Genomic DNA, 57671 nt, shown 5'->3' with positions numbered 1-57671 from the left:
AGGGAAAGTAGTCCTGATTGCTGGAGGTGGTAAAAACCTTGGCGGTTTATTAAGCAGAGATTTTGCAGCAAAAGGAGCAAAGCTGGCTATTCATTTTAATAGTGAAAGCTCAAAAGCAGAAAGTGAAAAAACATTGGCTGAGGTAAAGGCCTTAGGTGCTGAAGCATTTTTATTTCAGGGAGACTTGACTCAGGTAGATAATATCACTAAGTTTTTTGATGAAACCATAAAGACTTTCGGTGGAATTGATATCGCTATCAACACCGTGGGTATGGTTTTGAAAAAGCCATTTGTGGAAACGACAGAGGCTGAATATGATACCATGTTCGGGATCAATTCAAAATCGGCGTATTTCTTCCTACAGGAAGCGGGCAAGAAAGTGAATGATCACGGTAAAATCTGTACGATTGTGACTTCCTTGCTGGCTGCATATACCGGATTGTATTCAACGTATGCAGGCGCTAAGGCTCCGGTAGAGCATTTTACAAGAGCGGCTTCCAAAGAATTTGGCAGTAGGGGCATCTCTGTGACGGCAGTAGCTCCGGGGCCGATGGATACACCTTTCTTTTACGGACAGGAGAGTGATGATGCAGTAGCCTACCACAAATCTGCGTCGGCATTGGGTGGACTGACAGATATCAAAGATATCGCGCCTTTGGTCGAGTTCTTGGTAACGGATGGTTGGTGGATCACCGGGCAGACTATTTTTGCCAACGGTGGGTATACCACACGATAGTAGTTGATCAGATAATGGATAATGGTAATTTTAAATAAAATCCGTTATCCATTATTACTTATTGCTCATTTTTCGGTAGTAAAAAGGAGAAGGTCGAGCCTTTACCGAGTTCACTTTCCACCTCAATTTTTGAGTCGTGATAGTTGAGGATTTCGGCAACGATATAGAGGCCGATGCCAAAACCTGAAATACTTGCAAGGGTGTCGTTTTCAACACGATAAAAGCGTTCAAATAATTTTTTCTGATCGGATTTGCTTATCCCGACGCCCTCATCACTGACATAGATCTTTAAATGATCGTCAAAATCCTCACAGCCTATTGTTACCTTCCCACCTTCGGGAGAGTATTTTATGGCATTACTGACCAGATTGTTCAGCACCTGACCAATTTTATCGCGATCTGCATAGACCATATGTGAATTGTCACAGACAAGTTGGATGTGGTGCTGCTCGGTCATAAAAGATGCTTCTTCCTTGATCTCTTGTAGGAGGCCGTCAAGTGGCACCATTTCTTTTCGGAGCTGTATTTTACTTTCTTCGATACGGGCCAAGCTCAGGAAGTCGCGAATCATTGCCGACATACGCCCCGTATGGCCTTCAATTTTCTGGGCCATTTTAGCTGCCAAATCATTTTCGCTTTTACGGCTCATTCTTTGCATGACCTGCGCGCAGAGTAAAATTGATGTAAGCGGTGTTTTCAATTCATGGCTGACCATGGAGATAAAGTCATTTTTCTTTTGCTCCTCTTGTACCTTGTATGTAATATCACGCGCAATCTTTGATATTCCGGTGATTTGGCCAGCTGTATTTTTTATTGGGGAAATCGTAAGCGATACATCGATCAATTTCCCACCCTTGGTCTTCCGTTTGGTTTCAAGATGCCGGATAGATTCGCCCGATCTCAATTGCTCTAAAATGAAGTCTTCCTCATGCCAGCGATCTTCGGGAATAACTTTTAAAATTGACTGGCCAATCATTTCTTGTGCCGAAAAACCAAATACCTGTTCTGCGGCATCATTCCAGCTCGTGACAATGCCTTCCAATGTTTTGCCGACAATGGCATCATAAGACGAATTGACGATGGCTACCAACTGGGCATTATTTTCCTCAGCTTCTTTTCTTTCGGTAACGTCCAGGATGGAACCAATTATTCTATTGAGCGTGGTGCTGCCTTCAAAATGAGCTGTTCCCCGAACTTCAATCCAGGAAGGCACAGTTTGTCCTGCTTTTAGTACCCTGCAGGTAAAACTGAAATTTTCATCGGCCGTGGCGTTTTGTAAATTGTGGAGCACCTGATCCACGATAACACGATCTTCAGGATAAATATGGTTCAAAATGGCATAGATACTATTTTCATCGAAGGTAAGCCCCAGCATTTGCTTTGCTTCTGGAGAAAAGTATATTTTTCCTGTTTCGAGCACCCAATCCCAGGTGCCTAGATCCGTTGCAGCTATGGCCATCCGTAACCGCTCTTCACTTTTTTTGAGGAGAAGTACAATTTTATTCTTTCGTCCTTCTTCGGCCACTCGTCGTTCCTCTTCTTCGATTAGCTTGGTAACGTCTTTCGTGAAACACCTGGAATAGATAAATTTGCCGTCGACCATTAAGGCATTTGAGCTGATATAGACATGCTTGATTGATCCATCCTTGCACTTAAGCCGGGCCGGAAAGTCACGCAGGGTCTCGTTATTTAATAGCCGCGTTAGTATTTCTTGTATTACGGATAGATCTGCATGGAAATCCCGGATTGGAAAGCCGATATATTCCTCTTTTCTATAGCCAAGTAAATCTAATTCGGCCTGATTGGCCCATATGATTATACCATTTCCATCAACACGGTGAAGGGGCACCGAACCATTTTCAATAAAATCGGATAGCTCGGCGATCTTTAGTTTTAGCGCATCTAGTTCGTTCTCCATTATGACAAAATCTCCATGTGTTATAAATCTAAAGTGAGTTAGAGGCTTTTTTAGTGGAATAAAGATAAGGATAATAAAGAAAATTTGAGCTATCTAACAAAATACAATTTGCAGTTTTTTGCCTGCTTTCAAAAAAAAAAACGTAGCGGGTCATATTAGTAAATTTGGTGGTATCTGCTTTTTCTTTTTTTCTGCGTTGAAGCAATAGTATAAATTTTATACCTCTTCGGAAAGGAAGTAATGTGGATTTAATTTGTAATGATTACATTTGGAAAACGGTCGTTTTAATTATTTACCAAAATTTTTTACCAACTTATGGGCTTGAATGTTATTGATAATGAAAAGCAAGTGATTATTGATTTAAAAAATGGAAGTTATGAAGCTTTTAATACCATCTATTATGCCAATCGCCAAGCCTTAGTTTACCATGCATTTAGATTTCTTAAATCGGAGGATCTGGTAGAGGAAGTGATCCAGGAGTTGTTTTCCAAATTGTGGGAAATAAAGGGAAAGTTGCAGGAAGATCGATCCATAAAACCATTGTTGACTAGGATCTTGAAAAATCTGATCATTGATTTTTTCAGAAAACTTAAATATGATGAAAGTGCCAAAGAAAAATTTATAATCCAGCTCGATCAATTCTATTCGCCCATCGAACTCGAAATTGCCGCCAAGGAGAAGAAAGAAATTTTAATGAATGCCTTGAGTAGGCTCCCGGCCTTACAACGTGAAATTTTTATCTTATTTAAATTGGAACAAAAGTCCTACAAGGAATTGGAAGAAATGTATGGGCTCACCAAGGCAGCGATCCACTCGTATATCTACCGTACCAATGTGTTTCTAAAATCGTATTTTCGTGACTTTGATAAAAATGATCTCATTCTGATTTTTCTTTGTCTGGATTTAATATCTTAATCACTTGTTTATTAGTTGCTTGTGTGTTTTGTTGATTTTTTAATAAAAAAGTTGAGCACTTTTTTGTTCCTGTCCGTATATATTACGACATAAGCAACAAAGCTGGAATGAATCAAAAGTTAAATGAAGCAGTAGATAGGCTGCTGTCAGGAAATATAAATAAAGATGAACTTGAACAGATCCTCAACGCGGTAGACCATCCGGATGAGCAGGATCAGTTAAAGGAATACATCGGACAGAAAATAGACGAACAGCTCCCTCACCATGCAGAAAACCGAATAGATCCCCTATTTTTAAATCGATTGGACGATCGGGTGTTGGTAATTCCAAGAATCAAAAAGATGCAGTCCAGGCCAAGAAGACTGGTTTATCGCAAATGGGTGGCTGCATTGATCATCTGTTGTGGTCTTTCCTATGTAGTGTATCAGCTGGATGTGTGGCATAAAATATGGCCTGGGGATCGTCAGGATATAACAGCGATCGCAGCTGCCACTCCGCAGTCTCGGCTAACCTGGGGTGAAGACCAGGTGGTTTCGCTCAATGCCTTGAAATTAGGGGATTCGGTGCCATTTCAGGGTGGACTGATCAGGCGTGCCGAAGCAGGGGTATTAACCTATGAGCGGGTTTCAAATAGATCCGAACAGGTAGAAATGCCGGTATCCATTTCGACAGGAATAGGAGACAGCTTTAAAATTGTATTGCCGGATGGAACAAAAGCCTGGTTGAATGCGCAGTCTACACTGGTATTTGCCTCCAACTTTGGCGAAAAATCTAGGACGGTCAAATCTGCGGGCGAAGTGTACTTTGAAGTTACCCCGGCAGCATTAGCCAATAACCAACCTTTCAGTGTACAGACGGATAAACAGACCATAACGGTGCTTGGAACCGCATTTAATGTAAAATCATATCCATCCCAGCCAATTGTTACCTCCCTTATAACCGGAAAAGTAAAATTGGATCTGGCCGGTCGTATGGTCGTACTTAAACCGGGTGACCAGGCAGTATTTGATCAGAAAAATCATAAAATTGACGTGCAGGATTTCGATCAGGCTACGGTGATTGACTGGAAGTCCGGTTATTTTATTTTTAAAGATACGCCCATCAGGGACGTTATAGCCAAATTGTCTAATTGGTATGGATTTCAGGTCAAAGAACTACCTAAACTGTCTGACGATATGTTGATAAACGCTAAAATTCGCCGGGATATTGATGTTAATAGTGTACTCAAAAGTATCGAAAAGATTGCGGCATGTAGCTTCTATATAGATGCGGATAAGGTACTTCGTCAACGTTACTAATTTTATTTTTACCACTTATTAAAAAATATGCCTATGAAAGATTACCAAATGTATTAATTTTTTAAAACGATTTAGCCTTGCGCTAAATTTATGAAATTCCAAAAACCTATTAACCCTAATTTATAAACCAAAACATGAATGTTTTAAAACAACAGCAATATTTAAAGCACAGGAATAGGCGTTTTTCAAATAAAGTGATCGGATCTGCCGTACTGGCCTTGAGTACGCTGCAGCTGATGGCCACCACTGTCGCCCAGACCATCTCCATTCATAAGGAGAAAGCAACAATCAATGAAATTTTGGAGGATATCCAAAGGCAGACCAATTACAGTTTTATTTATAATCCAAAGGATTTTAAAACGTTTGATAAAAAGAATGTACATTACCATAAAGCGGAGCTGCCACTTGTTCTCAATCAGCTTTTAGATAAGCAGGATATCGGATTTGAGATAAAATCAAACTTGATCACTTTATTTCCGCTCAAGGAACCCAAAAAGTCCAACTGGACTCAGCAGGATACAGTAACTATCCGTGGGCGTGTGACGGATGAATTTAACAACCCCATTGAAGCGGTATCTGTGGCGCTCAAAGGAACAAGTAAACAGACGAGTACAAACAAACAGGGGGAGTACTTTATGGATCTCCCCGCACTTCGTGGTGTCTTGACCTTTACCTATGTTGGGCATAAGGCTCAAGAAATACAGTTAGGTGCTCGGAAGCGGATTGATGTGACACTTGTCCAAGATTCGTCCAAATTGGAGGAGGTTGTAGTCGTCGGATTCGGTACGCAAAAAAAATTGACGACCATCGGTGCACAGTCTTCCATAACCCCCTCAGATCTCAAACAGCCCGTTGGCAATCTTTCCAATTTGATAGCAGGACGTGTAGCCGGTGTGATCGGTGTACAGCGTAGCGGCGAGCCTGGTTATGATGCCTCTAATATTTACATCAGAGGGATATCGACCTTTACAGGAAGTAGCCCGCTGATCTTGGTGGATGGGGTAGAACGCTCGCTCAATAACCTAGATCCAGAGGATATCGCTAATTTTACGATCCTCAAAGATGCCTCAGCAACCGCAGTATATGGTGTGAGAGGAGCGAATGGTGTCATCCTCATCGAAACAAAAAAAGGCGTGATCGGCGCACCAAAAGTAAATATTCAATATAACCAAGGGCTAACACAGTTTACGAAAGTCCCGCAATTCGCTGATGGTGTTACCTACCTAAAAATGGCCAATGAAGCTTACGCGAATACCAACCCGGGAAGGATGCCCCTTTATTCGGATGAAAAAATTCAGAATACGGCCAATGGCATCGACCCTGATCTGAACCCAAACGTAAATTGGTTAAATGAGATGTTTAATGATTTTGGGCAAAATCGAAGAGCCAACATGAACATCAATGGTGGATCTGAACGCACCAAATATTATGTGTCTTTCGGGTATTTCGATGAAAATGGATTGTACAAAACGGATGAGCTGGCGCAATATAATTCCAAAATAAAATTTACACGGTTTAATTTCACAAGTAATTTGTCCATGACCATCTTTAAAAATACCAAGGTAGACTTTGGTGCGATGGGCTATGTGACAAATGGTAATTATCCAGGAGTAAGCGCTAGCACCATATGGGACGCAGCCTATATTATGCCACCTACAGTTATCCCGGTTAAATATTCAAATGGTTACATCGCTATGCCTAGGGGTGAAGTGCGCAACCCTTATGATCTCTTAACACAAAGTGGTTATGTAAACAATATCACCAGCCAATTATGGTCCAACATCAAGATCACTCAACCCATGGATTTCTTGTTGAACGGCTTAAGCGCTTATGCGATGTTTTCTTTCGACAATAATAATACACATCAGATTTCGCGTACAAAAACGGTCGACACGTATTTTGCAACCCATCGTGACGCGGATGATAAATTGGTTTTTGAACAGACACGTATTGGTTCGAGCTATCTGGGATATAATCGTGCCAATGGTGGTAATAGGCAATTTTACCTGGAAGGTGGAGTCAACTATAACAAAGATTTTGGCAAACACAATGTTACAGGTATGATGATCTATAACCAGCGGGATTATGTGGATGCCTTTGCAGGTGATTTTATCTCTTCTATTCCTTTTCGCCTGCAAGGTATCGCGGCACGTGGTACCTGGGCATATGACGACCGCTATCTTGCAGAGGTCAACCTGGGGTATAATGGCGCGGAAAACTTTAAGGCTGGTAGCCGATTTGGCCTGTTTCCTTCCTATGGCATTGGATGGATCGTTTCGGGTGAGAAATTTTTTGATCCAATCAAGCAAACCGTTAACTTTTTCAAGCTAAGAGCTTCTTATGGTAAGGTAGGAAATAGTAATATCGGCGGTCGTCGGTTTGGCTATTTGGCGACGGTAACGGGCACCAATGGCTATTCTTTTGGCCAAACTACCGACAATTCCTACAACGGGCTTGATATCGGTGATTATCCGATTGATGTGACCTGGGAGGAAGCAAATAAGGCAAACTTTGGACTGGAAATGAAATTTTTAAATAATGCAATTTCACTCACTGCAGATTATTTCCTTGAAGACCGGACCGGAATTTTCCTGCAACGTGGCGATCTGCCTAACTATACCGGGATAAGAAACAGGCCTTACGGTAATTTGGGCGCAATATTTAACCGGGGGATTGATGGTACCTTGGAGCTTTCTAAAGCGCTGAGTAATGGTCTCTTTCTCCAATTTAGGGGCAACTTTGTCTGGAATAGAGCCATCATTAAAGAGGACTCTAATGCTCTTTGGCCTTATCCATGGCAACAACGAATCGGCCGTAAATTAGGCCAGCGTTTTGGAAAAACAGCTTTAGGGCTATTCCAGTCCGAAGAAGAGATTGCCAATAGCCCCAAACAAACGGGGAGCATTAAACCCGGTGATATTAAATATAAAGATTTCAACGGGGATGGCATCATCAATTCTTATGACGAAGGCCCTATTGGGTATGGATCAATGCCTGAAATTGTATATGGCTTCGGACCCTCTCTATCATTTAAAAATTGGTCTGTCGGTGCTTGGTTTAAAGGAATATCCAATGTGGATATAGCCACAAACGGAGAAGGGTTGCAGCCTTTTCAGAAAGAAGGCACCCGCGGAAATCTTTTTAGCAATATTGAAGATCGATGGACACCAGAAAAGAATCCAAGCAATCCAACCTATCCACGGCTAACTTATCCCTCTACAGTAAATAGTAACTATGAAAATAGTACCTGGTGGACAAAAAGCGGTGCTTTTATGCGTTTACAGAATGTCGAAATTAGCTATACTTTGAAAGATAAAGCCTGGATGAAAAAGATTGGCCTGGAAAACTTTAGAATCTATGGCATAGGCTATAACCTGGCCACATTTAGCAAATTTAAATTGTGGGATGTAGAATTGGGTGATGGAAAAGGAGCCATGTACCCACTGATCAAAACGTATAACATTGGTATTGATTGCCGTTTTTAATTTAATAAAATGAAAAAAATAATAATTTGTCTGATCTGTACTGCAACCCTGTTCCTAGTACATGCTTGCAAATCCTTTTTGGATCAAGTCCCGGATGACCGGCAAACCATTGAAGAAGTGTTCAGAAAAAAAAGGCCATCAGAGGAATATTTGGCCAATATCTATAGTTATGTGCCTGATGAAAGTGACCAGTGGAATGGACATCCTTGGATCGGTAATGTCGACGAAATTAATGTTGCATGGGCCAAATGGACCATATACCAGCTGAATGTAGGTAACTGGACTGCAGCAACAAGTCCCTTTTATAAATGGCAGAACTATTATAACGGAATCCGCTCAGCTACTTATTTCTTAAACCATATTGATGAAAATGAAGAAATATTAAATGTGGACGGTCAATGGTTAATTGATCAATATAAAGCTGAGGCTCGTTTTCTGCGCGCATTATATTACTTTCTCATCTTACGGCAGTATGGTCCTTGCGTGCTGATTGGCCCGGATGAACTGCCGGCGGATGCCCCGAATGCTGAACTTCAGTTGGCCAGGTCGCCGTTTGATGTATGTGTGTCTTACGTTGAAAAGGAATTTGCTGAAGCAGCTAAAGGTTTGCCTATCAACAATGCACATGAGCGTGACGCGGGAAGGGCCACAAAAGGTGCAGCACTCGCATATCGGGCCCGTTTGTTGCTTTATGCAGCTAGTCCACAATATAATGGCAATACAGAGCAGAGCGGATTTAGAAATCCAGATGGTACACCGCTCATCGCCCAAACTTTTGATAAGGCGAAATGGAAATTGGCAGCTGATGCAGCTAAGGAGGTGATCGACCTGAATGCTTATCAACTGTATGAGGATGCCAGCCGTGATCCATTGAAATCCTATAAAGGTATTTTCCTAAGTCCCTGGAACAGCGAAGTCATCTTTGCGCGTAAAAGTAACTCACTCTGGGACTGGGATTATAACTGTTCTCCTCGATCTGCAGGGGGCTGGAATGGTATTGCTCCCCTTCAGGAAATGGTAGACGATTATTTTATGAAAGACGGTCTCAAGATTAATGAGTCTGGTCTTTATAAAAATTCTGGCACCACGAATGGCGTACAAAATATGTACATCAATAGGGAGCCACGTTTCTATGCATCTATTTTATTTCAAGGTGCGAAATATAAAGGCGGTAATATTAAAGATTCGATTTCTGTGGAGCTCAACTACTCGGGCAAAGATGGAAAGAAAAATGGTGGGGAGGACTATTCGCATACGGGCTATCTCGTGCTCAAGGGAGTTTCGCCCGAAACAAATAGGCTGACAGGCGTCAGGGCAAGTCGACCTTTTATACTCATGCGTATGGCAGAAGTTTATCTGAACTATGCTGAAGCATTGGCCGAATATGGTGGAAATGAAACTGAAGCTGTGAAATATCTGAATTTGATCCGTAAGAGAGCAGGGATACCTGAATATGGGAGCTCGCAAGCACTTCCTATACCCACTGGACAATCGCTGCTTCAAAAAATAAGGGATGAACGTCGGATCGAATTGGCATTTGAAAGCCACCGTTGGTTTGATGTCAGACGATGGAAAATTGTACCGCAGGTGATGGGCGACCAGCATGGACTGAATGTCGATGCGGATGGAAATGATTTCTTTAAACAGACGGTCGTGGCCAATTATGCCTGGAAACCGGCTTATTATTGGTTTCCCTTGTCGCAATATGAAATGGATAGAGGGTTGAAATTGGTCCAAAATCCAGGTTGGTAGTAGGTTGTACTGAATGCATAAATTATGAAACTGATAAATTATTTGGCCTTTGGACTCTTAACCGTCCTCTCGGCCTGCGAAAAAATTGATATTCCTCGTGATAACGAAAGTGAATCCTTTAAAAAGGTGTATTTACCTGCTGCGGTAGATCTCAACCGTATGGATCTGGTCCACCTGGATTCGAGCTTTAACTTGACAATTGGAGCCAGTTATGCCGGCGGGCTGGACTATGCTCCCGCAGATATTCCGCTGGAATTTGAATTTTCCATGGATTCGGTAGAAGCGTATAACCTGGCCAATGGTACACAGTACAAAGCCTTGCCCTTAAGTACCCTGGATGCTCCTGTGCTCAAGACTATAATTTCAAAAGGAGCTGTGGCGTCTCCTGTTTTAACATTTGCTATCAATCCAACCAAGGGGATGGATCTCTTTGAAGATTACCTCTTGCCCATTACGCTAAAAGGTAATTTTTCGGATGGCATTGGAATTAATACGAACTTATCCACGGCATATTTTGTCATTCGGTCCAAATTGAATTTGGAAGACTTTCAAGATTTTGACCGTAGTGCCTGGAAAGTGATTGGCTTCTCTTCGCAAGAAGAAACTGGCGAAGGCTCCAATAATGGACGGGCCATCTTTATGTTAGATAATGATTATAGTACTTTTTGGCATACGCGGTGGAGTGGCGGCAATGCGCTCGGTCCGCATTATGTAGAGATCGATATGGGGGGCCAGTCCACTATTCATGGCCTCAGTGTAGTTGGCCGGACCGATGGGGGCCGGGGGCGGCCTGAGCGCGTCAAATTCGAAGTAAAAAATAGCGAAGGCGAAGATTGGACGCTTTTGGAAAGCAACTTACTACTGGAAAATACGCGGGACAATCAACGGCTATTTTTTAGGCGCTCGGTTGAAGCGCGCTATTTTAGAATGACAGTCGAAAAGACCTATGAAAATACCGAATTTACATTTTTGGCTGAATTGAATGTTTTTTAACCTAATCACTTTTCTTATGTGGAAAAATATAATCTTAGGCCTGTTTGTTTCGTCAATCGGCCTTAGCTGTTCAAAAAATGAAACGCAGCCTGAAGTGCCGGACGAGGTTAAGGAGCCGAGGCCGGTCAATACGGGCTTTATACCGCCCGAGACGATACAGGAAAATTGGAAAGAACATGTGCAGCTCATTAAAAGGGTGAACTATAACGATTCTGTGGCGATATATTACGACGATGACATGCCCCGCTCAGTCACTTGGATAGCGCCATTTACGCAAAAAGTATGGTCGTATATTGTGAAAAATTATGGGGATATGCATGGCAATTCCAAGGATCGTCTGCTCTACGGGATCTTCCACAAAAATAAATACGGCGGTGGCCATCCTTTTTTTTATGATAATGCAGACCATGGGTATCGAAACGGTATTGATATCGGCGCCTCCGGAAATGATGCCTGGGAGAAAGCTGAGGGCTGGAACATCGATATCATCTGCCACGAACTGATCCATTTGATTGAGTTTGTGTCCCATAATAAAAGCGGATCTCCTTCCAGGAAATGGTGGGGAGATAGCAAAATCGCTGAAATTATTAACTATGATATTTATATGGGCCTGGGTATGGAAGCTGAGGCACAGCGAATTTATCAGAATGACATCAATAAATCAGAAAATTTTCCTAGCCAAAATACCTTGTGGCTCAAAAACTGGTTTTTCCCGATTTATAACAATCATGGGAAAACTGCGGCCCTGACCGGTTATTTTAAACTGCTGGCTGATCATTTTCCTCAAAATGCCAAAGGACAATATGCACGTGATATGACTTTTGGCGAGTTTGTTCATTTTTGGAGTGCTGCAGCGAAAGCGAATTTAAAGAATCAGGCTATCCTCGCCTTTGGCTGGAATGCGCAATGGGAGCGGGAATGGAAGGAAGCACAGGTAATGTATCCGAACTTTGATTACGCTTATTAATAGTAGTTTGTTGGTTTAGTTTAGTTTAGTTAATTTAGTTGATCCCCTCCCGAGGGGGTCAACTTTTTAGTTTCTTTAAGAAAAATTTGTATTAGATGCATATCACCCTAACACATAGCTTTTCGGGGATGGCTAGAGTTCCCCACTTTTTAATGCTCCTGCTGCTGCAATTGTGCGTGGTAGGCCTGATCGATGCACAGGAGATCAACGAATCGGCGCTATATAAAATATTAAGCCCAACTGGCTTAGCCTGGGACAATAACAATTCGGTGGAAGACGATTCGCCGATCATCCTTCAAAAGGATAATAAGGGTGCTAAGAGTCAGCTCTGGCGGATAAAAAAATTACCCAACGGATATTACACGCTGACTAACCCTTATACTGATAAAAATGTGGATAATGGAAATAAGCAAGGTGGAAAGGGAAATCCAATCATCCAATGGGGCAGCAGTTCTTCAAATGCTAATCAGCAATGGCAATTTAAATTTACCGGTACTGGTGCCGTACATATCGTGCATAGTAATGGAATGAGCATTGGCATTGAGGGAGAGGATCAGCTGGGCAAGAAGCTTTATCAGCTACCTGGAAATTTTTTAGCCTGGAAGTTGGTCGAATCGGAAGTGAAATTACCTAAAGGCTATGTGCCACGTGGTAAAGAGGATTGGCAAAATGAAACCGTCTTTGAAATCAATAAAATGAAAGGCCATGCTTATTATATTCCTTATCCTAATGAGGAATTGCTGAAAGCGGATCCATTTTTTGATAAACCCTGGCTGGAAAGCAGGTCGCCAAATGTCATCTCCCTAAATGGCGTTTGGAAATTTAAATGGAGCAAACAACCTGAAGAGCGGCCGAAAGATTTTTATCAAGTGTCTTATCCAACGGCAGGCTGGGATGACCTTATTGTTCCTTCATGTTGGGAAATGAATGGCTATGGCACACCGATTTATACTAATATTACTTACCCTTTTGCCAACAGACCTCCGTTTATTCAGCCTGTAAAGGGATATACCAGTGAGCAGGAGCCCAATCCTGTGGGCGCTTACCGTCGTGAATTTGAAATCCCTATGGATTGGAAAAACCAAAAAACGATCTTGCATTTTGATGGTGTATATTCTGGGTTTTATGTATACGTCAATGGGAAAAAAGTAGGGTATAGTGAGGGGGCAAATAATGTTGCTGAATTTGATATTAGCCCGTTCCTACGACAAGGAAAAAATGTCCTGGCAGTGGAGGTGTATAAATGGACCGACGGTAGCTACCTGGAGGATCAGGATATGTTTAGATTTGGAGGAATTCATCGGGATGTGTTGCTATATAGTGTGCCTAAGAGTCATATCTTCGATTTTCAATACCGGACAGACTTTGTTGGCAGTGATTTTTCGCAGGCAACTTTACGGTTGGATGTCCAGCTTGCAAATGAACTGAAATCAAAAAAATCAGGCAAGCTTAAGGCCACATTGGTCGACCAAGAGGGGAAGCCTGTCGCAGAAATGGAAAAAGAGTTTAGGCTTAAAGGCAGGACTGATGCGCAGGTGGAATTTGCACTAGCGATCAACCGTCCCAAACTGTGGTCGGCCGAAACTCCAGACCTTTATAGCCTGATCTTAAGCTTACGGGACGAAAACGGTGAGGAGCGGCAGGCGATAAGTACAAAGGTGGGATTCCGTCAAATAACCATTCAAAATAAGCGGGTATATATTAATGGTCAGCAGGTGTTTTTTAAAGGCGTCAACCGCCACGATACACATCCTGAATTTGGTAAAACCATTCCGATAGATGCCATGATCAAAGATGTGTTGATGATGAAACAGCACAATATAAATACTTTACGGACCAGCCATTATCCCAACAATCCCAAGATGTATGCGCTACTGGATTATTATGGTTTATATACCATGGATGAGGCTGATGTCGAGAATCACGGTAATCACAGTTTATCGGACAAAGAAAGCTGGCGTCCAGCGTATCTGGCACGGGTAGAACGTATGGTTTTACGTGATCGTAACCACCCTAGTGTGATTTTTTGGTCGTTGGGTAATGAAAGTGGCAATGGGCAAAATTTTGAATTTATGTACCAAAAAGCTCGCGCGCTCGATATGCAGCAGCGCCCTATACATTATGAAGGTAAAAATGAAGTTGCCGACGTCGATTCCCATATGTACCCTTCCTTGGAGGGCATGAAACGTTTCGATCAACGATCCAGTGATAAACCTTATTTTTTATGTGAATATGACCATGCGATGGGCAATGCGATGGGCAATATGTATGAGTACTGGGAGTATATAGAAAAGGAATCGCAACGGATGATTGGCGGCTGTATCTGGGATTGGGCCGACCAAGCTCATATTAAAAAGGGGGAACCTAAAAACCACTTTTATTACGGTGGGGGCTTTGGCGAACGGCCTACAGATGGAGACTTTTCCAATAATGGATTGACTACACCAGATCGCCGCATTACAGCTAAATTGTTGGAGGTGAAAAAGATTTACCAATACGTGCAATTTTCAGCCGTTGACAAGGACCAACAATCCATTCGCCTCAAAAACAAGTATAATTTTCTGGATCTCGACCACTTTGTGCTAAAATGGAAACTGCTCCGTGATGGTTTACAAATTGAGCAGGGTAATGTCGCGCAACTGAAGCTAGCGCCAGGCAAGGATACCTTGTTGACAATACCTTATCATGTGTTGCCGACCAATGACGCGGAGTATCACCTTAACTTATATGTAGAACTTAAAGATGACAACAGATGGGGGAAAGCAGGGGATACGGTAGCTATGGAGCAGATTGCTTTGCAGGAAAGTAAACTTGATCTCCCTTCTATTGCCAACATGGCCAAGGAACTAAGTTTGCTAGAGGAGGATAAACAATTTTTTATCGGAGGTGAACATTTTAAATTAATCATCAATAAGTCGGATGGTACCTTAAGTTCAATGAATTATGGAGGAAATGAACTCGTGGCAGACAAGGCGGGCTTGGTTTTTAATTGGTACCGAAGTGTTAATAACGACAAATACACGTCGCAGGATTACTTTCCGACAACAGTTAAAGCCGAATTAGTCAGCAACAGATTTATAAAGGAACAGAATAGCTATGCCTTGGAATGGAATTGCCTGGCTAATATTCAAGGCGTTAAACCTGTATCAGTGCCTTATAACCTGAAATACAGCATTCATGGCAATGGTGCTATTGATGTTTCAGTAAGTTTTAAAATACCTGAACATGCTGAAATGATCCGAAGGTTGGGACTGCAATTACAGTTGCCAGAAACTTTTGGGGATATCCAGTATTTTGGAAGGGGTCCAAGGGAAAATTATGCCGACCGTAAAATTGCGAGCTTTGTTGGCCAATATAGGACTTCAGCCCTTGAAATGGAAGAGGAACACTACATACGCGCCCAGAGCATGGGTAATCGGGAGGAGATCAGGTGGGTTAAGCTGACTGACAGAGAGGGTAATGGGATTAAAATTCAATCCAAAGATCATCTAAGTTTTTCGGCGCTGCATTTTGATGATGCTGCAGTATGGAATGCGAAATATGATTTTAATATCCCCGCTATCCGCCAGAACAAAATCTTCCTAAATCTGGATTGTATTCAGCAGGGATTGGGAAATGCAAGCTGCGGTCCTTTACCGCTGCCACAATATATGTTACCGGTAAATAGGGATATACATTATACTTTCCGCATTGAACCAGTCGGTGAATAATAACCGTCGGTGATCAAGACGCATCTAAAATCCCTCAAAGGAAATAGCTTTTGAGGGATTTATTTTTTTTTGACCTTTCAGAAATATGCAATTGTTAGATCACTTTTTGCGGTTTGTACTTTGTCATCCTCGGCTGTTTTAATGTCGGCCTGTACAGGAAATAATCTGGAGCTGTTCACCATGTGCAGCGCCTGTTTTAAACCCTGCGGCAATTGTTGATCGCTTCCTTCAGCTGGTTGATAACTTCCGCCTGCATCATGGCATCCATGATCGCCAATTCTTCGATTATGCGTCAGAGGACTATTTGAAGAAATGATCTTGATATAAAGATACAGTTTGGCCTGCTACTGCCAGTACTGTCAAAAAAGAATTATTTTTTTTATCTTTTTTGGATTTATTATAATTGTACCTAGTATTCAAATGCATCGTAAAAGATGCAAATCTAAAATTTAACGATTATTATTATGTCATTCTTGGATCATGTACTCCAGCCACCATCTTATGGGTGGAGAGATAGAAATGGAGTACTTGTGAAACCAACTCGTGGAGAAATACTGCGTGAATTTTTTAACGATTAAACGTCTTTAAGAACCGCAAAAACTGGCTTCCCTTTTTCAGCTGGTTAAAGGTACTGTGCCTTATTCCTTTTTTTATTATTTTTCTTACACACTACTTTAGCTGGTGGACGCTACGGGCGACTTTTTGTACAGTATGATTATTATGGGTACTCATGCAACATACTGGGGTTACCTGGAAATTCCTACGAGCAATACAGCATATGGGGGTCATATGTAACGCCTCTGTACGCAGTATTATCATGGTTGCTGAAGTGGTCATTCTGGTATCTTGCATTTTACCTTATCGGAGGAAATGCGTTGGCCTGCAGTCTCTTTGGTGCCGCAGGGTTTTGGGCCATAGGGGTGCGGACCTTTAACTATGAAGGGCACGCTAAGGGGAAAGACAGGCAACGAGTAGGAATAGATTTCAGTATAAATGATAAATCTATCAATCAGCTCTGGCCCGGTATTGTTGCTGGAGAATGGAACAACAATCACCACCTTTTTCCCAAAAGCGCACGAAGCGGTTTCAGACCTCATCAGGTTGACCTTGCATGGTACTATATCAAACTGATGCATAAAATGGGGGCAGTGGCGGCCTATAGAGATGACAAAAAACGTTTTTATAAACAATATCATAATCCGTACCTCAAATCAAAAGGTGAGGTAGATAATATTACTTAGCCTTTGATCTAAATTCTATTATAAAAAAAGACTAGATCTTTCGTTTATCCCACCGCTATCTTGAATGTGTTAAAATGATGTATCCAACACATTTCAAGGTAGTGATTGGCAGATTGCCTGACTCAATTACGCCCTTTGTAATGAAAAACTATAATATGTACATTAAACATTTTGTTTTTCAATAATTTATACTTATTATTGTACTATAATCAGGCTTCTGCCATTGCTTCTTCTGAAACTTTTGAGTTTACTCTTTCTTCTCAGTCTTCGCCTTTTCAGCCGCTATTTTTGTCATCAACATATAAGGTTAAGTTCCTTTTTTCGAATTGATATTTTCAATACGATAAAAATACCAACTTCATTTTTTGTTTACAGATCGATTAATTGCTTTAATGATATAAGAATCACTATAGCAACGGCACATGCCAAAGAAGTTTTAATAAATACATAATTTTATAATATATACAATGCAACAAGGAACAGTAAAATTCTTTAATGACACCAAAGGTTTTGGTTTTATTACACCATCAAATGGAGGTCAAGATGTTTTCGTACATTCATCAGGTTTAATCAATGATATACGCGAAAACGACACTGTAACATTCGATTTAGAGAACGGTAAAAAGGGCATTAACGCAGTTAATGTGCGCGTAGCATAATTAAGTAGGAAGCCTCAAAACTTTCTTTAAGCTAAGTTCAGCAGATAGCATTTATGTTATCTGCTTTTTTTTTGGCAAATAGCTTACCACTACTACGATAATTTCCAGCTTATATTTTTAAATTTGCGAAAACATGATATTAGAAATCAAATACAGACCCGCATTAAAAAGTGACCTCAAGTTTCTGTTGAACCTCAGGAAACAGACGATGAATCCACATTTAAATGCTAGCGCCTTACCAGTCTCTGATGAAGCGCATTTACAAAGGATTGAATATCAATTTGAACACGCAACAATAATTGAAATAAATAAACGTGCTATAGGGCTAGTAAAAGTCCATAGACAAGCAAATAACATTGAACTGATACAAATTCAGGTGGCCCCCTCCTACCAAGGCAAAGGAATCGGTAGGAGAATTTTGAATGAGTTGATAAAGGAAGCTATTCATTCACAGAAAACCATCACATTAAGTGTCTTAAAAACCAATCAAGCTAAGAGCTTATATTTAAGCGTGGGTTTCAAAATTGTTGGTGAGAACGATCATTCCCATCTGATGTTGTTTGAAAACGATATCCGCGAGATGTATGTGTAAAATTATAAATCTTTTATACGCAAAATTATAATCCTCAGCTTTTAGTGGCGGTATTTGCTTTTTCTTCTTTTTTGGGCAAAAGCAGTAATAGCGAGCAAGGATAGAAGCCCTAGTCACCTTTGTCCACAGGAATTTAGCCTTAGGCATTTCTATTATCGATGCTCATCTCGCTCCGCAGAAAACCTTTACAAAAATGAGCAGAATTGAAATATTTCTCCTATAACATTCAATAGCTAATGAGAAGAAGGAATAAGGGCAGGCTTCTTGATTTAATGTTTGAATCAGCGCGTTAGATTTATTCAAATATCATTATTTTAATTTTAAAGGGTTAATTTTAAATACGTTGTAACAATAAGCTGTAATCTTTAAAACTTCTGTATTTAAATTGCTTGCATCCTTTTTAAAGTTTAAGTACATTTGCTTTAAGGATGCAAGGAAGATTCCATCAATATTTGTTCAGTGTATTATGCACAATACTTGTCAGTTTGGGCTGGTATTACGCATCGGCATCAAATGATCCTGCATCGGCCGACCGGAATGCAGTTGAGCACTACAACAGACAGGTAAAAACCGAGGCACAGGATGTAGATGTCATCCGTAAAGGTGGACACCACCGCCACGAAAAACTCCGCGCTTTTGTTGCGGAGAAAGACGGTGAAAACGACGAAACTGGAAGTGATTCGGATACCACTAATTTATTTGCGCTTGCCAAAGAGGATTTTGGAAATCTGAGCGCCTATATCCATCCTGCTTTTCACAATACGCGCACCGCAGTTTCGCTTGCCAGTGCGCAAAACCTCAGCCCACTAAAAAACGCCCTCTATATCCATTACAGTGTCTTCAGACTGTGATTTATAACTAATTTTTTTAAAAAAAATAGTACCCATGGCTTTCATTTAATTTGAAAGCAGGTCACATTCGTGTTCAATTTTTCAAAAATTATTATAAAAATATACAATCATGGTCATGAAAAGTTTCATGTATATAAGCCTGTGTTTTATTGTGCTGTCGACGAGCTGTCAGTCAGAGAAAAAAGAAAAGAAAGAAACTGCAGTTTTTAACGTTACAACGCCCCTCGTAAAAGATACCATTGTCAATAAAGACTATGTCGCCCAGATCCGTTCGATCAACCACATCGAATTGCGGGCTCAGGAAAAGGGATATATCCAGTCCATCTTTGTGGATGAAGGACAATTTGTACAAAAAGGACAACCGCTTTTTAAGATTATGCCCAACCTCTATGAGTCCGATGTCAATCGCGCCAAAGCGGAGGTTAAATATGCAGAGATCGAATACCAAAATACCAAAAATCTCTCCGAAAAAGATATCGTTGCGCCCCAGGAAACAGAAATGGCCAAAGCGAAATATGAAAAAGCCAAAGCCGAACTGGCGTCCATGAATACACACCTTAAATTTACAGATATCACCGCCCCATTTTCGGGTATCGTCGGTAAACTCCACGTACGAAAAGGCAGTCTGGTGGATGAGGGGGAGTTGATCACCGAACTCTCTGATAATAGTAAAATGTGGGTGTATTTTAATGTGCCGGAAGTAGAATACCTCAATCAGATGGAGGCAAAGAAGGATAACAGCCCGATGCATGTGCGTTTGAATATGGCCAACGGAAAGGAATTTGGCCAGGAGGGTATCGTAGAAACGATCGAATCGGACTTCAATAATGAAACGGGAAATATTGCTTACCGTGCGACTTTCCCCAACCCCAAAGGCCTATTGCGCTATGGGGAGACGGGCAATATTGTTATTACCTCTCCGTACGTGAATGCCATGATGATTCCGCAGAAAGCGACATTTGAGGAACTGGAAAAAAAATATGTGTATGTCATCACAAAAGATAATAAAGTAAAAGCAAGAGAAATACAGGTTGCTGCTGAGCTGCCTCATATCTATGTTGTCGCTTCGGGCTTGAGCAAGGATGAAAAAATTCTGCTGAATGGACTTCGCATGGTACAGGAAAATCAGACCATTGAATCGAAGTACCAGACCCCAGAGAAGGTCATGTCAAACTTAGATTTATATGCAGAGTAATTAAAAAGCAGCACTATGTTTAAAAAAGTAATTCATCGACCGGTATTTGCTATTGTCATATCGGTTGTCATCCTATTTATCGGTGGGCTGGCGATTAAGCAGCTTCCTACCGAACAATTTCCGAAGATCGCACCGACTACGGTAGCGGTTTCCATTGCCTATCCCGGCGCCAGTGCGGATGTGCTGGTCAAATCTTCGCTGATTACCTTAGAAAATGCCATCAACGGGGTGCAGGGCATGCGTTATATCGCCACAGATGCAACCAGCGCCGGCGAGGCCACCGTTAACGTTGTCTTTGATCCGGGAACCGATCCTAATGATGCGGTCGTACTGGTCAAAACAAGGGTGGATCAGGTGATGCCGCTCTTGCCCGAACTGGTCCAAAAGGAGGGAGTGATCGTCAATCCGATCCAGCCCAGTATGTTGATGTATGTCAACCTGTACAGCACCAGCAAAAGTATGGACGAAAAGTTTCTGTACAACTACGCCACGGTCAATATCATTCCTGAAATCAACCGGATCCATGGGATCGCCAAATCCCAGATCTTGGGGAGCCGGCGGTATGCCATGCGGATCTGGTTAAATCCTGACCGGATGCGTGCCTATAGCTTGTCGGTGGATGAGGTCATGAAAGCCATCGGAGAGCAAAGTATCATCGGCCGGCCGGGCCGATTGGGACAGAGCTCGGGTATTGCCGCTCAATCCCTGGAATATGTATTGACGTACAAAGGACAATATAATACCCCCGAAGAATATGAAAATATTATCGTCCGCGCAAATACGGAAGGTGAAAACATCAAACTGAAAGATGTGGGCAAAGTCGAACTGGGCAGTGAATTTTTTGATATCTATTCGAATCTGGATGGGCATCCCTCGGCTTCCATCGTACTCAAGCAAAATTATGGTAGTAATGCCAACGATGTCATCAAAGATGTGAAAGCGAAGCTGGCGGAGATGAAAGGCAACTTCCCTCCGGGCGTAGACTATAAAATCAGCTATGACGTATCGCAGTTTTTGGATGCCTCGATCGAACAGGTAATGCATACCCTGCGCGATGCCTTTATCCTGGTGGCTATTGTGGTCTTTATCTTCCTGGGGGACTGGCGTTCCACGTTAATCCCGATTATCGCGGTGCCGGTATCGTTGATCGGTACATTCTTTGTCATCCAATGGTTTGGCATGTCGATCAACCTGGTCACCCTGTTTGCACTGGTGCTGGCCATCGGGATTGTGGTGGATAATGCCATTGTCGTCATTGAAGCTGTGCATGCCAAGATGGAGGAGAGTGCGATCTCGCCTTACAAGGCCGTTAAGGAGGTAATGGCTGAAATCGCAGGTGCGATCATCGCCATTACGGCGGTCATGGTGGCGGTGTTTATCCCGATTTCTTTTATGACAGGCCCCGTAGGAACGTTCTACCGGCAGTTTTCCATTACCATGGCGAGCGCTATTGTGATCTCGGCCGTGGTGGCACTTACACTGACACCGGTGCTCGCAGCAATGCTGCTCAAAAATAACCATGGGAAACCCAAGAAATCAAATCTATTTACCAAAGCACTCGATGCTTTTAACCGTAGCTTTGACAAGGTAACGGGTTCTTATGCGTCCCTTCTCCGGAAAATCGCCAGCCGTAGAGTTGTCACCTGGGGGATCTTGGCTGTTTTCTGTGTGGGGACTTTCTTCATCAACAAAACACTTCCGGGTGGTTTTATACCGAGTGAGGATCAGGGAACGATCTATGCCATTATCCAGACGCCACCGGGATCGACGCTCGAACAAACCAATAAGCTTTCCCGCGAATTGCAGAAGATCTGTGAAGATGTGGATGGGGTAGAGTCGGTATCATCCCTTGCCGGCTATGAAATCATGACCGAAGGCCGTGGCTCAAATGCGGGAACTTGTTTGATCAACCTGAAGACCTGGAGTGAACGGGAGCACTCGGTCAAAGAAATCATGGAGGAACTTGAAGAAAAATCAAAAAACCTCGGGGCGACCGTAGAGTTTTTCGAACCGCCGGCTGTTCCCGGTTTCGGTTCTTCGGGTGGTTTCTCCATGCGCTTACTCGATTTGAATAGAACCACAGACTATCAGGATTTCGATAAGGTAAACAAAGCTTTCATTGCCGAACTTAAAAAACGCAAGGAGCTGACGGGGGTCTTCACCTTCTTTGCTGCGAATTATCCGCAATATGAATTGGTGTTCGACAATAATGCCGCCATGCAAAAAGGAGTCTCAATCGGTAAAGCCATGGACAACCTCAATATTCTGATCGGTAGTACCTACGAACAGGGCTTTATCCGCTTTGGCCAATTTTTCAAAGTGTATGTGCAGTCATCGCCCGAATTTAGAAGGCTGCCTTCGGATATCTTGAACCTGTATGTCAAAAATGACCATGATCAGATGGTGCCTTATTCGGCCTTCATGACCTTGAAAAAAACGCAGGGACCCAATGAGATCACCCGTTACAATATGTACAACTCTGCTGCGGTCCGCGGGCTTCCGGCTAATGGCTACACAACGGCCGATGCCATTCAGGCGATCAACGAGACTGCGCTTGCCACCTTACCGCACGGCTATAAAGTGGCCTGGGAGGGCTTGTCCTATGACGAGGCGCAGCGCGGAAATGAAGCGATTTATGTCTTCCTGGTCGTATTGGTCTTTGTCTACTTGGTGCTGGCCGCACAATACGAGAGTTTTATTATTCCCTTTGCGGTATTGTTGTCCTTACCGGTCGGGGTGTTTGGCTCATTTTTCCTCTTGAAAGCCATGGGCCTTGAGAACGACATCTATGCACAGGTCGGTTTGATCATGATTATTGGTCTACTGGGTAAAAATGCTGTACTGATCGTCGAATTCGCCGTCAAACGCCGCCAGGCTGGGGATACGATCCTGGAGGCGGCCATCGAGGGGTCACGGGCACGGTTCAGGCCGATTTTGATGACTTCGTTCGCCTTTATTGCCGGGCTTGTGCCGCTGGTCTTTGCGAGCGGTGCCGGAGCCATCGGGAACCATACCATCGGAGCTTCTGCATTGGGCGGTATGCTCGTCGGAACAATCTTTGGCGTAATCGTCATTCCGGGACTTTACTACATTTTTGCAAAATTGGCTGACGGAAGAAAGATGATCCAGGCCGAAGACGATTCACCTTTAAGCGAAGACATGATACATTATGAATAAGAATAGAATCTATCAATATACGGGTTTCGCGCTTTTCTTGCTTAGTTTTGCGGCCTGCAAACCCCTGGAAATACAACAACGTGCTGAAAATAGATCGGTACCCGAGCAGTATGGGACTGCTGCAAGCGACTCCACAAATACGGGAAAAATCAAGTGGAACAGTTATTTTAATGATCCGCACCTACAGGGACTGATCAGCCTGGCACTGGCCAACAACCAGGAGCTCCATATTATGCTTCAGGAAATCGAGATGGCCAAAAACGAGGTCAGTGCCAAAAAAGGGGAATATTTACCTTCGGTAGGCGTCAAGGTAGGTGCCGGTGTGGACAAAGTGAGCCGATACACCAATATTGGCGCGATGGAGAAGAATACGGAAATTGAACCGGGCCGGGAAATGCCCGAACCGCTGTTTGATTTTGGCGTCGGTGTACAGGCCAAGTGGGAAACGGATATCTGGGGCAAACTGCACAATGCTACCAAAGCACAGCTGCAACGCTATTTTGCCAGCGTCGAAGGGAAGAACTTTATGGTGACGCACCTGATCTCCGAAATTGCGGATGCGTATTATGAGCTCCTGGCCCTGGATAATGAGCTCCTGGTCATCAATGAGAACGTGAAAATCCAAAATGATGCTCTTACGGTAGTCAATGACCTGAAAAAGAATGCCCGCTCCAATAAGCTCGCAGTCAAAAGATTCGAGGCGCAGATCCTGAAAACACAGGGGATGCAATATGATATCAAACAGCAAATAACCGAAACAGAAAACAGGATCAATTACCTTGTGGGACGTTTTCCGCAGCCGGTACAACGGGATCATGAAGCGTTTGACAAGCTTGTTCCGCAGACTGTCTATACGGGCATCCCATCTGATCTGCTGGAAAATAGACCGGATATCAAACAGGCGGAATATGAGCTGGCGGCTTCCAAACTGGATATCAAATCGGCGAAAGCGCGATTTTATCCTTCGCTGGATATTGCGGCTGGCGTAGGCTTACAGGCTTTCGATCCGACCTATCTCATTAAGCCGGAATCTTTTCTGTCCTCACTTGTCGGCGACCTTACTGCCCCTTTGATCAACAAAAGGGCAATCAAAGCGGCGTATTACAATGCCAATGCACGGCAGGTGCAGGCGGTATACCATTATGAGCAAACCATATTAGCGGCTTATATCGAAGTGGCTAACCAGCTTTCCAAAATTAAAAACCTGGAGAATGGGCTGGCAATCAAGACCCGGGAGGTGGATGCGCTCAAAGAATCTATCGACATCTCCAATGATCTGTTTAAATATGCACGAGCGGATTATATGGAGGTGTTGCTGACGCAGCGCGATGCCTTGGAATCCAAATTTGAACTGGTGGAAAAGAAAGCCAATCAGCTCAAAGCAAGTGTCGCCATATATAGATCTCTTGGTGGCGGCTGGGATCGTCAATAATATAATTTTTGTTTTTTACTTGTTAGGGACTTATCGTATGGTAAGTCCCTTTTTTGTCTGACATTTAATCATCAAGACCAATGAAAGCTCCCTCGGCGGTAAATTTTAAATCCAGGTCATTGGACAAGTCGATTTGGTAACCATAAGGTTCTTTGTCAATCCCTTCGATAAACAGGGGAGCAGGGTATTGCTTAGTGACATAGTTCAATATGGGTGATGGAATTAATGCGTCGGGTAGTTTTTGATTATTCCCGTCGATATCGGTCCAGTTGCCATCTTTGTCCAGGTCAATCTCGATGCCGCTGGTCAACCTCACCTCATACAGGGTACCATCGGTATCGGGTATGTTTTTGCGGATGACGCGGGCGACAGCATGGCTTCCAAAATAGGATTCAATAGTTGCTTTGCCTGCCTGCGGCAATTCGGCATAGCTTGTTGTTGTTTCAATCGGATCGTCTTTGTCACATGCCATAAATGTCAATGCGCTGCCTGTCATCAGGATAGCAGCTAACCAGGTTAATTTTTTCATGTTTGCTATTTTACTAAGTTCTATTACATCTGTTGTTGACTTGTTTTTTGTCGTCCAGGCTGTCTTAAGCCTGGAAACAGAAAATGCTACAGGGTAAAGTTTCAGATAGATTCTGGAAACATTTGGGAAAGAAACTTGGAAGCTAAATAAATAAGCGGATAAATCTACAATTCGATTTGATTGAATTTATGGGTAACCACCTTTGCGTATTGTTCCTTATATTCCTCAGTTAAAAAGCTACAATCAATCCAAATGGGAATTTTATCGGCATGTTTTGAAAAGTCGCTGTAGATATTATTCCGAACTAAATCAGAAATTCCTAAACTTGAAGCTAATTGGTTAAAGTCAGATTGCTTAATCTTTCTTTTGCGACCTCCCAACGTTAAGGCCATATCGTCCTTGTCTTTCGGGAAGATCAAGTTCACATTTAGGAGATCATACGCAGGCGATAGTAAAATATTGTTATTATGATGAATTAATGAAAAGTTTTTTAGGTGCATGTCGTTATTACCAGTGAGGAAACTAAACAGCACTAATCTAAAGTATTTGATAGCATCTAGTCCGGAATTTGTAGTAAATTGTCTGATGATTTTCCCCACTCGCTCATAAGAGCTATTGTATTTTTGCTCTGTCAGTAGCTGCGATAATTGGCATAAATCTTCAATATGAATTTTCTTCCCCTTTTTTCGGTCAAATCGTTTTGTGATATATGCTAATTCTCCAGTAGCTGTTCGTATCAGTGAGTGCTCAGCAGTTTCTATTTTAAATAGCTTAGCCAAATGCATTGTTAAATCTTCTACTTCAGGCATAAAAAGAAAATCTGTAGATTGGGGCTTAAGGATATATTCTCCCCATAAGCCGACAAGTGTTAGTCGTTTACTACCCTTTTCCCCATTTAAACTAAGTGATATCTTGGGTTGCACGCCGGTTAACGCCAGTCTTTCATTTACAGTTATTTGAGCTAATTTATTTAATTTTTCCCTATCTAATTCCAGATAAGGAACTTGGGCTGTGCCAAAAAACTTTTTTGAGCATGCAATATGGTATTCCCCACTTTCAACTGGCTGGTAGCAAAATAAACAATTAAGCATGATCTTCCGCCTCCATCGGATAGACGGAAACGGCCCCAATGGTGTCCCGACATAGATTAATCAATAATTCAAAGCGGTCTCGGGGATTGAGTTTCCAATACTTTTCACCTATTTCCAATAACCATCCCTCTGGAATCAGACCGTCAAAAAAGGGAAAAAGCACATTGCTGTGGTACGCGTGTTCCGAAATCGGTAGGGTTAAACTGATAGGCTTAGGATCGGCTGTTCTGATATAATTTTGATCGTAGTTAAATGAATAACCACGATCGGTTTCAATTAGATATCCTGCTAATTGATCTTGAAAATATATTTTTGCTTCACGCGCCATTATGCTCTAATTTTATCCACTACGCCAACCTCTTTACCAAATAAAGCTAATACATCATTTACTTTATCTAACCGAAGTGTTTTTTTTCCTTGTTCAAGGTCACGGACAAAACGTAAACCTACCCCAGCATTAAATGCCAAATCTTCTTGAGTAAGCTTTAGTTCCTTTCGTTTTTGTTTTACAAATAATTGCAATGAATCCATATCTATACCTTTTCTGATATAAATATAAGTAAAAATAAATTATTTATACCACTTCGGGTATAGTATATTTGCTTTAGCTGTTTTTTATACCTTATCGGGGTTATTTTTGAAATCTTATCTGCCCTCAGCAAACTATTTTTGCCCTGTACTGTCTTCTAATAAAAAAGGTTATGGAAAAATCTTATATTCAAACGGTCGCCCGCTATGGCTTAGGTGCTTTTTTAATCGTGGCAGGAATCGGGCACCTGACCTTTGCCCGGAAGGAATTTCAGGCGCAGGTACCGGATTGGGTACCGATCTCTAAGGACGATACGGTGGTCTATTCCGGTTTTGCTGAAATTGCCCTGGGCACGGCGCTGCTATTGGCCAGGGGTAAACAGCGTGCTGCCGTGGGTAAAATTGCAGCGGCTTTTTTTGTTGCGGTGTTTCCGGGCAATATCGCGCAATATACTGAACACCGGGATGGTTTCGGACTGGACAGCGATGGGAAGCGCCTTGCCCGTTTATTTTTCCAGCCGGTATTGATCGCTTGGGCATTAAAGAGTACATGTAAAAGAAAATAGGTTACTTAAACTGATGGAAAATTTAGAAGTATGGATGCGTGGACCAATTGCTGGGATTCCGGATCTCTTGCAACCGGTGGCGCATGCCTTGTTGCAAGTAGGGGAGGATACCGTAAAATATACCCAGCAGCTATCGCCTGAGCAGCTTTGGGCGCGTCCCTGTGGCAATGCCAGTATCGGATTTCACCTGCTGCATATGAGCGGTGTGATCGACCGCATGTTTACTTATGCGGCAGGGCAATCGCTTTCCGCAGAACAGCTTGATTATCTCCGACGGGAAAGCATCGTGGATATGGAGTTGGATGTGGCTACTTTGGTCCAAAACTTACAGCTGCAGATCGAAAAGGCCTTACAAATCTTAGCTGCTGTTGATCCCGGCACGTTGACCGAGGAGCGTTTTCTGGGACGGAAGCGCATTCCAACAACGTTGATCGGCCTCCTGTTTCATGCTGCCGAACATGCACAACGCCATGTTGGGCAATTGCTGGTCACCGCGCGCTGCCTAAAATAACAGGTGGTAAGAACCGGCTTCGTAGGCCTCGGTTGGCTAGCTGAATATGGCCGTCATTCTTGAAAATAGATGTTCCAGATGTGGATTCGCACAGCAAGAAGGTACTTTCATGGTCGGCGGTCTGTCCAATGGATTAATTTGTAAATTCGTATACTTGTAAGATTCCGGCGGGAATTCGTACTAATATACTCCCGCATCAAATAAACTGAGTATATGCAGATACTATTGGTTGAAGACGATCGTCGTATAAGTAGCTTTGTGGTTAAAGGGCTCGAGGAACTGGGGCACCAGGTCATTTTGGCTGAATCAGCTGAAGCTGCACGGGAATGGACCAATGTGGAGTCCCTCGATATCGTGGTGCTGGATATTATGCTGCCCGGGATTGATGGGATCCAGTTTACGAAGATGCTGCGCTACCGCAAAAACCATATTCCAATTTTAATTATCAGTGCGTTGGGCGAAATAGATGATAAGGTGGAGGCACTGGATAGCGGTGCCGATGATTATCTCGTCAAACCTTTTTCGTTTAAGGAGCTGGTCAGCCGCATCAAAGCTTTGGTCCGTAGGGAAAACTATAAAATAACGGCAAATGAGGGGAGCATCGCAATTCGGGATCTGAAAGTGGATCTGGACCGCTACGAAGTCCATAAGGGGGACCAACCTGTCGATCTCTCGCCCAAAGAATTTAAGCTGTTTAAATTTCTGATCGAAAACCGCAATAAAACGCTTTCGCGTACAGCAATATTACAAGCCGTCTGGGGGATTGATTTTGATAATAACACAAATGTCGTGGACGTGTATGTTTCTTATCTGCGTGGTAAAATTGATGATGGAGCTGATATATCCCTGATCAAGACGGTCAAAGGGGTAGGGTATATGCTCAAAACGGACTGACCATGAATTTAAAGACAAGACTTACACTTTTTACTTCGTTGGTCTTCACGATCATTTTTGGGCTTGCAACGATGGTTATCTACTGGATATTTTATAACTCCTCCGAACGACATCTGATAAGCTCGCTTGAGAAAAATGCCAAGATAGCGGGAATCTATTACCTGGAGGCGGATGAACAGAGTCCGCTAAAGCATTTAGAGTCCAAAAACCAATATGAAAGTCTGGTCAAGCGGGCCATGGTGGCTGTCTATAATGCGGATGGTCAAGTAAAGTATGGGGGCATGCGAAATGACAGTCAAATCGATCAACATCTGCTGACCCAGTTGAAATCGGAGAAAACAATTTATTTTAAAACAGACGATAGCTTTTATTTTGGCTTGTATTACCCCGATAACCAGGGTGATTTTTTTGTGTTTGTCAAGGAGTCAAATGCGGATTTCGGCCATCAATTAAACCGCTTGTTGTTTACGCTTATTATGGTGTTTCTTGTAGCATTGATCAGTATTGTCTTGCTATCGGTCTGGCTGAGCAAATATGCATATCTCCCCATTCGCAAGGTGATTGCGGAAATTCGTCATAAGGATTTAAATACGATCCAGGAGCCCCTGACGGTCATAAAGACGAAGGATGAACTACAGGATCTGATCGAAAGTTATAATGCGCTCCTGCGCCGGATCAGTGAAAATATGATTATTCGAAAGAATTTTGTGAGCTATGTCTCCCATGAGTTTCGTACACCTTTGGCCGGGATTTTGGGGTCCATGGAGGTTTTTGGAGCAAAAGCACGCAGTCAGCAAGAGTATCAGGAGCTGGCGGCGACCATTACCGAACATGTAAATTTTCTAAATCACCTGATCGGCAATTTTCTGTTGCTGACAGAAGACCAGGCACTGAAACGTTCCATGGAGGTCTTTCGCATAGACGAAGTGGTGTGGGAACTGGTGCCTAAGTTTGCCAGAACATTTACCGTACCCTTGAAAGTAGATCTCCAGGTGGATGACCCGCAGTATTTTAATTTCCGCGGCAATCGGATGCTCATCACGCTGTCGATCTCCAACTTGGTTGAAAATGCGCTCAAATATGCGGATGGAAAGGAAGTACTGATGCAACTGGCCGCCCTCAATGGACGCTTATCCCTGCAGATCATCGATCATGGAATTGGTATCCCCGCAGCCGAGCTCGAGGCCGTGAAGCAGACCTTTTACCGTGGATCGAATGTCGGCAATGTAAAGGGGAGCGGCATAGGACTCTCTTTCGCACAGATTGTCTTTAAAGACCAGGGGGTAGACTTTGATATTCATTCAGATGATATGGGGACTACGGTATCGCTGCTCTTTCCAAAATTCTAATCCTTCTCTAATCTTTTCTAATCAAACTTTAATTTAGGCTAAAGTTGTCTGTAATCCCTCAGGCTTAGTTTTGTGGAAATACAAAATAAAGTGAGAAAAATAGGCATTGCATTCGTTATTCTTCTTGGCTTGAACTCCAAGCTATTTGCTCAGGAAGTGGCCGAAAACCGCTTGCAAAAATCGGAGATAGAACAGGTGTTCCTGGCACATAACCTAAGCTTAATGGCGCAGCGCTTTCAGCTAAAGCAGGCTGAGGCCACAGTATTGCAGGCGAAATTATGGCCCAACCCGAATATTTCAATTAGTGAGGTCAATCTCTGGAAAAACTCTTCCAGTGAATCCCTGCCTGCCCTGATCGGAAACTATGGGCGACACCAACAGGTGCAGCTCGAACTGGAGCAGACGATTGAACTGGCCGGCAAAAGGAAAAAGCGGGTACAGCTGCAACTCCTGGAAAAAGTGAATGCGCAACTTCGGTTTGAGGAATTGCTCCGGAATCTGAAATATGACCTCCGTAGCCAATGCCTGGAATTACAGGTGCTGCAAGAGAAAGAGCGGCTCTACGCCAATCAGGTCGATATTTTCCATAAGTTGGCACAATCGTACCAAAATCAATGGAAAGCAGGCAATGTCAGCGAAATGGACTTCCTCAGGATCCAGAGCGAGACTATCGCCTTTGGTAATAAATTGAATGAAATCCAGCAGGAGAAAATTGCAAAAATGAACGCTGTTGCACGCTATCTGGGAGCGAAAGGCAAGGCGCTTTCCATTGCGGATACATTAGGTAGCCCTGCTTTTATTGCAATCAGACAAAACGAATGGAAAATCATGGCGCTGGATAATCGCAGCGACTATAAAATCATCCACAATGAATTTAAGAAAGGCCAGGCCCAGCTGGATATAGCGAAGGCAGAACGGGTACCGGATCTACAGGTCTCCCTGAATTATGACCGGGGTGGTAACATTATGCGCGATTTTATGGGCGTGGGCGTCTCCATGGATCTGCCGCTGTTTAATAGGAATCAAGGAAACATCCGGGTCGCTACATTGGAACTGGAAAAAAATAAAGTTGAAATCGAGCAGTTCCGCATCGATATTGAGCGGGAGATCGATTTTCTTTCATCGCGTCTAAGCAATCTGGAAGCGAGTTTAAAAACTACGGACAATGGATTTGACGGTCAGCTGGATGTGGCTCTGGAACGGTATGTACGCAATTTTCAGCAACAGCGACTTACGATCGTTGAATTTATAGACTTTATCAATAATTATATGGAAAATAAAGAATCACTATTGGAACGAAGGGCTAAATACTTGCAGTACAAGGAAGAACTAACCTATTTAGTCGGAAAGGATATTAGCTGATGAAGGTTAATTTTTTATTGCCATTCATGGTTTTGTCTATTTGCTTCTTGCTGGGCTGCCAGTCAATGCAAAAGGAGGAGCAACAGACTGTAGGCACGACAGGTTTTTGCCTAAATGAGGATTTCAAACGCCATATTAAAATTGATTCGATCCAAAAGCGGGATGTGTCCGAACAGATTGCCCTCAATGGTGTAATCCAATACAACCAGGATGAACTCGCAGCTTTAAAGAGTCCAATTCAGGGCATGGTACAGACTGTCGCTGTCAATATGGGCGACTATGTCGAAAAGGGGCAGCTGTTGGTATCGCTCAAGGGGACATCGGTGAATGATCTGAGCAAGGAACTCCGTGAGCTGGAAAACAGTAAGCATCTGGCTGAAAGTAAAGTGAATAGTATGCGCAGCATGCTCCAGGATGGGATGGCTTCGCAGCGGGAGCTGGAAGAGCTGGAGAGTGAATTGAAGGCGGTGCAGATTGGGATCCAGCATGTGAAAGCCAATATGAAACTGCTGAACGGCTCATCGGAACATGGTGTTTTTTATATCCGCGCGCCCAAATCTGGTTATATCGTCGATAAAAAGGTGAGTCCGGGAATGACGGTAGGTGACGACACGGAATTATTGTCCATCAGCAACCTGAATGAGGTCTGGGTAACGGTAAATATTTATGCAAATAACTTGCCCTTCGTCAAAAATGGGGCGCATGTAAAGATCACAACCTTGGCTTATAAAGGCGAATATTTTGAAGGCTATATTGATCAGGTGGCCAACTTTTTTGATCCCGAAGAACGGGTGGTCAAAGCGCGTGTCAAGCTGCTCAACAAGGATTTAAGATTAAAACCGGGTATGAGCGTGGATGTATTGGTCGAGAAGGGAACCGCAGGGCAGAAGCAACACTTGCTGGCAATACCCAAAGATGCGGTTATCCTGCATAACAACCAGAATTATGTGGTGATCTATAGAAGCGACTGTGACCTGGCTGTAAAAGCTGTTGATATCGTTTCGGAAAACGAAACGTATGCTTTTGTCGAAACAGGGTTAGCGGCTGGAGACCGCGTGCTGACCGAAAATGAACTGATTGTATTTGATGAATTGATGAACAGATAGGGATGAAGAAAGTTGTACAAAATATCGTTTCATTTTCACTGAAACACTCTTTGCTGGTCCTGTTTTTTACGCTGGCCCTATTGTTCGGTGGAATTTACGCCTACCTGCATACACCGATTGAAGCTTTTCCGGACGTGACCAATACCCGCGTCCGGATCATTACGCAGTGGCCGGGGCGCAGTGCCGAAGAAATTGAGAAGTTTGTCACACTGCCGGTCACCAAGGAAATGAATACCATTCCGAAGAAGACCGACGTACGTTCCATCTCGCTTTTTGGGCTTTCTGTCGTAACGGTGCAGTTTGAGGAGGACGTGGAAGACTTCTATGCGCAGCAGTATGCGGGCAATAAGATGCGGTCCATTGATCTACCAGAGGGGGCCGAAAGTTCGATTGAACCGCCTTCGGGCGCTACAGGGGAAATCTTTCGCTATGTGGTCAAGAGCAATCTGCCCATTAAGGAGGTATCTGCCATTCAGGATTGGGTGATCGAACGGGAGCTGGTCGGGGTACCGGGGGTAGCGGATGTCGTGAGCTTTGGCGGTGAGGAAAAGATCTATGAAATCAAGATCAATCCAACGGAACTGGCCAATTATAACCTGTCTCCATTGGATGTATATGAGGCGGTATCGCGCTCAAATATCAATGTGGGTGGCGATGTAATACAAAAAGGAAATCAGGCCTATGTGGTACGTGGTGTGGGCTTGCTGGATAAAATAGAAGATATTGGCAATATTTTGATCAAAGTGGTGGGCAATACGCCCATCCTGGTCAAGCATGTGGCTGAGATCGAATTGGGGGCAAAACCACGGCTCGGACAGGTGGGACTCAATCAGGAGGATGATCTGGTACAGGGTATCGTCATTATGCTCCGGGGTGAAAACCCATCGGCGGTAGTGACACGGCTGAAAGAAAAAATTGCGGAACTGAACGGCCGTATTTTGCCTGAAAATGTCAGGATCGAACCGGTGATTGACCGCACAAAATTGGTGAACAACACGGTGCATACCGTGTCGAAAAACCTGATCGAGGGTGTTATCCTGGTGTCAATCATCGTCTTTATCTTTTTGAACAACTGGAAGACAACTTTTATTGTCGCTTCGGTGATTCCATTGGCTTTTCTGTTTGCAATTATCTTATTGAAGATTCAAGGGCTGCCGGCAAATCTGATTTCCATGGGGGCATTGGACTTTGGTTTGCTGCTCGAAGGGACGCTGGTCATCGTGGAGACTGTTTTTGTCTCCTTGGAACGGGAGGCCCACCGGCTCGGAACAGCGCGTTTCAACAAGGTATCCAAACTCGGTATCATCAAAAAAAGTGCAGGTTCGGTAGCGGGATATATCTTTTTTGCGCTATTGATCCTGATTGTCGCACTGACGCCGATTTTCTCTTTCCAAAAGGTGGAAGGGAAAATGTTTTCACCCTTGGCCTTTACCTTGGGCTACGCTTTATTGGGCTCCTTGATCCTGAGTCTGACCTACGTGCCAGCCATGTGTAAGTACCTGCTGAAGAAGAATATTAAAGAGGATGAAAATAAAATCACGAAAGTAAGCCGCAACGTTATTTTCAAAGGATTTAAAAAGGCTTTTGACCATCCGAAATGGACATTGGCAATTTTTGGATTGACCCTGATTGTTTGTATCGTGCGGTTTAGCCATTACGGTTCGGAATTCCTGCCCAAGCTCAACGAAGGTGCCATATACGTTCGTGCTACCTTACCCAATAGTGTCAACCTGGAGGAATCTGTTAAGTTGACAAAAACAATGAAAACAAAATTGATCGACCAATTTGATGAAATTGATTTTATTATGACGCAGACGGGCCGGCCCAATGACGGCACCGATCCCACTGGATTTTTCAATATTGAATTTAACATTGAGTTGAAACCTGAAGGGGCCTGGAAGCGGAAGATACCCAAGGAGAAATTGATCGCACAGATGCGGGATAGCCTGCAGACCTTTCCGGGGATCAATTTTGGTTTCAGCCAGCCGATCCAGGATAATGTGGAGGAGTATGTGGCCGGGGTGAAAAGCCCGCTGGTAATCAAGATTTTTGGTGAAAACCTGCAGGACCTGGAGAATAAAGCGAATAGTTTTGCGCAATCGCTCAAGAAGGTGGATGGCATCACGGATGTGAATGTATTTAAAAATATAGGCTTACCGGAACTACGGATTCAGCTGCACGATTCGAAGATGGCAAAATATGGTGTGTCCACCAAGGATGTTCAGTCGGTCATCGAGATGACCATAGGTGGGCAGTCTGTGACGCATTTTTACGACAATGAGCGGATCTTTGATGTGCGCCTACGCTTTCAGAAACAATATCGGGACAGCCCGGAAAAGATCGGAAACATCATTATTCCGACGATGAATGACCAGAAGGTGCCGCTGCGGGAAATTGCAACCATCGATTATCACACCGGGCCGGCATTTATCTATCGCGACGGAAATTCGCGTTACATCGGTGTTGGATTTAATATCGAGGGCCGGGATCTGGGGAGTACCATTGCGGATGCAAAAAAACAGATCGCAGCTGATGTTAAATTGCCCAAGTCCTACAAGGTTGTCTGGGCTGGTGAGTTCGAAAGTAAGGAGCGGGCCACCCGGCAGTTGATGAACGTGGTACCGGTGTCTCTGCTATTGATCTTGCTCTTGCTTTATGCCAATTTTGGTAATCTAAAAGATACCGCGATCTCCTCCCTGACGCTTGCGTTTGCATTTATCGGCGGGTTTGTCTCGCTATGGATTACGGGGACGACATTCGGCATTTCGGCGGGTATCGGTTTTATTATCCTCTTTGGCGTGGCCACGATCGACGGGATTGTTCTAATAGGTGTCATGAAAGAAAATCTGCTGCACAAAATGGGTTTGAAACCTGCTATTTATGAAGCCGTAAAAAGCCGGATCAGACCGATCTTAATGATTGCGTTAATGGGGGCCATGGGTTTATTGCCTGCGGCTTTGTCCAATGGCATGGGCTCAGAAATTCAGAAACCGCTGGCCATTATGATTGTCGGTGGATTGATTATCTGTATGATCCTTTCCTTCTCCATTCTGCCCATCGTATTCTACTTGGCTTACAAAAAGGAAAATAAAGATTAAGCACCCATTTTTTATTCATTATATACTTGACAAAGGTTGCGGCACGATTGTGCTGAGCAACCTTTGTTTTTGAATCGCTTTTCGTTCAACTGGCTTTTTGTGCAGATTTAAAACTTTTTTCAATGCACTGGCGTTCTGTGAATATCAATCACCCCTGATCAGGGGTACTCATAAAATTAGGTAAAATGACAAGCAGCACGCTATGTTTCCCAGACTAGCGTGCTTTTTGTGCAAACTATTTACAGCTAGTTTTTGTTCTAAAGTTGATCCATTTTTAAGATAAGCTTCACGATAGGAGGTCGGTTTTTTCCCGACCTTTTTGCGTTTGTAAAAGCCCCGATGCAGATCGGGAATATATGTTAGCCATCAGACAGGAATGACTTGCAATGAAAAATTTTGCATGGGAACAAACCAAATGCAGACAGCCGACGTTTCTTTTATAAACTCAGCTATGGGTTACTTTTCATTTTTAGGTTAATATGACAAAGCATCCTAGACCCCTAATCTAGGATGCTTTCATGATGTATTATAATATTCTTTTTTCTTAGAACAGGATCCTCGCATAGTTGGCTTATGCATGTTATGCAATCAATCGAATCCCGCTGCGCTATTTAACTCCGTATTTCTCTTCGCATAAAGATATAATAGGACCAGGCAAAACAGATCATCATGGCGGCCGTGAGCCCGCTTACCTGCGGCCAGACCATTAAGAAACTTTCCCGAAACGAGAGCGGTGAAGGAATGGCACCTACCATCTGTTCCATGGCAATAGGACCAAGGCTGCGCACCGAAGGCATCAGTAGGGTCGTCGTGGCGTCGGTATAAAGCTGGCTTGGTGATAGCCGAAGAAGGTTTAGGATCAGCTCATTGTAAGCCAGGTACTCCTGCTCTGAGATATAATTTGGATTCGGTAAGAACGGTCGGATCGCCAGATTGACCAGGATCGGAAAAAATACAGTGAAAAATAGCCAGATCCCAATTGCCGTGAGTGCCGAAGTGGCCGGCTGACGAAAGCGGATCGACAATAGAATGGCCAGGCTCAGCCAGAAAGCTACATACAGTACACTAATTAAAGTGAATCCGAAGATCCGAAGCAGCTCCTGTGGCTCGATCCGTACGCCGGTGCCGAGCAGACCACCTCCGATCATCAGGAGTACGAGTGCAACAAATAAGGTGCCCACGACAATCAGTGGGGCCAAAAACTTGGCAAACAGCAGATTGTCGCGGTAGATGGGCTGGGCCATCAGACGGGTGAGGGTACCATTGTTATACTCTGCATTGATGGCGTCAAAACCGAGTGCGATGCCCAGCAAAGGGGCCAGAAAATTCAGGAATACATGGAAAGGAGGAATCGAGTTGTCCGTTGTGGTCAGCAGCTTGAGGTACAGAAACGACTGGTCTGGATCACGCATATTGCTGACAGCGTCCTTCAGGCCTATGCTCGAAACGTATAAAGAAGCCCCAAAAGTGAGCACGATAAGCAGGATCAATATATTAAAACGCCAGCTGCGGATATGTGCGGCAATTTCTTTGCTGACCAATACCTGCATCGCGGCCGCGGGGTGGCTATTGATATCTTTTGAAGAAACCGTTGGATTTTTCATGTGCAGTGTTTGTTGTTATGCTATTCTCAAAATATGTATTATAGATATCGTCAAGCTTATAATCGTTACGGCTCACAGCGACGACATTGGCTCCGCTATTTACAAGCAGGCGCACAGCAGCAGCAGTGACATCGGCATCGGTTTGCAGCTCGATGGAATAGCCGGTTACGGTAAGCTTGCGGAATCCGGGCAGGGCTTTTAATGCTTCTTCAAAGCGTGTTGTATCGCCCAGGGGATCTTCCAGCGTGATCGCTGTGGTGACATCTTCCTGCTGCTGCAGGTTGTGGGCCAGGTGCTCGATCGATCCTTCGACCAGCAGCTTGCCGCCGACAAAGATGCCCACGCGGTCGCACACCCGTTGTACCTGGTGGAGATGGTGTGAAGAGAGCAGTACCGTGAGATTATGCTCTTTGCTGAGCCGCTTGATAAGTTCCAGAAATTCGTCGACACCTTTGGGGTCGATACCGAGGGTAGGCTCGTCCAGAATGGCAACTTCGGGTGTTTTGATCAGCACTTCGGCCAAACCTAGGCGCTGTTTCATCCCACGGGAAAAAGCACCTGTTTTTTTATGCATCTCCTGTTCGAGGCCCACGACATGCAGCATATCTTTGGCGCAGGCCTGTGCATAAGATTTTGTAAGCCCGTTTAACTCGGCAATAAAACAGAGGTTTTCCAATGCGGTCATTTCGGGATAGAAGCCCACACTGTCTGGCAGATAGCCCACTTTGCGTTTGACAGCTATCGGATTGCGGGTGGCATTATGGCCACAGACATAGGCCGTACCAGCCGTGGGTTCGGTCAGGCCAAGCATCATCAGAATGCTGGTCGTCTTGCCGGCACCATTGGGTCCGAGTAGGCCAAAGATTTCTCCGGGATAAATCTGCAGGTCCAACTTGTCTACGGCAGTTACTTTGCCATAGCTTTTCGTCAGACCCGTCAATTGAATGATAGGATCCTTCATAATGATAATCTTTTGTGTCCCCCTTATCTACGTCCGTATTTGCGGATGAGGTAATACACCAAACCAATGGCCAATACGATGACCAGCATGCCAATCCAACCCGATAACAGGGAGGTCTTGACGATCATGCGGAAGGAAATGTCAGCATTGCTGTTGGACGATTTGATCTCGAATTTGGCCGCATAGTCCCCTGCAATGGTTTTATCGGGAACCTTTAGGTTGACTTTAACGTCTACGGATTTGCCTGCTTCCAGCTGTTTGATCGTGCTGGGGTTGAAGGTGGCTTCCCATCTGCTGGGTAGCTGTGAACTGAGGTCCAATGTATTTAGGGGGAGTGTGCCTGTATTTTTAACTTTGAGCAGGATCTCCTTGCTGCCTCCGGATACTACTTCGTCGCTGAGCCTGCCGCTAGGCGTGGTCAGTTCAAGGGCATAAGAGCCTTTTACGACTGCCTCTAGAGCGAGCTGCAGGGTATCTGTGGGCGAGATAGCCCGGACAGGAATTTTATATTTACTCGGTTTTGCGGTAAGGGGGCAGCTGATTTCAATACTGATCTCCTGGGCTTTATTTGGCTGCATCTGTAGCGAAGTCACCAACGAACCCTCTACACGGTAGCTGATCTGCCAACCTTCGGGCAGCTGTGCATTGAGGCTGTAGTTGACCGTTTGTGCCGATCCATTTGTCAGGGTCGTGCTGTAACGAAAGGGCTCATTGCTGGGGGCTTCGATATTGATCAGCCTGGCCTCAAAATTGGATTTGAGGGGAGCAGCGGTTTGTCCCGATAAATAGAGACTGTTTGCCAGCACGATAAGTGCGATTAAAAATGGCCTGAAAGAAAAACGTCGTTCTGTGTTTGTAATTAGTAATTCTGTTAACATGATCCAATAACTAAAATTTATATTTAAATAGAATATTAGCTTTAAAAAATGTCGGTCTGGGTATCGCTACCTTCTTGAAAGCAAACCGCGCCCAAATTAAAAATCAATTTGATAAAAATCAAGAGTGAAATATAAAATGTATTGTAAAAAAAATGTTTTTCAAAGTTTATAAGGTGTTACAATGGTTGTAAGCTGATCGCTTGCTCCGCTGGGGAGCAGGTTAATGTTCAGTCAAAATTAACCGCCCTGAAAGTTTTCTTAATAATGATCTTCATGTTTTCTGCCAGCTCATCCAGTGTGCAATGAATTGATCTCAACTGTGTGTTTGATAAGCCTTGTTCACGAAGTAAAAGGTTGATGCGCAGTAACCGGTTGTCAGCAGGTTGGCTACCGCCAACTAATTCATCGAATAGTTCATGAACAATCTTTTCGCAGCTGCTCTGATCAAAATGAGCGATCGTCATGTAACGCTCCTGGCTGAACATCTGTATTTCAATATAATAATTTGACCGTTCCATAATACCAAGAATGAAAAATAGGTTAGCCTCCAATCGGAGGCTAACCCAGTTAAAGTTGCAATTTGGATCTTAAGATATCTCGATAAGCCGCGGTTCTTTTTGTTTGGCTTCTTCTTTTTTTGGTATGGTTAATCGTAGCATACCATTTTCATAACGCGCCTGAATGTTATCTTGATCGACGACATCTTTTTGAAGTTCAAAGCTACGTTGGAAAGATTGGTAGCTAAACTCGCGGCGTGTGTAGGTGTCTGTTTGCTCCTCATTTTTTTCTTCCTTAGCAGAAGAAATGGTCAACAGGTTGCCGTCAAGTGTTACCTTGAAATCGTCCTTTGCCATGCCTGGTGCTGCAACTTCAACTTCAAAGGTGTCTCCATTTTCCTTGATGTTGACCGCAGGGACAGTTGTGCTTGTTGACGAGTAATTTTTGTTGTCCCAGTTTAAAAGCTCACGGTTAAAATTATCAAACATGGGCGAAAAAAATGAAAAATTGTTCCAGTTTCTTTTTGCAAGTCTCATAGTAACCTCCTTTTAATGAAATAAAACAATAATTTAAATCTATCAGCCGGCCGACGCTATTAAATATATACAAAAAAAATACCGAACTGTAAAAACTGAAATTTTTGCACGAAAACTGCCAATTTTTACATGATAAATTGACAGAAAGCTAGAAAAATTCAGTGAACATGGTTATTTTCAGTTTTTTCAAAACGATTTTCAAATAGGTTTTGTTTTTACAATAATCCATATGATGGATAACTTAGTTATAAAAGGTCAGGGTGCTTAGATGTTCCTGACCTTTTCTTTTTTTTGAAGGAAACTATCCGCTATGATCTGTTGTTTATAAGGTAGAAAAATGATCGCGATAGGTCTACATGCTTTCAGACCTGTCTGGGGATCTAAGCATGTTGATTGATTAGATATTTAATTAAAAATTGATATATGAGAAGGGAACAGATCGAAGAATGGATAGCGCAAGGATATCATATCCTAGACCACAAAAAGCCGAAGGCCGTACAAGGAGATGTGTGGGAATATCTAAATAAATGTGACGGACATGGCAGCGATGTGTATGCCTTGTCGGAGCTGGCAAAATGGCCGGATCGTGAACTTGCAGAATTGGAACTGCGTAAATATGCAAAGGAGTACGGGCAATTGGGAGAGAAGCAATTTCTCCGCAATGAAGCTATTCGTACCAAAGATTTTGATAAATACGAAGCATTTTTAAGAATGTTTTATCCAGATCTCGTCGAAAAGGAGCTTGAGGAAGCTAACTTTTTGGCGCAACGGGTACAACGGCTCACCAAGGAAGAGATGGAACAATGGGTCGTGTCAAACAACATCAATGTGCTGTTGTCTGATTTGAATTGCCTCGAGGAAGGTGCTATCGTAACTGGGATGGTCATACCTTCTGAAGAAGTAGTCAGCTATACCGATGGTGGGTTGCAGGATACGATGGACTGCCACGTAACGCCCATGGAATTTTTTAGCCATACGGATCACGTTGCTTACTGGATAGATCCAAAAATAAAAGCCTAGCACCAGTGCCGGGCTTTTTCCTGTAAGGGGCTCTCGAATTATCTTTTCAGCTTAGCCGATGGAACGAGTCATCTTTCTGCGGATCTGGCTCGTCCTCCTGTATTTTGCGCTGACTTTTACCTTTAAGGTTTAGAGACTGGAAGTCAGCTATATTTTGCTGAACTCAGCGAATCGTAACTGGGCCGACACGGATATTAAAGCGGCCTTGCCTTGCGCAGAGTTATCCCTATCTTTAAGGCCAGAGAGATTATAAAAGCGAAAATGAATAGAAAAATACTAAGGTTGCTAGGTCTGCTGATGTTGATATGCGGTATGGGGAATAACTTATTTGCGCAGAAATTCTATCCAAGAAATTTCATTCTTCTATATACAGATGAAGGGATTCCGGAAAATAAAGTTGCTAAACTAAATGCGGCCTATCTGTTACCTACGGGATTCCAGCGGGTAAATGATAGCCTCTATATACATCCGCAGATGAAGGAGAGACTGTCGCTGTCCACCAGACAGCAGGACAATAAGAATGAACTGCTGCTGACTTACCTTACCGCTGCTGATCTTAGCGTTTTTAGAGCGCGCTTGCTCGATTATGAGCCTAAGCTTGAGCAGATCGATGCGAATACCTATCAAGCTACATTTAACAATCCGGTGGTTAAGTATATGATCGCCGGGGATACCGTCATTGACAATAAGCGGCTTCACACCATAAAATTCCTGCTGATCTATGATAAAGGACAAAAATTTCCTTTTTCTTCGGATAATTATACGTTTCCTGCTACGGAGACTTATCCGCTTCAGCGTACAACCTGGTATTTTACAGCTAAATACGAAAGATCGCCATCAAATTCGGAGTACAACGAGATGAGGCTGATATTTAGCAAAGAAAAGACGGCCTACAAAATTGAGTTTGTGGATGATATCAATTTTAAGATAACGTATACAGATTCGAAGAAAAAGGCACATGTGTATCAGGGCGAATATCAAAACTACAAATCTGACATCTCTTTTTTTAACCGTCAGGGTGGATGGTCGGACAAGGATAAAACGGGTAGGGCGCTTGCAACCCCGGGCGAACAGTATATGGGTAAGGAGTCATTTTATGAAGATCCGAAAAAGTTTACGGAGGCCGCAGGAACGGCCAGATACTTTCGGTTTATCTTTTCAAATAACTACCAATCCATTTATCATCCTGATTTAGGTCTGATGGAATTGAGTAAACGGGAAGCTAGGGAGCAGGAAGACATTTTAAGTATGCCTAGGCAGGAGAGGTAATATTGTATAAAATATGTATATTGAAGTCAATATTAATGTACATTATATAACCAAAATAGCAAATTATGAAAAGGATAGGTCTTTTAGTTTATGCCGCAGTAGCGGTATCCTGTCATCAGAATACAAGCACAGGGACCACTGAAACATCAGCGACTGCATCTGCGCCTACAAAGGAAGTAACGGTGAATTTAGATTGGCTCAACGGAAACTGGAAGCGGACAAATGATAATAAAGGAAAACAGACTTTTGAAAGCTGGAAAAAAATAAGCGCAACCGAATATGCCGGCTTTTCCTTTACATTGCAAAAAGGGGATACCATAAGCCAGGAGCAGATGTCATTGATTGCACCGAATGGAAAATGGAGCTTATTCGTTAAAACTCCGGATGAAAAAAGACCTATTGAATTTAAGCTGGCAACGCTTAAAAGCAACGAGTTTGTTTTTACAAATGATTCGATAGATTTTCCGAAACAAATCCAGTATTGGATCGAAAGTGGAAAACTGAAAGCAAAAGTTTCTAATAAGGACATGGAAATTCCCTTTGAATTTGAGAAAATTCAATAATTTAAATGGATTTTCATTAGGAATACGCCAAATATGCCAGGTGATTATATTTTTAAAATGAGAAAAGACAAAACCTGCTGTTTAATGTTTAACTGTATAAGTTTGGCATAATATCTGTTGCCATAGCGGCGTATATTAATATATTTAATTTTAAATCGAGAAAAGGACACGAACTAATGATGAAGAAGTTTTTTGCAGTTTTATTGCTTTGTATAGCGGTAGCATTTGTACAGGCTCAGTCAATGAAAATAACGCCGAAGGATTTTGTCGATGCTGCTGACGAGTCAAAGAATTATGTTGTCTTGAATTTTGAAGGTAGATCGCAGCAAGATTTGTATAAAGCTGCGCTAAAGTATGTAAATTCCTATTATAATAATCCTGAGAAAGTCACGACGAAAATCGAAGGCGAGCAAATTGTGATCGATGCGATGGAGCAGAAGGCTGTTTATACTACCTACCTGGGTTCAAAAACGTACTATAATTTTTATTATAAGATTACCTTGGATTTCAAAGATTCGAAAATAAGGTTCGCACCGAATTACAAATATTTTGAGTCGCCGGGCGGAGCTGAATATCCGTTGAACGGTACCAATAATTTCATGTCAAAAAATGCGCTATATGGTAGCAATGGCAAAGTGGCCCGAAAAAGCTTGCAGGAAGGATTAGATGCATTCATTAATAACTATATTGGTAATTTCTCCAAACATATCAATGATAGCAAGTCCAATGACAATTGGTAGAAAAAACCAGTCATCGCTGATAAAATACGCGTATGAATTCGGGTATGCTGAATGCCAACGATTTGGGCACTGATCGGGCTATGTACCAAATGCTTGTAGCTGAATTATACGATATGCCGCTGTTCCATAACGATGGTGGCGGCCTGCTGCAAGTTGACAACTTCACCGATGACAATAATCGCCGGATGCCCGAGACCATTCTCCCGACTAGCTCGCACAAGATCTTTTGCTTTACATAACACCTGCTTTTGTTGTGGTAGACTCGCGTGTTGTATAATGGCCGCGGGTGTATCTCCTTTGCCATAGAGCACATAAGTACGTGCAATCTCATCAAGTTTACGCATCCCCATATAAATCACCACAGTCGATTTGCTCTGGACAGCTAGTGGAAGGTCGGCTGATAGGCTGCCATCTTTTTTCATACCGGTCAATGCCCATACACCTTCGCTTACACCACGATGCGTGAGCGGGATGCTATTGAGACCCGCACCTTGCATGCTGCTAATTCCCGGAATATAGGTAACATTTATATTTTGGTCTCTCACAGTGAGCCATTCTTCAAAACCACGTCCAAAAAGATAGGGGTCACCGCCTTTCAAGCGTACCACATGCTCAAAATTTTGACAGTAGTAAAGAATAAGGTCATTTATTTCTTCTTGTGGTACGTATTTGCCATATGGATGCTTGCCAACATAACGTTTTATACAGTTTTTATTCGCTATACTTAGGATTTCCTCGTTGATTAAGTTGTCATATAGGATAACTTGCGCGTTTTCGATTGCTTTATACGCTTTAATGGTGAGCAATTCTGGGTCTCCTGGACCAGCTCCAACAATAAATAATGATTTTTCGGTTGATTTTTTCATGTTTTACCTGTATTTACTGTGTTTGTATATGTAAATGTATTAAAAATTATGATTAAAATCACAAAATGTTTAATTGTTTATAGTTTTCTAATGAAAAAACATGATAAAAATCATATTTTTGTTGATTATTTGATTTTTTATTTCATAAATTAGTGTTATGAAATCGTATAAATGATTTTTTAACAAAAAAATAGATGTTATGGAAAGAAAAATGATTGTAATTATCGGAAATGGCATGGTTGGTAATAAAATTTGTGAAAAATTAAAACAAAAATCTCCCGATATACAAATAACGGTGTTTGCAGAAGAGCCCATTCGTGCCTATGATCGCGTACATCTGACAGATTACTTTAAAATTTCATCGATTGATGAGCTTTTTCTTTCAAAAAATGATTGGTACGCTGAGAATAATATTAAAATTCATTTAAATGACCCCGTTGTTGATGTAGATTTAAGTAAAAAAGAGGTTTGTTCATTAAAGGGGCAAGTTATTCATTATGACTACCTCATCTTTGCAACAGGCTCGGCTGCTTTCGTACCACCAATTCCGGGGGTAGAAAAGCAAGGCGTATTTCTCTACCGGACCATTGAAGATCTAGAATTGATCAAAGCTTACGCGGCGAAAGCAAAAAAAGGGACGGTTATGGGAGGTGGGCTGCTGGGCTTGGAAGCAGCAAAAGCCCTCGTTGACTTAGGTATTGAAGAAACAGCAGTAATTGAATTTGCGCCGCGATTGATGCCCAGGCAGATCGATGCAAGCGCGAGCGCCCTTTTACAAGCTAAGTTGGCTGAATTGGGGTTAAGCTGCCTGTTACAAAAATCGACAAGCCAGCTAATCGGGGATGAACATCTTACCGGTATTGCTTTTAACGATGGTACGGTGCTCGAAACAGATATGCTGGTGATTTCTGCTGGTATCCGTCCGCGGGATGAGCTTGCAAAAAAAATTGGATTGGCAGTTGGAGAACGTGGCGGAATACTTGTCAATGCCCAGATGCAGAGCTCCGACCCCACGGTGTATGCTATCGGGGAATGTGCTCTGGTCAACGATATGATCTATGGTCTGGTTGCTCCAGGCTACGAAATGGCGGAAATTGCAGCTGCACACATCATCGGGGAAGAAAAGTCATTCAAAGGCTTTGATATGAGTACCAAATTAAAACTGATGGGGGTGGATGTGGCTAGCTTTGGAGACCCTTTTGTCAGCGAGCCTTATGCGCGGACGATCCTACTCGAAGATCGTAATAAAGGTATTTATAAGCGGTTGAATGTCAGTACGGACGGTACACGCCTGCTTGGTGGAATTCTCGTGGGCGAGGCTACCAGTTACAACATGCTCCTGCAAATGGTCAACAATAGTATGCCTTTGGCTGAGCATCCCGAACTGCTGCTGTTTGGCGAGCAGCGTGAGAGCAAATCGGCTTCTTCGGGATTGGAAGCCCTACCGGATCAGGCATTGATCTGCAGTTGTGAAGGAATTACCAAGGCGCAGATCTGTGATGCTGTGACCACACATAATTGCGAAAATGCGGAGGCTGTTAAAAAATGTACCAAAGCTGGTTCGGGATGTGGTGGTTGTGTACCTATGGTAAAAGATCTGGTCAACTATACCATGAAACAACAGGGGAAATATATCCGTAATACAATATGCGAGCATTTTGACCTGAGCCGTCAGGAGCTGTACGACCTGATCAAAATACACGAGCTAAAAAGCTACGACCATGTGCTGGATGCTTTGGGCAGGGGGCATGGTTGCGAGCTGTGTAAACCGCTGGTATCTTCATTGCTCGCTAGTCTCTGGAATGAAATGATCCTTGGTAAGGGAAATGATGTGGCACAGGATAGTAACGACCGTTACCTAGCCAATATACAGAAAGGCGGAACCTACTCTGTCGTTCCACGGATTCCGGGCGGTGAAATTACACCTGATAAATTAATCGTCATCGGTGAAGTGGCCAAAAAATATAATTTATATACAAAAATTACGGGAGGACAACGCATTGATTTGTTTGGTGCACACCTCAATGACCTCCCGTTTATCTGGGAGGAACTTATCGCAGCGGGTTTTGAGAGTGGGCATGCTTATGGAAAGGCGCTGCGTACCGTGAAAAGCTGCGTGGGTAGTACCTGGTGCCGGTTTGGTCTGCACGACAGTGTGTCTTTTGCCATCCGCATTGAGGAGCGCTATCGTGGACTGCGGGCTCCGCATAAGCTCAAGTCTGCTGTCAGTGGCTGTATCCGTGAGTGCGCCGAAGCACAGAGCAAGGACTTTGGTATCATCGCGACGGAAAAAGGCTGGAACCTCTATGTCTGTGGAAATGGTGGTAGCAAACCTCAGCATGCGCTGCTCTTGGCGGCCGATATTGATAGTGAAACCTGTATCCGGTATATTGACCGTTTTCTGATGTTCTATATCCGCACAGCAGACCCACTGACGCGTACTGCTCCTTGGCTTAATAAAATGGAAGGGGGGATCGACTATTTGCGGAATGTGGTGGTGGAGGATAGTCTCGGAATGGGAGAAGCTTGGGAACAGGATATGCAATTGCTTGTTGATAGCTACCGTTGTGAATGGAAGGCTGCAGTAGAAGATCCCAATATCCGTAAACGTTTTGTACATTTTGTCAATGCACCGGACGAAAAAGATGAAACCGTACAGTTCGACACGATGCGTGGACAGAAAAAAGCAGCCGACTGGAATCTAAAAACTATTTAAACATTATACAAAACCTTTTTAAAGAGAATCATATGGAAACGCAACTAGACACACAATGGCTTCAAGCCTGTAGAATAGAAGATGCTATCGAGAATGGCGGGGTTTGTCTCAAGCTAAACAATCAACAGGTCGCGCTATTTTATTTTGCACGCCGCAATGAGTGGTATGCTACCCAGAATGAATGTCCGCATAAACGGCAGATGATTTTGAGTAGGGGAATGTTGGGTTCGCTGGGGGATACGCCAAAGGTAGCTTGTCCATTCCATAAGAAAACCTTTGCACTGGATACAGGGGAATGTCTCTCCGGTGATGAATGTGCAATTAAGACTTACCCTGTTAAAGTTGAAAACGGGAACGTGTATATCGGAATGATCGCTTAAGGCTTTCGCAGCTATTTAAATGGAAAATTTTAACGTAAATAAATTATGGATTACATTAGCCCCAAAGAAGTAGCGGGAACAATGATGAATACCGCTGTCTATAAATCTTCCCTGCCGGTCCGGGATCTCCTGATCCGTGGTGCACTTGCCGGTGCCTTATTGGCGATATCGGTGACGTTGGCCTTATTGGCGACTTCACAGACGGGTTTGAGCCTGGTGGGTGCATTTGTCTTTCCGGTGGGATTTGTCATTATCGTCATCCTTGGATTGGAACTTGTGACGGGAAGTTTCTCCCTTGTGCCCTTGGCCTGGTTTGAAGGAAAAATTAGTTTTAGGGTGATGGCGAACAACCTGTTCTGGGTATTCTTGGGAAATCTCTTGGGAAGTGTCCTTTTTGCCCTGCTATTCTGGGCTGCAAGCACTGAAACCGGGCAGGTCAGCCAATTGGGTAATATTGAGCAGAGTCTGATCCTGATCAGTGAAAAGAAAACAATCGGCTATGGCGATCATGGGGCTGCGGGTTTATTTGCTGCTTTTGTCAAAGCGATTCTGTGTAATTGGATGGTCTGTATGGGGGTGGTGATGTCGATGACTTCCAAATCTACCTTGGGTAAGATTTTGGCTGCGGGCATTCCGATCTTTATATTCTTCGCGCTGGGCTATGAACATGCGGTGGTCAATATGTTTGTGATCCCTGCCGGAATGATGTTTGGTGCAAAAGTAAGCATCTCCGACTGGTGGCTTTATAATCAGCTTATCGTGACAGCTGGTAATATTGTTGGCGGTTTGTTGTTTACTGGAATGGCAATCTATTACACGTATAACAGAAAAGGACAAGTATCGACCTCGCAAAACTAAATAGTTATGGCTAAAATAAAACAAATCACAGCTGTGCTGATTCTGCATGTGCTCTCGTTGGCAGCCTACGGCCAGCAAAACCCCGTAAAAGCCAGTTTATTTGAGGGTATTTTAGTGGGGGGATATGCAGATCATGGTGCTTACATTAACTGTACAGGGCCTGCGGTGAAATATAATTTTGCGAAAAAGAGGGCTGTAATGCTCGGATTGCTACCTACGTTGAAATTAAAGGATGACAAGGTGGAGGAAGGGAAGCCAAAGAATTCTTGGATTACCCCGACGCTCGGGGTTGGTCTGACGCTGGTATCCGGACATATGGCCATCCAGTTGCCTGCTTTTTATAATGCAAAAACCAGTACTTCTGATGGGAAATGGAAATTGGGAATCGGCATGGGGTACAAATTTTAACGTTGACGTATAGATTGGGAAATATTTACGCTGGGGAGCACAAGATCATTTTTAAGTTGTTGGCTCCCCCTTTTTTATACTTCTTGTTCAGAAGCTAATCTGTTTAACTGCTTGAAATCTTTAATGAAAATTTTCTTTCCGTCGACCGTGATTGCTCCCATCGCTACAAGTTCGCCAAGCATACGATAAAAGGTCTCATAGGTAGTACCCACATAGGAGGCCAAGTCCTTCTTGCTTAGTGCAAGACCGATATAACCATCGCTAGCCCCCGCGCCAAAAATACGGTGAAGCAGCAGTAGGCTCCAGGCCAATCTGTTTTTAACGGATAGTTGGACAAGATTGCACATCTTCTGCTCCGAGAGCTGTAACTCGTCAGCATAAAAGAGCATGAGTTGATAGCTTAGCTCAGAGTTGATGCGTAGCGTTGACATAAAAAAGGGTAGATCAACAAAACAGAGTTGTGTTGGTTCCAATGCGGTTGCTGAAATTGGATAGACAGCTTGTTCGGATGAAACGCCGCGATGGCCGACAATATCACCTTCTTTTGCGAAACGGACAATGATATCCTTGTCGCCAAGGTTGCGGTGTACTTTGATAAGTCCAGATTGCACAAAATAAATGCCGTGGACAGCTTCTCCTTCAGCGATAAACTGCTCGCCTTTTTTTACCTTGATCTGTTTTCGATGCAGATCGATCTGGCCAAGCCAATCCTTTAAAACATAGCGACACATAAGGCAGGAGTGGTCACAGGTCGTTGCTTTTTTTGATTTCATCAATATTCGTTTCAGGTACTGAAGTGATTTTATCTGCCCAAAGGTATTATCTATTCACTTAAATTCCTATTTTGTCTGCTATAAAAACGGACGGTAAGGCAATTTTAAATTTGCCGCTCATGGAATCCCTTATTTTTTAACGCTTGATAAATTGATGGCTATTGCGGATCGAAATTAATCCAGGGTTTTTACCAACGAATTTTTGCTTATATTTGAGTTACGTTTGATCAATTATAATAGCCTAGTGAAAGCGAGACAACTTATTCTTCTATGCATTTTTGCATTAGCTTACTGTACACCGCTGCATGCGACCAAAGTAGATTCCTTATTAAACGTACTGGATAAAGCAATACATAATCGGACTGTCTATTTAGCTGCCAAGATTCACCGGATTGACTCTATCAAAGGTCTATTGAAAAGCCACCCGGCAGCCATGGAACGGTACGAGATCCAAAATCAGCTAATTTTTGAATATCAGACGTTAAACTGTGACTCTTCATTGGCTTATATAGACGGCAATATTGCGATAGCCAAACAGCTGAACGATAGGATGCTCATGACAGAAAGCCAAGCCAAGTTGGCTTTTGTTCTTTCCATCTCTGGATTGTTTACCCAGGCATGGGATGTACTGAAGCAAATCGATTATGATGGACTGCCTCAGCACCTTAAGGTTCTCTACCACTGGAGCAATATCCGTTATTATGAAAATTTGATCAAATATACTGACCACGATAATTACAATAGGGAATACGAAAGTGAAATTGCCAAATCCAGAAGCAGCCTTATGGGGCTGCTCGACCCAAACTCGGATATGTACCTCAAGGAGAAATCATTTAAGCTCAAAGCAGAGGGTATGTTCAAAGAGTCCGGGGATATCCAGCTGCATCTGTTCAAAAAGGAAAAAAGTGATACACATGGCTATGGGATGTCTGCGATGGGTATTGCGATGATCGCTAAAGAGCTGGGAAAAGCACAATTGGCCGAAGAATATCTTGTTATGGCTGCAATTACAGATGTCCGACTGGCGATTAAGGAAAACGAGTCATTATTGACCTTGGCGATTTACTTGAATAAAAAAGGCGATGTGAATAGAGCCTTTGCCTATATTCAGGCTGCTCTGGATGATGCCAACTATTACAATTCGCGCTTTCGCAATACTGTTATTGCACGTACACAACCTATTATTGAAGCGACCTATCTTGCCAAAATCGATCAACAGCGGAAAAATTTGCGCTTATATGCAATCGTAATCAGCATATTTGCCATTATTTTGATTCTCACACTGTATTTCCTATTTATGCAGATGAAGATCGTATCCCGTGCCCGAAAGAAGCTCAATATGACTAACGGGCAGCTGATCCTCGTCAACCATAAATTGGACGAGGCCAATCTTGTACGTGAACGGTATATCGGCTATTACCTCAACCAATGCGCGGTATATCTGGAGAAACTGGATGATTTTAGGAAAAATGTATACCGTAAAGTAAAAAGCCGCCAGCTGGATGACTTACAACAGCTGACTTCCTCCAATGAATCCCTGGAAAAATACGCGCAGGATCTTTACGCTGATTTTGACCGGACTTTTTTGGAGGTATATCCCAATTTTGTCGATGAATTTAACAACCTGCTCAGACCGGATGAACAGTACCAGCTGAAAAAGGATAAACTCAATACCGAACTCCGTATTTTTGCCCTGATTCGCCTTGGGATTTCTGATGTCAATCAGATTGCCATCTTTCTGCGCTATTCGATGCAAACCATCTATAATTATAAGAGCAAAGTAAAGAGTAAGGCTATCGATGATGCCCAGCATTTTGAAGAAAAAGTACGAAAATTGGGTGGAGTATCCACAAATCAATTCTAAATCATTTACCAAAATAGCTTGCTTGTTGTTTTGTAACTAATTGTCTGTTAGTTTATTGTTGTGTTTTCTTCGTTATAATCGTTTACTAAGAGCCCTACTTGCACATGCAAGTAGGGCTCTTGCGTTATACATTTGTTTTTAAGGAAATGCCGATAGAACCAATACCAATTTAATAAATCTATTTTTACGTTTTACCTATCGTCATCCTTGTACAACTTCAATCTTATGGGAAATTATTCTAGAAAAATCTTTTTGGCAGGATTTGCCGTTCTCGTGTCTTTGGGAACAGCTATCCGAACTGTTGCGCAACAAATTTCACCCTTTAAGGATGGCGACCGCGTAGTCTTTTTGGGAAATAGTATTACGGATGGTGGGCATTACCACGCTTATATCTGGCTGTATTACCTGACGCGTTTTCCTGAAATGAAATTGAAGATGTTCAACGCGGGGATCGGCGGGGATCGGGGGGTCGATATGCTCAGAAGGTTGGATGGCGATGTGTTCAGCAAGCAGCCTACTGTATTGATCACTACTTTCGGTATGAACGATTCAGGCTATTTTGAATATAACGGTGATCAGCCAGAGGTTTTTGCTGATGCCAAGGTAAAAGAGTCGTATAATGGGTATAAAGAAATGGAAAAACGATACAAAGGGCTGGTCGATACCCGTCTGGTATTGCTTGGAAGTACACCCTACGATGAAAACGTGGCCATCAAGGATAATAAACCATTTAAGAATAAAAATAAGGCAATGAAACGCATCGTCGATTTTCAGCGTGAATCGGCTAAAAGTAATGGCTGGGAATTCTATGATTTTAATCAGTCCATCAGCGCAATCAATGCGAATTTTCAGCAAAAGGATCCGACCTTCACCATATCTGGAAGCGACCGTGTACACCCAGATAATAACGGGCATATGGTCATGGCTTACTTATTTTTGAAAGCGCAGGGATTTGCCGGTCAGGGGGTAGCGACAGTGGGGATTGATGCGACAAAACAACGTGTGACAGAAGCAAAAAACTGTAGGGTTGACAATGTCAAAAAGACTGGAAATAACCTCAATTTTGATTATCTCGCAGCGGCACTGCCTTATCCCATGGATACAGTCGCTAGAGGCTGGGGAGCTAAATATAGCCAGCACGACGCGGTTAATATCGTGCCTTTTATGGAGGAAATGAATCAGGAAATCTTGCAGGTTAAGGGACTTAAAGGAAACTATACCTTATGGATAGACGATCAGGAAATCGGTGTGTGGTCGGCTGCAGATCTTGACAAAGGGATCAATCTGGCGAATCAGACGCGGACACCACAATATCAGCAGGCTTTGAAAGTGATGTATCTCAATGAAGAACGCTGGGAGATTGAACGCCGCTTCCGCGATCTGGCCTGGGTGCAGTATAATTTTTTTCTTCCCAAAGGACTTTTGAATGCAGACAATCGCAAGGCAATCGAGGTCATGGACCAACATGTCGCAACAGACGGTTGGCTGCGTGCAAAAAGAGAGCTCTATGCCAAAGCGATGTATCCTGAAGTACGTGCGGCCTGGCAGAGCCAGATTGATGATCTGCAGCAGCGGATGAACGAAGTAAATCAACCTGTTAAACGGTCTGTGCGTCTTGTACAGCTGAAAAAATAGTGGGATGGCAGGGTTGAAAAAAAGAGTAATCAGCTTGTTTTTTGCATTGGTATTGGCAGCTGGTCTGCGGGGGCAGCAGGCTTATTTTGTCGATGGCTACCACGGCGGGGTCTATGGCCATTATCCGCTCTGGGTAACGACATTTATGCTTGACCATCTGGAAGCACAACCAAGCTGGCAAATCGGACTTGAGATCGAACCGGAGACTTGGGATACGGTCAAGGTAAAAGATCCTGCAGGTTATATGCGGTTTAAGCAATGGTCGAAAGATCCACGCCTGGATTTTACAAATCCGACTTATGCTCAACCTTATCTGTATAATATCTCCGGAGAAAGTATCATTCGCCAATTTGCTTATGGTATGGCAAAATACAATAAGCATTTTCCAGAAATCAATTTTACAACCTATGCTGTGGAAGAACCTTGTTTTACAAGCAGTCTACCCCAGATCCTCAAGCAATTCGGATTTCAGTATGCGGTACTTAAATCTCCAAATACCTGCTGGGGAGGCTATACAAGAGCACATGGTGGTCAATTTCTGAACTGGGAAGGGCCTGATGGTACAGCTATCCTTACTGTACCCCGCTATGCAAACGAGGCTTTTGAAAAAAACTCAACCTGGCAGACTACGGCCTGGGCCAATACAGTAGACTACTGGAAGAGCTGTTATGATGCTGGAATTACTAATCCGGTCGGTATGTGTTACCAGGATGCCGGATGGAAAAATGGTCCCTGGTTGGGAACGGGCGAAAAGGTGAAAAATAATGTACACTACACCACCTGGACAGCATATTTTCGATCGATCCCAGCTGGACAAGCTGTGCCAACCTGGAAAATGGGGCAAGAGGATATTCTGGTCAACTTAATGTGGGGTAGCCAAGTGCTGCAACGTATCGCTCAACAGGTGCGCCAGGCTGAAAACAGCATACTGCAAGCTGAGAAGATCGGAGCAATGGCTTTTATGGATCATGGCTTTGTGCCGGATGGTAAACGCCTTGACGAAGCCTGGCGGACGTTGATGATGGCACAGCACCACGATTCCTGGATTGTGCCTTACAATAAGTTGCATAAGGAGCAGACTTGGGCGCAGGCTATCGAAGAATGGACCGCCAATACGCTGACCATTGCGGATCAATTGATCCAGCAGGCAAATGCTTCTTATGCGACTTCTACGCGGAGTACAAATTCAGAATTGGGCTATATACGGGTTTATAATACGCTAGCCCGGCACCGAAAGGAATGGGTACAGGTGCGCTTACCTGCAGATGTGGATGATGTCACCGTATGGACTGGAAAGCAGCAGGTGCTACCCGCGCAATGCCATCAAACGGCTAGCGGTAAGGTCGTGGAATTTGAAGCGGAGGTGAACGGCTTTGGCTATGCTACGTATCAGCTTAAGGCGGCTCAACCTATTAAGCCGGGGCAATCTAAATCGAGTGAACCGAAAAGGATGGTCCGCTTTGATACTGAAGGCAATTGTATGATCGAAAATGAATTGTACAAAATTGTGCTGGACAAAAAGCAGGGTGGAACAATCAGGAGTCTGATTGCTAAATATGCAAATCATAAGGAATTTGCTGCACAAGATGGGGCTTATCGGATGGGAGAAATCGCTGGGCATTTTTATGAAGAGGGGAAATTTTATTCTTCAAAGGATAGCCCCGTAACGTTCGCTGTCGTACAGGATGATGGGTTGAAAACAACGGTTAAAATAACAGGGAATATCAATGGGCATCCTTTTGTTCAGTTGCTATCCCTGGTGGCAGGACAGCAACGCATCGATATGGATCTGACGATCGACTGGAAAGGCAATGTTGGAATCGGTGAATATAAGCAGCAACAGAAATGGACAGCTAATAGACGTGCTTTTACTGACGATCGCTTTAAATTGAAAGTCATGTTTCCATCAGCGATAAAACAAGGGAGAATAGCCAAAAATGCACCTTTTGATGTGACTGAAAGTGGCTTGGAGGATACCTTTTTTGGTCAGTGGGACCAGATTAAGAACAACGTTGTGTTGAACTGGGTAGATCTGTTTGACGAAAATAGCCAATATGGCCTCGCGGTACTGACGGACCATACAGGGTCGTATGTCCATGGTAAGGAGTTCCCTTTGAGTCTGACTGCACAATACTCGGGTTTGGGATTGTGGGGGATGGATTATAAGATTACTGGGCCATTACACATGCGCTATGCGTTGATACCTCATGAAAAAAAATGGAATATAGCGCGTATCACAGACCGAAGCAATGCATGGAACGAACCGCTATTGGCATCCTATCATCCCAATATCGAAGCCAGAGATCGGCAGTTGATCGCACTTTCGGATGATAATTTGGAGATATCGGCCTTGCAGTTGGACCATGGACAACTTGCCTTACGCCTGTTTAATACGGACAATAAACAGGCTTCATCAACTGTCACCATAAACTTTCCCGCGACTTCGCTACAGGAAGTTCAGCTGAATGGTGAGCACAAAGGGGATATTTCCTTTAGAAAGATGGCGGAGGATAGGAAAGCTTTTGTGGTGCAGCTGCCACAATTCGGAATCAGGACCTTTAAAGTCAATAAATAGAACCTTTAAAAAACGATAAATCAATATGAATAAATTATATGGACTGCTATCTTGTTTTGTTATCGCGCTAATCGTGTCTTCGACATCGTGTGCTAATCGCCGATATCATCCTGTTCCCAGTCCAGCAGACTATGTCAATCCATTTATTGGTGCCAGTACAAGTGTTGGTGCCGCAGGTACTTATCATGGTCTTGGAAAGACTTTTCCGGGGGCGACGACGCCTTATGGTATGGTGCAGGTGAGCCCCAACACGATCACAGGAGGGGATAATGGTTCGGGGTATAGTTACGAGCATCGCAGCATCGAAGGCTTTGCACTCACTCAGATGAGCGGAGTAGGCTGGTATGGCGATCTCGGAAATTTTCTGGTGATGCCCACCATTGGTAAGTTACATACCATTGCGGGTAAGGAGGATGGTACCTTGACCGGTTATCGATCTCCCTACAACAAGTCCAGTGAGATCGCTCAGGCTGGATATTATGCGGTTGATCTTGAACGGTATAATATCCGCGTGGAGGCTACCGCTGCACCACATAGCGGTATGCTTCGTTTTACCTTTCCGCAAAGTAAGGAATCACGTATTCAGATTGACCTGGCGCGTCGCGTCGGTGGCACAGCGATACAGCAATATGTCAGGAAAATAGACGACTATAGTATTCAGGGATGGATGCGTTGTACGCCTGAGGGGGGCGGCTGGGGTGATGGCGACGGTAAGGCGGATTATACGGTTTACTTTTATGCACGCTTCGATAAACCCTTAAAAAAATACGGTGTCTGGTCAGCAGAAATCCCTGATAACTGGAAGCGTAAGCGTGACGATGTACTGTCCATACCTTATCAAAGTCGGGTGGCCGAAGCGAAAGTGTGGCCTGGAAAAAATGAAATAGAAGGCAAACACCTCGGTGTATTCTCCGAATTTGAAACTAGTCAGGGCGAGCAGGTCAATCTACAGGTCGGAATTTCCTTTGTCGATATGCAGGGGGCCGAAAATAATCTTAAAAAAGAAATAGCAGGTAAGGATTTCAATCGTGTCCGTCGTGAAGCAAAAGAATTGTGGGATGCACAGCTTTCAAAAATCGCTGTCAACGGCGGTACAAAGGATCAAAAAACGATCTTTTACACCTCAATGTACCATACCATGATTGATCCGCGCATCTTTACGGATGTCGATGGACGTTATACGGGTGGTGACAACAAAATCCGCCGTAGTCAGGGCTTTACGAAACGGACAATTTTTAGCGGCTGGGATGTCTTCCGGTCGCAATTTCCACTACAGACTTTGATCAACCCCTCCTTGGTAAATGATGCGCTCAATTCATTGATCAGTCTGGCTGACGAGTCTGGAAAGGGGTATTTTGAACGTTGGGAATTGTTAAATGCGTATTCGGGCTGTATGATCGGCAATCCCGCGCTATCAGTATTGGCAGATGCCTATGTGAAGGGGATACGCAATTACGATGCATCCAAAGCATTAACTTACGCTATCAATACCTCCAAAAAGTTTGGCAATGATTCGTTAGGCTACACCCCGGGGGCATTGAGTATTTCGAATACGCTGGAATATGCTTATAC

General features: G+C 43.4%; 46 protein-coding genes (2 of these 46 only partly in view). 34 read left to right on the top strand and 12 right to left on the bottom strand.

What is annotated here, in order from left to right; genetic code table 11:
- Window positions 1-736: the 3' portion of an SDR family oxidoreductase gene (locus B4A24_RS10170; protein ID WP_293944701.1), read on the top strand. Its footprint begins 20 nt before the window's first position; 736 of the gene's 756 nt are visible here — the last part of the coding sequence; its start codon lies off the left edge, out of view; its stop codon occupies window positions 734-736.
- 58 nt (window positions 737-794) lie between these two features.
- On the opposite strand, the gene B4A24_RS10165 is transcribed toward B4A24_RS10170, so the two are convergent.
- Complete coding sequence (locus B4A24_RS10165; protein WP_293944699.1) at window positions 795-2654, bottom strand: PAS domain-containing sensor histidine kinase; 1860 nt, start codon at window positions 2652-2654, stop codon at window positions 795-797.
- A gap of 315 nt (window positions 2655-2969) precedes the next feature.
- Here B4A24_RS10165 and B4A24_RS10160 point away from each other — a divergent pair, with 315 nt between their 5' ends.
- The 14 genes from B4A24_RS10160 to B4A24_RS10095 all read left to right on the top strand — a co-directional run bounded on the left by B4A24_RS10160 (window position 2970) and on the right by B4A24_RS10095 (window position 24921).
- The gene (locus B4A24_RS10160) at window positions 2970-3569 is read left to right on the top strand and encodes an RNA polymerase sigma factor (RefSeq protein WP_288811659.1); all 600 of its coding nucleotides are present in this window, start codon (window positions 2970-2972) and stop codon (window positions 3567-3569) included.
- 107 nt (window positions 3570-3676) lie between these two features.
- The gene (locus B4A24_RS10155) at window positions 3677-4867 is read left to right on the top strand and encodes a FecR family protein (RefSeq protein WP_293944697.1); all 1191 of its coding nucleotides are present in this window, start codon (window positions 3677-3679) and stop codon (window positions 4865-4867) included.
- A 134-nt stretch (window positions 4868-5001) separates the two neighbouring features.
- Entirely contained in the window at window positions 5002-8352 is a 3351-nt protein-coding gene (locus B4A24_RS10150) for a SusC/RagA family TonB-linked outer membrane protein (RefSeq protein ID WP_293944695.1), read from the top strand.
- Window positions 8353-8361: 9 nt separating this feature from the next.
- A complete protein-coding gene (locus tag B4A24_RS10145; protein WP_293944693.1) occupies window positions 8362-10104 on the top strand; it encodes a RagB/SusD family nutrient uptake outer membrane protein in 1743 nt (580 codons plus the stop codon).
- Window positions 10105-10128: 24 nt separating this feature from the next.
- Window positions 10129-11097, top strand: a complete 969-nt coding sequence (locus B4A24_RS10140) for a discoidin domain-containing protein (RefSeq protein ID WP_288811651.1) — start codon at window positions 10129-10131, stop codon at window positions 11095-11097.
- A 16-nt stretch (window positions 11098-11113) separates the two neighbouring features.
- Entirely contained in the window at window positions 11114-12064 is a 951-nt protein-coding gene (locus B4A24_RS10135; RefSeq protein ID WP_288811649.1) for a hypothetical protein, read from the top strand.
- Between the two features lie 95 nt (window positions 12065-12159).
- Window positions 12160-15774 (top strand): glycoside hydrolase family 2 TIM barrel-domain containing protein, encoded by a 3615-nt coding sequence (locus B4A24_RS10130; RefSeq protein ID WP_293944689.1) that lies wholly within the window; start codon window positions 12160-12162, stop codon window positions 15772-15774.
- Between the two features lie 821 nt (window positions 15775-16595).
- Window positions 16596-17015, top strand: coding sequence for a hypothetical protein (locus tag B4A24_RS10125; protein WP_293944687.1), 420 nt, complete (start codon window positions 16596-16598; stop codon window positions 17013-17015).
- Window positions 17016-17482: 467 nt separating this feature from the next.
- Window positions 17483-17674: a cold-shock protein gene (locus B4A24_RS10120; protein ID WP_121123165.1), complete on the top strand. Its 192-nt coding sequence runs from the start codon at window positions 17483-17485 to the stop codon at window positions 17672-17674.
- Between the two features lie 133 nt (window positions 17675-17807).
- Window positions 17808-18266 (top strand): GNAT family N-acetyltransferase, encoded by a 459-nt coding sequence (locus tag B4A24_RS10115; RefSeq protein WP_288808393.1) that lies wholly within the window; start codon window positions 17808-17810, stop codon window positions 18264-18266.
- 428 nt (window positions 18267-18694) lie between these two features.
- Window positions 18695-19117 carry a hypothetical protein gene (locus B4A24_RS10110; RefSeq protein WP_288808394.1) on the top strand — a complete coding sequence of 141 codons (423 nt, stop codon included), beginning with the start codon at window positions 18695-18697 and terminating at the stop codon, window positions 19115-19117.
- A 115-nt stretch (window positions 19118-19232) separates the two neighbouring features.
- Window positions 19233-20312 carry an efflux RND transporter periplasmic adaptor subunit gene (locus B4A24_RS10105; protein WP_293944684.1) on the top strand — a complete coding sequence of 360 codons (1080 nt, stop codon included), beginning with the start codon at window positions 19233-19235 and terminating at the stop codon, window positions 20310-20312.
- Between the two features lie 15 nt (window positions 20313-20327).
- The gene (locus tag B4A24_RS10100; RefSeq protein WP_288808395.1) at window positions 20328-23489 is read left to right on the top strand and encodes an efflux RND transporter permease subunit; all 3162 of its coding nucleotides are present in this window, start codon (window positions 20328-20330) and stop codon (window positions 23487-23489) included.
- A complete protein-coding gene (locus B4A24_RS10095; protein WP_293944682.1) occupies window positions 23482-24921 on the top strand; it encodes a TolC family protein in 1440 nt (479 codons plus the stop codon). Before B4A24_RS10100 ends, B4A24_RS10095 begins: the two co-directional genes overlap by 8 nt.
- 64 nt (window positions 24922-24985) lie before the next feature.
- On the opposite strand, the gene B4A24_RS10090 is transcribed toward B4A24_RS10095, so the two are convergent.
- The 4 genes from B4A24_RS10090 to B4A24_RS10075 all read right to left on the bottom strand — a co-directional run bounded on the left by B4A24_RS10090 (window position 24986) and on the right by B4A24_RS10075 (window position 27072).
- Window positions 24986-25450, bottom strand: coding sequence for a PepSY-like domain-containing protein (locus B4A24_RS10090; RefSeq protein WP_293944680.1), 465 nt, complete (start codon window positions 25448-25450; stop codon window positions 24986-24988).
- A 164-nt stretch (window positions 25451-25614) separates the two neighbouring features.
- Window positions 25615-26541, bottom strand: a complete 927-nt coding sequence (locus B4A24_RS10085; protein ID WP_172395478.1) for a HipA domain-containing protein — start codon at window positions 26539-26541, stop codon at window positions 25615-25617.
- A complete protein-coding gene (locus tag B4A24_RS10080; protein ID WP_108635609.1) occupies window positions 26534-26869 on the bottom strand; it encodes a HipA N-terminal domain-containing protein in 336 nt (111 codons plus the stop codon). Before B4A24_RS10080 ends, B4A24_RS10085 begins: the two co-directional genes overlap by 8 nt.
- Window positions 26869-27072, bottom strand: a complete 204-nt coding sequence (locus tag B4A24_RS10075) for a type II toxin-antitoxin system Y4mF family antitoxin (protein ID WP_108635610.1) — start codon at window positions 27070-27072, stop codon at window positions 26869-26871. The genes B4A24_RS10080 and B4A24_RS10075 overlap by 1 nt, the downstream gene beginning before the upstream one ends.
- Before the next feature lie 227 nt (window positions 27073-27299).
- On the opposite strand from B4A24_RS10075, the gene B4A24_RS10070 reads away from it, so the two are divergent.
- The 7 genes from B4A24_RS10070 to B4A24_RS10040 all read left to right on the top strand — a co-directional run bounded on the left by B4A24_RS10070 (window position 27300) and on the right by B4A24_RS10040 (window position 35955).
- On the top strand, window positions 27300-27635 hold the full coding sequence (locus tag B4A24_RS10070) for a DoxX family protein (protein WP_293944674.1): 336 nt from the start codon (window positions 27300-27302) through the stop codon (window positions 27633-27635).
- Between the two features lie 91 nt (window positions 27636-27726).
- Complete coding sequence (locus B4A24_RS10065) at window positions 27727-28146, top strand: DinB family protein (RefSeq protein ID WP_293944672.1); 420 nt, start codon at window positions 27727-27729, stop codon at window positions 28144-28146.
- A gap of 213 nt (window positions 28147-28359) precedes the next feature.
- Window positions 28360-29040, top strand: coding sequence for a response regulator transcription factor (locus tag B4A24_RS10060; protein WP_293944670.1), 681 nt, complete (start codon window positions 28360-28362; stop codon window positions 29038-29040).
- Between the two features lie 2 nt (window positions 29041-29042).
- Window positions 29043-30389, top strand: coding sequence for a sensor histidine kinase (locus B4A24_RS10055; protein ID WP_293944668.1), 1347 nt, complete (start codon window positions 29043-29045; stop codon window positions 30387-30389).
- A gap of 90 nt (window positions 30390-30479) precedes the next feature.
- Window positions 30480-31751, top strand: a complete 1272-nt coding sequence (locus B4A24_RS10050; RefSeq protein WP_293944666.1) for a TolC family protein — start codon at window positions 30480-30482, stop codon at window positions 31749-31751.
- Complete coding sequence (locus tag B4A24_RS10045) at window positions 31751-32857, top strand: efflux RND transporter periplasmic adaptor subunit (RefSeq protein WP_293944665.1); 1107 nt, start codon at window positions 31751-31753, stop codon at window positions 32855-32857. Before B4A24_RS10050 ends, B4A24_RS10045 begins: the two co-directional genes overlap by 1 nt.
- Window positions 32858-32859: 2 nt before the next feature.
- Complete coding sequence (locus tag B4A24_RS10040; RefSeq protein WP_293944663.1) at window positions 32860-35955, top strand: efflux RND transporter permease subunit; 3096 nt, start codon at window positions 32860-32862, stop codon at window positions 35953-35955.
- Between the two features lie 611 nt (window positions 35956-36566).
- Here B4A24_RS10040 and B4A24_RS10035 read toward each other — a convergent pair.
- The 5 genes from B4A24_RS10035 to B4A24_RS10015 all read right to left on the bottom strand — a co-directional run bounded on the left by B4A24_RS10035 (window position 36567) and on the right by B4A24_RS10015 (window position 40432).
- The gene (locus tag B4A24_RS10035; protein ID WP_293944661.1) at window positions 36567-37559 is read right to left on the bottom strand and encodes an ABC transporter permease; all 993 of its coding nucleotides are present in this window, start codon (window positions 37557-37559) and stop codon (window positions 36567-36569) included.
- The gene (locus B4A24_RS10030) at window positions 37522-38520 is read right to left on the bottom strand and encodes an ABC transporter ATP-binding protein (protein WP_293944659.1); all 999 of its coding nucleotides are present in this window, start codon (window positions 38518-38520) and stop codon (window positions 37522-37524) included. Before B4A24_RS10030 ends, B4A24_RS10035 begins: the two co-directional genes overlap by 38 nt.
- Window positions 38521-38543: 23 nt before the next feature.
- Window positions 38544-39398 (bottom strand): NEW3 domain-containing protein, encoded by an 855-nt coding sequence (locus tag B4A24_RS10025; RefSeq protein ID WP_293944658.1) that lies wholly within the window; start codon window positions 39396-39398, stop codon window positions 38544-38546.
- 227 nt (window positions 39399-39625) lie between these two features.
- On the bottom strand, window positions 39626-39916 hold the full coding sequence (locus tag B4A24_RS10020) for a hypothetical protein (protein ID WP_293944657.1): 291 nt from the start codon (window positions 39914-39916) through the stop codon (window positions 39626-39628).
- A 69-nt stretch (window positions 39917-39985) separates the two neighbouring features.
- The gene (locus B4A24_RS10015) at window positions 39986-40432 is read right to left on the bottom strand and encodes an Hsp20/alpha crystallin family protein (protein ID WP_293944655.1); all 447 of its coding nucleotides are present in this window, start codon (window positions 40430-40432) and stop codon (window positions 39986-39988) included.
- Window positions 40433-40855: 423 nt separating this feature from the next.
- On the opposite strand from B4A24_RS10015, the gene B4A24_RS10010 reads away from it, so the two are divergent.
- The 4 genes from B4A24_RS10010 to B4A24_RS09995 all read left to right on the top strand — a co-directional run bounded on the left by B4A24_RS10010 (window position 40856) and on the right by B4A24_RS09995 (window position 44024).
- Window positions 40856-41452, top strand: coding sequence for a hypothetical protein (locus tag B4A24_RS10010; RefSeq protein WP_293944653.1), 597 nt, complete (start codon window positions 40856-40858; stop codon window positions 41450-41452).
- A gap of 261 nt (window positions 41453-41713) precedes the next feature.
- A complete protein-coding gene (locus B4A24_RS10005) occupies window positions 41714-42721 on the top strand; it encodes a hypothetical protein (protein WP_293944651.1) in 1008 nt (335 codons plus the stop codon).
- A gap of 65 nt (window positions 42722-42786) precedes the next feature.
- On the top strand, window positions 42787-43284 hold the full coding sequence (locus B4A24_RS10000; protein WP_293944649.1) for a DUF6265 family protein: 498 nt from the start codon (window positions 42787-42789) through the stop codon (window positions 43282-43284).
- Window positions 43285-43460: 176 nt separating this feature from the next.
- On the top strand, window positions 43461-44024 hold the full coding sequence (locus B4A24_RS09995) for a DUF4468 domain-containing protein (RefSeq protein ID WP_293944647.1): 564 nt from the start codon (window positions 43461-43463) through the stop codon (window positions 44022-44024).
- Window positions 44025-44128: 104 nt separating this feature from the next.
- Here the strand turns inward: B4A24_RS09995 and cobA are convergent, their stop codons facing one another.
- On the bottom strand, window positions 44129-44890 hold the full coding sequence (gene cobA / locus B4A24_RS09990) for a uroporphyrinogen-III C-methyltransferase (protein ID WP_293944645.1): 762 nt from the start codon (window positions 44888-44890) through the stop codon (window positions 44129-44131).
- Between the two features lie 199 nt (window positions 44891-45089).
- Here cobA and nirB point away from each other — a divergent pair, with 199 nt between their 5' ends.
- From nirB to B4A24_RS09970, 4 genes are read left to right on the top strand one after another with little or no spacing between them, the layout of a single operon-like run.
- Window positions 45090-47606: a nitrite reductase large subunit NirB gene (nirB, locus tag B4A24_RS09985; RefSeq protein ID WP_293944643.1), complete on the top strand. Its 2517-nt coding sequence runs from the start codon at window positions 45090-45092 to the stop codon at window positions 47604-47606.
- A 32-nt stretch (window positions 47607-47638) separates the two neighbouring features.
- Window positions 47639-47986 (top strand): nitrite reductase small subunit NirD, encoded by a 348-nt coding sequence (nirD, locus tag B4A24_RS09980; protein WP_293944641.1) that lies wholly within the window; start codon window positions 47639-47641, stop codon window positions 47984-47986.
- A gap of 45 nt (window positions 47987-48031) precedes the next feature.
- Window positions 48032-48844: a formate/nitrite transporter family protein gene (locus B4A24_RS09975; RefSeq protein ID WP_108635627.1), complete on the top strand. Its 813-nt coding sequence runs from the start codon at window positions 48032-48034 to the stop codon at window positions 48842-48844.
- A gap of 6 nt (window positions 48845-48850) precedes the next feature.
- The gene (locus B4A24_RS09970; protein WP_293944639.1) at window positions 48851-49252 is read left to right on the top strand and encodes a hypothetical protein; all 402 of its coding nucleotides are present in this window, start codon (window positions 48851-48853) and stop codon (window positions 49250-49252) included.
- Between the two features lie 74 nt (window positions 49253-49326).
- Here the strand turns inward: B4A24_RS09970 and B4A24_RS09965 are convergent, their stop codons facing one another.
- Window positions 49327-50025: a Crp/Fnr family transcriptional regulator gene (locus B4A24_RS09965; RefSeq protein ID WP_293944638.1), complete on the bottom strand. Its 699-nt coding sequence runs from the start codon at window positions 50023-50025 to the stop codon at window positions 49327-49329.
- Window positions 50026-50269: 244 nt separating this feature from the next.
- Here B4A24_RS09965 and B4A24_RS09960 point away from each other — a divergent pair, with 244 nt between their 5' ends.
- From B4A24_RS09960 to B4A24_RS09945, 4 genes are all read left to right on the top strand, one after another.
- Window positions 50270-51889, top strand: a complete 1620-nt coding sequence (locus tag B4A24_RS09960) for a DUF6377 domain-containing protein (protein ID WP_293944636.1) — start codon at window positions 50270-50272, stop codon at window positions 51887-51889.
- A gap of 225 nt (window positions 51890-52114) precedes the next feature.
- Window positions 52115-53524, top strand: a complete 1410-nt coding sequence (locus B4A24_RS09955) for an SGNH/GDSL hydrolase family protein (protein ID WP_293944634.1) — start codon at window positions 52115-52117, stop codon at window positions 53522-53524.
- A 4-nt stretch (window positions 53525-53528) separates the two neighbouring features.
- Window positions 53529-56099, top strand: coding sequence for a glycoside hydrolase family 38 C-terminal domain-containing protein (locus B4A24_RS09950; protein ID WP_293944632.1), 2571 nt, complete (start codon window positions 53529-53531; stop codon window positions 56097-56099).
- A 25-nt stretch (window positions 56100-56124) separates the two neighbouring features.
- Window positions 56125-57671 carry the 5' portion of a GH92 family glycosyl hydrolase gene (locus tag B4A24_RS09945; protein ID WP_293944631.1) on the top strand. 793 nt of this gene lie beyond the right edge of the window, so 1547 of the gene's 2340 nt are visible here — the first part of the coding sequence; its start codon is at window positions 56125-56127; the stop codon falls past the right edge of the window.

Source organism: Sphingobacterium sp. UBA7249 (assembly GCF_002472835.1).
GTDB lineage: Bacteria > Bacteroidota > Bacteroidia > Sphingobacteriales > Sphingobacteriaceae > Sphingobacterium > Sphingobacterium prati.
The sequence above is the reverse complement of the archived record's forward strand: the minus strand, read 5'-3'. Positions and strand labels throughout refer to the sequence as shown.

Bases quoted from the DNA above. Each gene is read 5' to 3' on its own strand.
- B4A24_RS10015 (WP_293944655.1), bottom strand. From the start codon at position 40,432: ATGAGACTTGCAAAAAGAAACTGGAACAATTTTTCATTTTTTTCGCCC.
- B4A24_RS10150 (WP_293944695.1), top strand. From the start codon at position 5,002: ATGAATGTTTTAAAACAACAGCAATATTTAAAGCACAGGAATAGGCGT.
- B4A24_RS10055 (WP_293944668.1), top strand. From the start codon at position 29,043: ATGAATTTAAAGACAAGACTTACACTTTTTACTTCGTTGGTCTTCACG.
- B4A24_RS09975 (WP_108635627.1), top strand. From the start codon at position 48,032: ATGGATTACATTAGCCCCAAAGAAGTAGCGGGAACAATGATGAATACC.
- B4A24_RS10010 (WP_293944653.1), top strand. From the start codon at position 40,856: ATGAGAAGGGAACAGATCGAAGAATGGATAGCGCAAGGATATCATATC.
- B4A24_RS10020 (WP_293944657.1), bottom strand. From the start codon at position 39,916: ATGGAACGGTCAAATTATTATATTGAAATACAGATGTTCAGCCAGGAG.
- cobA (WP_293944645.1), bottom strand. From the start codon at position 44,890: ATGAAAAAATCAACCGAAAAATCATTATTTATTGTTGGAGCTGGTCCA.
- B4A24_RS10085 (WP_172395478.1), bottom strand. From the start codon at position 26,541: ATGCTTAATTGTTTATTTTGCTACCAGCCAGTTGAAAGTGGGGAATAC.
- B4A24_RS10075 (WP_108635610.1), bottom strand. From the start codon at position 27,072: ATGGATTCATTGCAATTATTTGTAAAACAAAAACGAAAGGAACTAAAG.
- B4A24_RS10045 (WP_293944665.1), top strand. From the start codon at position 31,751: ATGAAGGTTAATTTTTTATTGCCATTCATGGTTTTGTCTATTTGCTTC.
- B4A24_RS10100 (WP_288808395.1), top strand. From the start codon at position 20,328: ATGTTTAAAAAAGTAATTCATCGACCGGTATTTGCTATTGTCATATCG.
- B4A24_RS10025 (WP_293944658.1), bottom strand. From the start codon at position 39,398: ATGTTAACAGAATTACTAATTACAAACACAGAACGACGTTTTTCTTTC.
- B4A24_RS10145 (WP_293944693.1), top strand. From the start codon at position 8,362: ATGAAAAAAATAATAATTTGTCTGATCTGTACTGCAACCCTGTTCCTA.
- B4A24_RS10120 (WP_121123165.1), top strand. From the start codon at position 17,483: ATGCAACAAGGAACAGTAAAATTCTTTAATGACACCAAAGGTTTTGGT.
- B4A24_RS10035 (WP_293944661.1), bottom strand. From the start codon at position 37,559: ATGAAAAATCCAACGGTTTCTTCAAAAGATATCAATAGCCACCCCGCG.
- nirB (WP_293944643.1), top strand. From the start codon at position 45,090: ATGGAAAGAAAAATGATTGTAATTATCGGAAATGGCATGGTTGGTAAT.
- B4A24_RS09950 (WP_293944632.1), top strand. From the start codon at position 53,529: ATGGCAGGGTTGAAAAAAAGAGTAATCAGCTTGTTTTTTGCATTGGTA.
- B4A24_RS10160 (WP_288811659.1), top strand. From the start codon at position 2,970: ATGGGCTTGAATGTTATTGATAATGAAAAGCAAGTGATTATTGATTTA.
- B4A24_RS10115 (WP_288808393.1), top strand. From the start codon at position 17,808: ATGATATTAGAAATCAAATACAGACCCGCATTAAAAAGTGACCTCAAG.
- B4A24_RS10080 (WP_108635609.1), bottom strand. From the start codon at position 26,869: ATGGCGCGTGAAGCAAAAATATATTTTCAAGATCAATTAGCAGGATAT.
- B4A24_RS10000 (WP_293944649.1), top strand. From the start codon at position 42,787: ATGAAAAGGATAGGTCTTTTAGTTTATGCCGCAGTAGCGGTATCCTGT.
- B4A24_RS10005 (WP_293944651.1), top strand. From the start codon at position 41,714: ATGAATAGAAAAATACTAAGGTTGCTAGGTCTGCTGATGTTGATATGC.
- B4A24_RS10130 (WP_293944689.1), top strand. From the start codon at position 12,160: ATGCATATCACCCTAACACATAGCTTTTCGGGGATGGCTAGAGTTCCC.
- B4A24_RS10095 (WP_293944682.1), top strand. From the start codon at position 23,482: ATGAATAAGAATAGAATCTATCAATATACGGGTTTCGCGCTTTTCTTG.
- B4A24_RS09955 (WP_293944634.1), top strand. From the start codon at position 52,115: ATGGGAAATTATTCTAGAAAAATCTTTTTGGCAGGATTTGCCGTTCTC.
- B4A24_RS10140 (WP_288811651.1), top strand. From the start codon at position 10,129: ATGAAACTGATAAATTATTTGGCCTTTGGACTCTTAACCGTCCTCTCG.
- B4A24_RS10110 (WP_288808394.1), top strand. From the start codon at position 18,695: ATGCAAGGAAGATTCCATCAATATTTGTTCAGTGTATTATGCACAATA.
- B4A24_RS10030 (WP_293944659.1), bottom strand. From the start codon at position 38,520: ATGAAGGATCCTATCATTCAATTGACGGGTCTGACGAAAAGCTATGGC.
- B4A24_RS10040 (WP_293944663.1), top strand. From the start codon at position 32,860: ATGAAGAAAGTTGTACAAAATATCGTTTCATTTTCACTGAAACACTCT.
- B4A24_RS10105 (WP_293944684.1), top strand. From the start codon at position 19,233: ATGAAAAGTTTCATGTATATAAGCCTGTGTTTTATTGTGCTGTCGACG.
- B4A24_RS10090 (WP_293944680.1), bottom strand. From the start codon at position 25,450: ATGAAAAAATTAACCTGGTTAGCTGCTATCCTGATGACAGGCAGCGCA.
- nirD (WP_293944641.1), top strand. From the start codon at position 47,639: ATGGAAACGCAACTAGACACACAATGGCTTCAAGCCTGTAGAATAGAA.
- B4A24_RS09970 (WP_293944639.1), top strand. From the start codon at position 48,851: ATGGCTAAAATAAAACAAATCACAGCTGTGCTGATTCTGCATGTGCTC.
- B4A24_RS10165 (WP_293944699.1), bottom strand. From the start codon at position 2,654: ATGGAGAACGAACTAGATGCGCTAAAACTAAAGATCGCCGAGCTATCC.
- B4A24_RS10155 (WP_293944697.1), top strand. From the start codon at position 3,677: ATGAATCAAAAGTTAAATGAAGCAGTAGATAGGCTGCTGTCAGGAAAT.
- B4A24_RS10135 (WP_288811649.1), top strand. From the start codon at position 11,114: ATGTGGAAAAATATAATCTTAGGCCTGTTTGTTTCGTCAATCGGCCTT.
- B4A24_RS09995 (WP_293944647.1), top strand. From the start codon at position 43,461: ATGATGAAGAAGTTTTTTGCAGTTTTATTGCTTTGTATAGCGGTAGCA.
- B4A24_RS09965 (WP_293944638.1), bottom strand. From the start codon at position 50,025: ATGAAATCAAAAAAAGCAACGACCTGTGACCACTCCTGCCTTATGTGT.
- B4A24_RS10060 (WP_293944670.1), top strand. From the start codon at position 28,360: ATGCAGATACTATTGGTTGAAGACGATCGTCGTATAAGTAGCTTTGTG.